General features: G+C 45.1%; 58 protein-coding genes (2 of these 58 cut by a window edge). 46 read left to right on the top strand and 12 right to left on the bottom strand.

Features of this window, described 5'->3' with window-relative positions; genetic code table 11:
• The 14 genes from hisC to GC096_RS02890 form a co-directional block, all read left to right on the top strand.
• Positions 1-691, top strand: partial view of a histidinol-phosphate transaminase gene (hisC, locus tag GC096_RS02955; RefSeq protein WP_171628806.1) — the 3' portion only. Its footprint begins 410 nt before the window's first position; the window shows 691 of its 1,101 coding nt (coding positions 411-1,101); its start codon lies beyond the left edge, outside the window; its stop codon occupies positions 689-691.
• 27 nt (positions 692-718) lie between these two features.
• Positions 719-1,807: a prephenate dehydrogenase gene (locus GC096_RS02950; protein ID WP_171628805.1), complete on the top strand. Its 1,089-nt coding sequence runs from the start codon at positions 719-721 to the stop codon at positions 1,805-1,807.
• A gap of 168 nt (positions 1,808-1,975) precedes the next feature.
• Positions 1,976-2,848 carry a polysaccharide deacetylase family protein gene (locus GC096_RS02945; protein ID WP_171628804.1) on the top strand — a complete coding sequence of 291 codons (873 nt, stop codon included), beginning with the start codon at positions 1,976-1,978 and terminating at the stop codon, positions 2,846-2,848.
• A 409-nt stretch (positions 2,849-3,257) separates the two neighbouring features.
• Positions 3,258-3,839: an RNA polymerase sigma factor gene (locus GC096_RS02940; RefSeq protein WP_056614299.1), complete on the top strand. Its 582-nt coding sequence runs from the start codon at positions 3,258-3,260 to the stop codon at positions 3,837-3,839.
• Positions 3,840-3,845: 6 nt separating this feature from the next.
• The gene (locus GC096_RS02935) at positions 3,846-4,475 is read left to right on the top strand and encodes an anti-sigma factor family protein (protein ID WP_171628803.1); all 630 of its coding nucleotides are present in this window, start codon (positions 3,846-3,848) and stop codon (positions 4,473-4,475) included.
• A gap of 46 nt (positions 4,476-4,521) precedes the next feature.
• Positions 4,522-5,112 (top strand): histidine phosphatase family protein, encoded by a 591-nt coding sequence (locus tag GC096_RS02930; RefSeq protein WP_171628802.1) that lies wholly within the window; start codon positions 4,522-4,524, stop codon positions 5,110-5,112.
• Between the two features lie 128 nt (positions 5,113-5,240).
• On the top strand, positions 5,241-6,356 hold the full coding sequence (locus GC096_RS02925; RefSeq protein WP_171628881.1) for a hypothetical protein: 1,116 nt from the start codon (positions 5,241-5,243) through the stop codon (positions 6,354-6,356).
• A 175-nt stretch (positions 6,357-6,531) separates the two neighbouring features.
• A complete protein-coding gene (locus GC096_RS02920) occupies positions 6,532-6,720 on the top strand; it encodes an IDEAL domain-containing protein (RefSeq protein ID WP_056616951.1) in 189 nt (62 codons plus the stop codon).
• A 203-nt stretch (positions 6,721-6,923) separates the two neighbouring features.
• On the top strand, positions 6,924-7,352 hold the full coding sequence (locus GC096_RS02915; RefSeq protein ID WP_171628801.1) for a DUF2487 family protein: 429 nt from the start codon (positions 6,924-6,926) through the stop codon (positions 7,350-7,352).
• 285 nt (positions 7,353-7,637) lie between these two features.
• Positions 7,638-8,183: a Rieske (2Fe-2S) protein gene (locus GC096_RS02910; RefSeq protein WP_056614289.1), complete on the top strand. Its 546-nt coding sequence runs from the start codon at positions 7,638-7,640 to the stop codon at positions 8,181-8,183.
• Positions 8,184-8,200: 17 nt separating this feature from the next.
• A complete protein-coding gene (gene qcrB / locus GC096_RS02905; protein ID WP_028554311.1) occupies positions 8,201-8,872 on the top strand; it encodes a menaquinol-cytochrome c reductase cytochrome b subunit in 672 nt (223 codons plus the stop codon).
• A gap of 20 nt (positions 8,873-8,892) precedes the next feature.
• Positions 8,893-9,774, top strand: coding sequence for a c-type cytochrome (locus tag GC096_RS02900; RefSeq protein ID WP_171628800.1), 882 nt, complete (start codon positions 8,893-8,895; stop codon positions 9,772-9,774).
• A gap of 90 nt (positions 9,775-9,864) precedes the next feature.
• A complete protein-coding gene (locus GC096_RS02895) occupies positions 9,865-10,524 on the top strand; it encodes a DUF1405 domain-containing protein (protein WP_246302543.1) in 660 nt (219 codons plus the stop codon).
• A gap of 54 nt (positions 10,525-10,578) precedes the next feature.
• Positions 10,579-11,457: a sporulation protein YpjB gene (locus GC096_RS02890; RefSeq protein WP_171628799.1), complete on the top strand. Its 879-nt coding sequence runs from the start codon at positions 10,579-10,581 to the stop codon at positions 11,455-11,457.
• Positions 11,458-11,528: 71 nt separating this feature from the next.
• Here the strand turns inward: GC096_RS02890 and GC096_RS02885 are convergent, their stop codons facing one another.
• A complete protein-coding gene (locus GC096_RS02885) occupies positions 11,529-12,401 on the bottom strand; it encodes a YitT family protein (protein ID WP_171628798.1) in 873 nt (290 codons plus the stop codon).
• A 116-nt stretch (positions 12,402-12,517) separates the two neighbouring features.
• On the opposite strand from GC096_RS02885, the gene GC096_RS02880 reads away from it, so the two are divergent.
• From GC096_RS02880 to GC096_RS02815, 14 genes are all read left to right on the top strand, one after another.
• Positions 12,518-12,856, top strand: a complete 339-nt coding sequence (locus GC096_RS02880) for a nucleotide pyrophosphohydrolase (RefSeq protein WP_056616948.1) — start codon at positions 12,518-12,520, stop codon at positions 12,854-12,856.
• 64 nt (positions 12,857-12,920) lie between these two features.
• On the top strand, positions 12,921-13,445 hold the full coding sequence (locus GC096_RS02875) for a tetratricopeptide repeat protein (protein WP_216626012.1): 525 nt from the start codon (positions 12,921-12,923) through the stop codon (positions 13,443-13,445).
• Positions 13,446-13,461: 16 nt separating this feature from the next.
• A complete protein-coding gene (gene dapB, locus GC096_RS02870; RefSeq protein ID WP_171628797.1) occupies positions 13,462-14,265 on the top strand; it encodes a 4-hydroxy-tetrahydrodipicolinate reductase in 804 nt (267 codons plus the stop codon).
• 26 nt (positions 14,266-14,291) lie between these two features.
• Complete coding sequence (locus tag GC096_RS02865; RefSeq protein WP_171628796.1) at positions 14,292-14,711, top strand: methylglyoxal synthase; 420 nt, start codon at positions 14,292-14,294, stop codon at positions 14,709-14,711.
• A gap of 1 nt (position 14,712) precedes the next feature.
• Positions 14,713-15,405 (top strand): bacillithiol biosynthesis deacetylase BshB1, encoded by a 693-nt coding sequence (gene bshB1, locus GC096_RS02860; RefSeq protein WP_171628795.1) that lies wholly within the window; start codon positions 14,713-14,715, stop codon positions 15,403-15,405.
• A 19-nt stretch (positions 15,406-15,424) separates the two neighbouring features.
• Positions 15,425-16,597, top strand: coding sequence for an N-acetyl-alpha-D-glucosaminyl L-malate synthase BshA (gene bshA, locus GC096_RS02855; RefSeq protein WP_171628794.1), 1,173 nt, complete (start codon positions 15,425-15,427; stop codon positions 16,595-16,597).
• Between the two features lie 27 nt (positions 16,598-16,624).
• Positions 16,625-17,911 carry a CCA tRNA nucleotidyltransferase gene (locus tag GC096_RS02850; RefSeq protein ID WP_246302542.1) on the top strand — a complete coding sequence of 429 codons (1,287 nt, stop codon included), beginning with the start codon at positions 16,625-16,627 and terminating at the stop codon, positions 17,909-17,911.
• Positions 17,912-18,509: 598 nt separating this feature from the next.
• A complete protein-coding gene (locus tag GC096_RS02845; RefSeq protein WP_171628793.1) occupies positions 18,510-19,478 on the top strand; it encodes a biotin--[acetyl-CoA-carboxylase] ligase in 969 nt (322 codons plus the stop codon).
• 245 nt (positions 19,479-19,723) lie between these two features.
• A complete protein-coding gene (panB, locus tag GC096_RS02840; protein ID WP_171628792.1) occupies positions 19,724-20,578 on the top strand; it encodes a 3-methyl-2-oxobutanoate hydroxymethyltransferase in 855 nt (284 codons plus the stop codon).
• A 24-nt stretch (positions 20,579-20,602) separates the two neighbouring features.
• Positions 20,603-21,472, top strand: a complete 870-nt coding sequence (panC, locus tag GC096_RS02835; RefSeq protein WP_171628878.1) for a pantoate--beta-alanine ligase — start codon at positions 20,603-20,605, stop codon at positions 21,470-21,472.
• Positions 21,473-21,478: 6 nt separating this feature from the next.
• Positions 21,479-21,862, top strand: a complete 384-nt coding sequence (gene panD / locus GC096_RS02830) for an aspartate 1-decarboxylase (protein WP_171628791.1) — start codon at positions 21,479-21,481, stop codon at positions 21,860-21,862.
• 89 nt (positions 21,863-21,951) lie between these two features.
• The gene (locus tag GC096_RS02825) at positions 21,952-22,548 is read left to right on the top strand and encodes a tetratricopeptide repeat protein (RefSeq protein ID WP_171628790.1); all 597 of its coding nucleotides are present in this window, start codon (positions 21,952-21,954) and stop codon (positions 22,546-22,548) included.
• 90 nt (positions 22,549-22,638) lie between these two features.
• Positions 22,639-25,497, top strand: coding sequence for an ATP-dependent DNA helicase DinG, 3'-5' exoribonuclease type (locus tag GC096_RS02820; RefSeq protein ID WP_171628789.1), 2,859 nt, complete (start codon positions 22,639-22,641; stop codon positions 25,495-25,497).
• A gap of 4 nt (positions 25,498-25,501) precedes the next feature.
• Positions 25,502-26,122 (top strand): redox-sensing transcriptional repressor Rex, encoded by a 621-nt coding sequence (locus GC096_RS02815; RefSeq protein ID WP_171628788.1) that lies wholly within the window; start codon positions 25,502-25,504, stop codon positions 26,120-26,122.
• 53 nt (positions 26,123-26,175) lie between these two features.
• Here GC096_RS02815 and GC096_RS02810 read toward each other — a convergent pair whose 3' ends face one another.
• Both GC096_RS02810 and GC096_RS02805 read right to left on the bottom strand, forming a co-directional pair.
• Positions 26,176-27,177 carry an inorganic phosphate transporter gene (locus GC096_RS02810; RefSeq protein ID WP_171628787.1) on the bottom strand — a complete coding sequence of 334 codons (1,002 nt, stop codon included), beginning with the start codon at positions 27,175-27,177 and terminating at the stop codon, positions 26,176-26,178.
• Positions 27,178-27,238: 61 nt separating this feature from the next.
• A complete protein-coding gene (locus GC096_RS02805) occupies positions 27,239-27,865 on the bottom strand; it encodes a DUF47 domain-containing protein (RefSeq protein WP_171628786.1) in 627 nt (208 codons plus the stop codon).
• Positions 27,866-28,123: 258 nt separating this feature from the next.
• Between GC096_RS02805 and GC096_RS02800 the strand changes: the two genes are divergently transcribed.
• From GC096_RS02800 to GC096_RS02765, 8 genes are all read left to right on the top strand, one after another.
• Complete coding sequence (locus tag GC096_RS02800; protein ID WP_171628785.1) at positions 28,124-29,419, top strand: amidohydrolase; 1,296 nt, start codon at positions 28,124-28,126, stop codon at positions 29,417-29,419.
• Positions 29,420-29,462: 43 nt separating this feature from the next.
• Positions 29,463-29,951, top strand: a complete 489-nt coding sequence (locus tag GC096_RS02795; protein WP_171628784.1) for a cell wall elongation regulator TseB-like domain-containing protein — start codon at positions 29,463-29,465, stop codon at positions 29,949-29,951.
• 145 nt (positions 29,952-30,096) lie between these two features.
• Positions 30,097-30,633 (top strand): hypothetical protein, encoded by a 537-nt coding sequence (locus tag GC096_RS02790; protein ID WP_246302541.1) that lies wholly within the window; start codon positions 30,097-30,099, stop codon positions 30,631-30,633.
• On the top strand, positions 30,626-32,131 hold the full coding sequence (locus tag GC096_RS02785; RefSeq protein ID WP_171628783.1) for an AAA family ATPase: 1,506 nt from the start codon (positions 30,626-30,628) through the stop codon (positions 32,129-32,131). Before GC096_RS02790 ends, GC096_RS02785 begins: the two co-directional genes overlap by 8 nt.
• Before the next feature lie 108 nt (positions 32,132-32,239).
• Positions 32,240-33,112 (top strand): 3-hydroxyacyl-CoA dehydrogenase family protein, encoded by an 873-nt coding sequence (locus GC096_RS02780; protein ID WP_171628782.1) that lies wholly within the window; start codon positions 32,240-32,242, stop codon positions 33,110-33,112.
• A complete protein-coding gene (locus tag GC096_RS02775) occupies positions 33,109-34,317 on the top strand; it encodes an acetate kinase (RefSeq protein WP_171628781.1) in 1,209 nt (402 codons plus the stop codon). Before GC096_RS02780 ends, GC096_RS02775 begins: the two co-directional genes overlap by 4 nt.
• A gap of 71 nt (positions 34,318-34,388) precedes the next feature.
• Positions 34,389-35,678, top strand: coding sequence for an asparagine--tRNA ligase (asnS, locus tag GC096_RS02770; RefSeq protein WP_171628780.1), 1,290 nt, complete (start codon positions 34,389-34,391; stop codon positions 35,676-35,678).
• 38 nt (positions 35,679-35,716) lie between these two features.
• Entirely contained in the window at positions 35,717-36,403 is a 687-nt protein-coding gene (locus GC096_RS02765) for a DnaD domain protein (protein ID WP_246302540.1), read from the top strand.
• A 274-nt stretch (positions 36,404-36,677) separates the two neighbouring features.
• Here the strand turns inward: GC096_RS02765 and mtnB are convergent, their stop codons facing one another.
• The 8 genes from mtnB to GC096_RS02725 form a co-directional block, all read right to left on the bottom strand.
• Positions 36,678-37,313, bottom strand: coding sequence for a methylthioribulose 1-phosphate dehydratase (gene mtnB, locus GC096_RS02760; RefSeq protein WP_171628779.1), 636 nt, complete (start codon positions 37,311-37,313; stop codon positions 36,678-36,680).
• Entirely contained in the window at positions 37,310-37,972 is a 663-nt protein-coding gene (locus GC096_RS02755) for a 2-hydroxy-3-keto-5-methylthiopentenyl-1-phosphate phosphatase (protein WP_171628778.1), read from the bottom strand. Before GC096_RS02755 ends, mtnB begins: the two co-directional genes overlap by 4 nt.
• Positions 37,969-39,237: a 2,3-diketo-5-methylthiopentyl-1-phosphate enolase gene (locus tag GC096_RS02750; protein WP_171628777.1), complete on the bottom strand. Its 1,269-nt coding sequence runs from the start codon at positions 39,235-39,237 to the stop codon at positions 37,969-37,971. Before GC096_RS02750 ends, GC096_RS02755 begins: the two co-directional genes overlap by 4 nt.
• A gap of 65 nt (positions 39,238-39,302) precedes the next feature.
• Positions 39,303-40,172 carry a pyrroline-5-carboxylate reductase gene (proC, locus tag GC096_RS02745; protein WP_171628776.1) on the bottom strand — a complete coding sequence of 290 codons (870 nt, stop codon included), beginning with the start codon at positions 40,170-40,172 and terminating at the stop codon, positions 39,303-39,305.
• A 22-nt stretch (positions 40,173-40,194) separates the two neighbouring features.
• The gene (locus GC096_RS02740) at positions 40,195-41,442 is read right to left on the bottom strand and encodes a glutamate-5-semialdehyde dehydrogenase (RefSeq protein WP_171628775.1); all 1,248 of its coding nucleotides are present in this window, start codon (positions 41,440-41,442) and stop codon (positions 40,195-40,197) included.
• Between the two features lie 11 nt (positions 41,443-41,453).
• Entirely contained in the window at positions 41,454-43,157 is a 1,704-nt protein-coding gene (locus GC096_RS02735) for a proline--tRNA ligase (RefSeq protein WP_171628774.1), read from the bottom strand.
• Positions 43,158-43,202: 45 nt separating this feature from the next.
• The gene (proB, locus tag GC096_RS02730) at positions 43,203-44,303 is read right to left on the bottom strand and encodes a glutamate 5-kinase (protein WP_171628773.1); all 1,101 of its coding nucleotides are present in this window, start codon (positions 44,301-44,303) and stop codon (positions 43,203-43,205) included.
• A 385-nt stretch (positions 44,304-44,688) separates the two neighbouring features.
• Positions 44,689-45,888, bottom strand: a complete 1,200-nt coding sequence (locus GC096_RS02725; protein ID WP_312886171.1) for a pyridoxal phosphate-dependent aminotransferase — start codon at positions 45,886-45,888, stop codon at positions 44,689-44,691.
• Positions 45,889-46,043: 155 nt separating this feature from the next.
• Between GC096_RS02725 and GC096_RS02720 the strand changes: the two genes are divergently transcribed.
• The 3 genes from GC096_RS02720 to GC096_RS02710 all read left to right on the top strand — a co-directional run bounded on the left by GC096_RS02720 (position 46,044) and on the right by GC096_RS02710 (position 49,203).
• Complete coding sequence (locus GC096_RS02720; protein WP_171628772.1) at positions 46,044-46,574, top strand: DUF1572 family protein; 531 nt, start codon at positions 46,044-46,046, stop codon at positions 46,572-46,574.
• Positions 46,575-46,676: 102 nt separating this feature from the next.
• On the top strand, positions 46,677-47,474 hold the full coding sequence (locus GC096_RS02715) for a carbon-nitrogen family hydrolase (RefSeq protein ID WP_171628771.1): 798 nt from the start codon (positions 46,677-46,679) through the stop codon (positions 47,472-47,474).
• Between the two features lie 346 nt (positions 47,475-47,820).
• On the top strand, positions 47,821-49,203 hold the full coding sequence (locus tag GC096_RS02710) for a glycine--tRNA ligase (protein ID WP_171628770.1): 1,383 nt from the start codon (positions 47,821-47,823) through the stop codon (positions 49,201-49,203).
• Between the two features lie 69 nt (positions 49,204-49,272).
• Here GC096_RS02710 and GC096_RS02705 read toward each other — a convergent pair whose 3' ends face one another.
• Positions 49,273-49,764, bottom strand: coding sequence for a cysteine dioxygenase (locus tag GC096_RS02705; RefSeq protein WP_171628769.1), 492 nt, complete (start codon positions 49,762-49,764; stop codon positions 49,273-49,275).
• A 567-nt stretch (positions 49,765-50,331) separates the two neighbouring features.
• On the opposite strand from GC096_RS02705, the gene GC096_RS02700 reads away from it, so the two are divergent.
• From GC096_RS02700 to GC096_RS02670, 7 genes are all read left to right on the top strand, one after another.
• A complete protein-coding gene (locus tag GC096_RS02700) occupies positions 50,332-51,177 on the top strand; it encodes a LuxR C-terminal-related transcriptional regulator (protein ID WP_056614185.1) in 846 nt (281 codons plus the stop codon).
• 647 nt (positions 51,178-51,824) lie between these two features.
• Positions 51,825-52,814: a VanW family protein gene (locus GC096_RS02695; protein ID WP_171628768.1), complete on the top strand. Its 990-nt coding sequence runs from the start codon at positions 51,825-51,827 to the stop codon at positions 52,812-52,814.
• A gap of 60 nt (positions 52,815-52,874) precedes the next feature.
• On the top strand, positions 52,875-54,605 hold the full coding sequence (locus GC096_RS02690) for a GspE/PulE family protein (RefSeq protein ID WP_171628767.1): 1,731 nt from the start codon (positions 52,875-52,877) through the stop codon (positions 54,603-54,605).
• A 23-nt stretch (positions 54,606-54,628) separates the two neighbouring features.
• Positions 54,629-55,858 (top strand): type II secretion system F family protein, encoded by a 1,230-nt coding sequence (locus tag GC096_RS02685; RefSeq protein WP_171628766.1) that lies wholly within the window; start codon positions 54,629-54,631, stop codon positions 55,856-55,858.
• Positions 55,859-55,893: 35 nt separating this feature from the next.
• The gene (locus GC096_RS02680) at positions 55,894-56,532 is read left to right on the top strand and encodes a prepilin-type N-terminal cleavage/methylation domain-containing protein (protein WP_246302539.1); all 639 of its coding nucleotides are present in this window, start codon (positions 55,894-55,896) and stop codon (positions 56,530-56,532) included.
• Positions 56,533-56,604: 72 nt separating this feature from the next.
• The gene (pilM, locus tag GC096_RS02675; protein WP_171628765.1) at positions 56,605-57,603 is read left to right on the top strand and encodes a type IV pilus biogenesis protein PilM; all 999 of its coding nucleotides are present in this window, start codon (positions 56,605-56,607) and stop codon (positions 57,601-57,603) included.
• A gap of 5 nt (positions 57,604-57,608) precedes the next feature.
• Positions 57,609-57,671 carry the beginning of a PilN domain-containing protein gene (locus GC096_RS02670; RefSeq protein ID WP_171628764.1) on the top strand. Its footprint extends 549 nt past the window's final position, so the window shows 63 of its 612 coding nt (coding positions 1-63); it begins with the start codon at positions 57,609-57,611; the stop codon falls past the right edge of the window.

The following is a 57,671-nucleotide window of genomic DNA, read 5'->3' as shown; positions in this document are numbered from 1 at the left end:
CACGCATGATTTGGATGCTATGGCTGCGGCAATTACTGACCGCACGAAAATCGTATGGATCTGTAATCCGAACAACCCAACGGGTACGATGAATACAGATGCGGAAATTAAAGCTTTCTTAGCTAAAGTTCCTGCGCACACGATTGTTGTTCTTGATGAAGCTTATTGTGAGTACAACACAACAGGCGAGTTCCCGGATAGCATAGAGCTAATCGGTCAATACAAGAATGTGATCTCTTTGCGTACCTTCTCCAAAATCTATGGGCTGGCTTCGCTTCGTATTGGTTATGGTATTGGGCATCCAGATGTCATTCGTTCGATTAATCAAGTGCGAGAGCCCTTCAATACGACTCGTTTCGCACAAGCTGCTGCTCTTGCGGCGATTAATGATCAGGATTTCATCGCAAGCTGTCGGGAAGCGAATACGGCGGGTTTAAACTACTTAGAAGAACAATTTAAACAACTTGGGCTGCACTCGTTTCCTGCTCATGGGAACTTTATTATGGTGGACGTAGCACGTCCAGCGGCAGACGTATTCAATGGCTTATTGCGCCGAGGGTTAATTGTTCGTGGCGGTCATATGTTGGGCTTCCCAACATCATTGCGTGTCACAATTGGTTCAAGTGAGCAAAATGCCAAATTCATTGCGGCTCTAACGGAAGTTCTTGCAGAGGTTCCTGTTCTAGTCTAAATCAGAAGATAAAGGTTGATTCTTGTCATGACGAAAATAGCAATATTCGGAGTAGGTCTGATCGGTGGATCTCTTGCCTTATGTTATAAAGGAAAACCAGACTTTACCGTTGTCGGACATTCACCCAATCCGAATTCCGTCGAAAAGCTGCTGAAACGCAATGTTGTTGACCATGCAACTACCGATATGGCAGAAGCGGTGGATGGGGCTGATTATATCTTCCTATGTGTACCCGTGGGTAATCTGGAGGAATATGTTCAGAAGCTGATGAAGCTGCCTTTGAAACTGGGCTGTATTATTACGGATGTGGGCAGTACGAAAGCTTCCATTACAGAAAGTGCAGCAGCACACTTGAAGGAAGGCTACTATTTTATCGGTGGTCATCCGATGGCGGGCTCTGAGCGTCACGGGGTGGAAGCGGCTTCGTCGCATCTGTATGAGAATGCTTTCTACGTCTTGACTCCAGCAGAAGGCACGCCACAGGCTGAGGTTGATCGTCTGACAAGTCTGCTTAGTCATACGAAAGCGCAAATCGTGCAAGTCGATGCACGCGAGCATGATGATATCGTCGGTGCAATTAGCCATTTACCACATATTATTGCTGTTGCACTTGTTAATCAAGTAAGAAGCTATAACGAGAGTAATCCCTTGTATCAAAACTTAGCGGCGGGCGGTTTTCGAGATATTACTCGGATTGCTTCGAGCGAACCGACGATCTGGCGTGATATTCTCGTCAACAATCGTGAAGTGTTACTCAAGCTGCTCAAGGATTGGAATGATGAGGTTTCGCGATTCGTTCAACTCATTGAGCAAAGCGATGGAGAAGGGATTGCGGAGCAGTTTCGTATTGCTGGCGAATTCCGCAGTAAGCTACCGGAACGTCGTAAAGGTGTGCTCACTTCCTTATTTGATATTTATGTAGATGTACCCGATCACCCGGGTATCATAGGCTCCATTACATCGTTGCTCGGAAATGCTCGAATCAATTTGAGCAATATCCAAATTATTGAAAGCCGTGAGGATGTTCCTGGTATTCTCCGGTTGTCTTTCCGTAACCAAGAGGAAGCCGATCGTGCTTCGGAGTTATTGGGCAAAGAATATGCGGTGCATGTATAAATTTTGAATACCTTTTTTCATTTCAGGACTTTCTTTGTGTTGGTTTCCGCCAGCGCAAAGGAGGTCCTTTTGTTTTCTTTTTGTAACTGATTCACAGGTCTATAGGCTCATGCTATAATGGGTCTTATTATTTATATACATACTATTCATTGTTATGGGGCGGTTGATTTGAAGTACAGAATGTTCATCGTAAGCTTGCTAACGGTCATGATTGTCTTTCTTAATTTTTCACCTATTTTAGCAAGTGCCAAAGATGTGTATTACTCCAATGAGGTTGCCGTTCTTGTTTATCACCACATTGATGAATTTGAACAGAGCTCAGTCACCATCACGCCGAGGCTGTTTGAGCGGCAGCTAGTTTCGTTACAAAGGAAAGGTTTCCATTTCATTAGCTTGGACCAATTCAAAGACTTCAAAACCAAAGGAAAGCCTATACCGGATAATGCGCTGCTTATCACATTTGATGATGGTTACGAAAGCTTCTATACGCATGCATTTCCTATTCTAAAGAGGCTTCAAATCCCTGCCGTGAATTTCGTTATCACGAAAGATTTGGATGATCCCAAAAGGCCTAAGTTAGCATCTCTATCCAAGGATGAGATTAAACAAATGCGTAGTGAAGACCCTAATATTGAATTCCAAGGGCACTCCGATGAGCTTCATGCAATGAAAGATGGAAAACCCATGTTATCCAACAAGCTTATTCTAAATGGAAAGCTAGAAACTGAGGTTGAGTTTAAGAGTCGGGTTGTTCAGGATACTCGCAAGTGTATGGCCAAACTCAAGGAGTTGAATGCTTCGAAAAATATGGATTCCTATGCTTATCCATATGGCAGTTACGATGATACGACGATTTCCTACTTGCATGAAGCAGGTATCCAATACGCTTTTACAACGAAGGCAGGTCTTGCTTCAGAATGGACGGATTCGATGCAAATACCGCGGATCAACGGTGGAAGCCCGTTTGTACGTCCGCATTCCATTAGCAATTTGATCAAGCAGGCCAAGAGAGAACAATCACAGTTTGTTAGTTCAAAATGATACTTAGTAAACGTTTTCAAAAAAGTGTTGACAGAATGAAACCGTATACATATAATAAAAGTACAGTATGGTTTCTCTCCACTCCTATCCGATAATCGCACTATAAGTGCAACCGCCGATTCGGCGGTTTTTTTTTGTCTTTTTTGCCTTTTTTTAAAATACATATAAAAGGAATGCAGGTAGATGTCGATAGTAGAGTAGTAGTAGAAATATGAACTTTATCCAACAATTTGTCGAATCTAGCAGGAATCTCGTATTTAATCGAGAATAGAATTAAAGGCTAAATGTTTGCTCAATTTCACATTCACACTTTTTTTACAAATATAACGCAACTTTTCACTCCAACCGTAGTAAAACATGTATGAACAGTTGGAGTGGTACCCGGAATCGCGAGGAGGGTCGCCACGTAATGACCGATTCCCAATTGATCAGAGAAATCAAGGATGGAAATGTTCAACTGTATAACGAGCTTATGCGTCGTTACGAGCGTAAAATCCTTGCCTTTATTTATCACATGCTAAAGAGCACACAGATGGAAGCTATCGCGGAAGATTTGTGTAATGAAACATTTTATAAAGCGTATCGCAGTTTGCATTCTTTCCGTGAGATCGAGGCATCTTTTTCTACTTGGTTATATACGATTGCCCGTAATACCGTATTGAGTGAGCTGCGCAAAAATAAAAGTGTCCAGGTGTCGTTGGAGCAAAGCGGTCTTACTCCGCATGCTTCTTTTGATGCGATGCCAGAGCAGGCCATGTTGAGGAACGAAAAGGTGTCCATGGTTCGCGAAGCGATTAATAGCTTGCCTGAGAAGCAAAGATCAGCTTTGATTCTACGCGAATATGATCAGATGGATTATCAGGAAATTGCCAACATTTTGGGTCAAACCGTCAGCTCCGTGAAATCTCTCCTTTTTAGAGCGAGAGCATCAGTCAAATTACATCTGGATCCTTATTTCAGTGAACCGATATTCGAAGAATCGAAGGGATGACAAGCGATGAAGTGTAGTGAGATCCAGGAATTATTTGGAGTCTATTGGGATTTGCCGAATGATGACCTGCGTCGTGCAGCAGTAGATAAGCATTTAGAAACATGCGACTCCTGTAAAGAGGAATTTCAAATATGGGAAGAGAGCATGATTCTGATCCGCACTGCTGCAACTGACGAGGAGCTGACGGACTTTGAGCCTATAGTCTCCTCTAAAGTTATGAGCCGAATTTACGAGGATGAATCCTGGCGAATTCCAGTATCCGAACGGATGTATTCGATTTCCTATAAATTAAGACGAAATTTGACGGCGGTTATTGCTTTTTGTCTAGCTCTTTTTGTGTTCAGCTTTTTATTCGCCATTGTATATGATGGTTCTCCACAGTCAACATTGGCTTCCGCGGATAATTCACTTTACGATCTTGAAGCACCACAAGCGCTAAAAATTAGCGGTACAGAATCTTTGAATGGACATAAGTTGGGTGATGCCGTAGCCAGTCTGAATCCTAGTTTCATGGAACCTTTACGTTTTCATGTTGGACCGATCCATTCTTACCCCCATTACTTATTAGTCGTATCGCTTCTTGGGCTAGTAGCAACCATTATTATTATGAATTGGTTATCAAGAACGAAAACTTAATGCTCCTGGTGGAGCATTTTGCATTTCTAGCGCTGGAGGTAAAAGAATGACAACGATAGGGTTTATACGCCACGGAAGCACAGAGTGGAATCGATTAGGCAAGCTGCAAGGGCAGTTGGATACAGATTTAACGGATGAAGGCAGAGAGCAAGCAAGATTACTTGGGCTGCGATTATCACAGGAAAGTTGGGATGGCATCATTAGCAGTGACTTGAAGCGAGCGAATGAAACCGCGCAAATTATCTCCACACTGTCTGGCATCCCTCTATTGCGCACAGATAAACGCTTGAGAGAGCGGAAATACGGGTTGGTCGAAGGAACTACTGTCGCTGAACGTGAAGAGCGCTGGGGAGCCGATTGGAAGCTTCAGGATTTGGGTCAGGAATCGGACAGCGATCTCTGGGCAAGATGGATGGAGCTTGAAACAGAGATTTTGAAGCAGTTCCCTGGTAAGAAGATCTTGCTCATCTCTCATGGAGGTTTTATTGTTCAAGTGCTTCGTGTTTTGAAATTGAATCAAGAGGAGTTCCTGCAGAATACTTCGTTGACCTTGTTGTTACGACAAAGTGATCAATGGGAACTTCAATTGTATAATTGTTTAACCCATTTGCAGACGACCTCGGAAACGATGGTATGAAAGTAAACATGACTCAATAGAGTCATGTTTTTTTGTTTGTTACGGAATATTTTCGGGAAAAAATCCCATAATGGTTACTAGAAACATCGGAGTAGAAAGCTCCGCCAGATGGGAGATGTAGGATGGAAATGAACCTAGCGGATATGCTCAGCTATGCCGATATCCATGAATTAGGCCGAATTGCACATACCTACGAGTGTGAGTGCAATGGTCATTCTAAGAATGAGTTGATTCAATCGATCCTAAGTACGGCCATGCGCAAAGACATATTCGAAAAACACATTCAAAGTCTTAGTTTGGAAAACACTCGCTTCCTCAACTCCTTGCTCTCGGATCCTCGCAATTCGTTTAGTATGGAGGAACTCATCGCTAGAGCCCAGCAGTCACGTTTTCAGAAAGAAGAGTCATCTGGAGATTGGAATCCAAGGGATATGATCTTGAAATTCAAAAAATTAGGATGGCTGTTTAACGGACACTCCCAACAGACCAAATACCTTTTTCATGTTCCAGCGGATTTAAAGCGAAGATTTGGTGATGTGTTAGCGAAACAATTTAAGCAAGATTTGGTGAAAACAGATGAACCAACGGTATATCGTGATGAACAATCACTTCTAGTCGACGACATATTTCATTTCTTAACCGCGATTGCTCAGCAAGAAATGCCATTAACAGCAGAAGGTTTTATGTACAAAAGACAACTTGGTCAGCTCCTCAGTATCTTATCTGTTCAAGAGGGATTGGTAGCTAAGGGGACATGGCGATTCGGTTACGGACGAATGTTCAAGGAATACCCGAATCGATTTTCACTAATCTATGACTATTGCTATTACCACCAACTGATCAGTGAGCATGACCTGGTGCTTCGCCTTACAGAAGCAGGAAAGGCACGATTACTGGAAGGGAAGAAAGAAACAGTAACGGATGTGTACACGTTTTGGCTAAGGCTCTACAAAAATCCGATTCCGAATCTACAAAGTATATCGGTTTGGCTAGATCGGCTTTGTGATCAGTGGGTGACGATAGCTTCCATTGTAGATTTGTTTAGTAAATTAGTTAAACCATTTTACTATGATGGTTCAGAATCCATTGTCGAGCAGCGAATCATACAAATGATGATGCACATGGGTTTGATCCGGATAGGTGAAGATCACACGTATGGGGCAGTTATACAGGTCACTAAGCTAGGCTCTAGAGTGATTCGAGGAATTAGTCTAGCAGAGGAAGATAAAGTGGTACTCTTCTGATCTAGGTATTAACACATTCCCGTTCAAACGGGCTTTTGAATGAAGCGTTGAATTAGCTAGTGAATATGATGTAATAGGAGCATAACAACGGGTTGGCGTACACCATATGCAGACATATATTTTTGCGAAAAAGAAGCTCCTGACAAACCGCGGACAACATTTGGAGGTAGGTCTCATGGGAAAAATGAATGTATCTAACGATGCGCTGCTGGCACTTTTCGCGGAAATGATTTGGGATAATGCCTTACGCAAATATAGAGAAGAAAATCTTTATAAGGAAATCGATAGCGCTCTTGCTAAAGGCGATCAGACATCCTTTTTGGCGCTAACGTCTGAATTAAGGATTTTACAATCACTAGGGTAATCATTAGCTGCGCATGAGTAAGTAAACATAAAGACATGAGGATACCAATCCCATGTCTTTTTTGTCTGTGTATACCATGTTTATAAGGAAGTCTGAATACTTGATTGACAGCTAGGTGATGACGGATTAAAGTACTTAGTACAAGTTGAGCTTGCGCTACATAGCGAATGTTCTTTTGGTAAAAGATAGGGAGGCGCTACACCTTGAAGTTTAATGAAATTGTTGCACAAGAATGGACGGAATTGAAACCCTACTTGGATACGTGTCTTCTGCCTGTGACGGGGTTGACAGGGGTCGAGGATCCGATGCAAGTGACGGCTGTGTTAGAGCGACTCCGTGATGTCATGGAAATTATCGAGATTCCTTACAAAGGCAGAGTTGTCACTTATCCAGCTCTTCATTACATAGCAGATACGGGTGCAAGTGAGCAAGTGGAGACTATCGTACATCAATTGAAGAAAAGTGGATTTCGTTACATAATCGTAGTAACCTTGCATCCAGAAGCAATTCACTGGAAATCAGCCGAAACTGATTTGTTGATCGTTGTCGATAAAGAGCAATGGGCGCAGCAATCAGACGCAATTCGATCAGGTATTTCCAAACAAGTTCAGCAACTATGGTACCCTGCCTGAGTAACTTTGGTGAAGTCGTGTATTAATGGAAAAAAAATGTGCAAGATAAGGGTAGTAATGGATGAATGTGGCTTGCAAAAAGTTGTGACAATTTCGTTAAAATTTGTCCGAAAGCGAAGATTTCAATCCAATAAAAGGAGTTATGAATTCTTGACGACCTAGTAGACGTAGGCTATTATTAGAAATGTCCTAGTTATGTAGTGTAATGTCGAACGACACGTGATAGAGGTAGCTGATGTCCGAGAGGGTTCGGACTTCGGCCAATGTAGGAGGGTAGACCTGAGAATGAGTGATCATAACAATCACAATGAAGAACAGCATGGGAAGAAACCCGGGACCAAACGCGAAATGTCTCGTCGACAATTTCTTTCTTATACCCTTGGTGGCGCTGGTGGATTCATGGGGGCCGGCATTATCATACCGATGATTCGGTTTGCCGTTGATCCTGTCCTTCAGCCTAAAGCAGCATCGGACTGGGTTAAAGTTGTCGAAGAAAGTAAAATTACGAATGTTCCACAAGCGTTTACGTTCCAAGTCCATCAGGTAGATGGCTGGTACGAAAGTGATGCTGAACTCGTAGCATGGATTTCCAAGGATAGTAAAGGTGCTCTATTCGCGTTAAATCCGACGTGTAAGCATCTCGGCTGTACGGTTAACTGGAACGATAACCCTGCTTACAAAGATCAGTATTTCTGTCCATGTCATGGTGCGCATTATACGCAAGACGGCAAGAACCTTGCTGTAGCACCTAAACCGCTAGACGAATACACAACAAAAGTAGAGAATGGTTTCGTGTATGTTGGACAACTGCATGCTAACACTAGAGTATAAGGGGGCGTCACGATCAGATGTTTAAAAACGTATACAACTGGATTGACGAACGTCTTGATATTACGCCTATGTGGAGAGATGTAGCGGATCACGAGGTGCCAGAACACGTTAACCCTGCTCATCACTTTTCCGCATTCGTTTATTGTTTTGGCGGATTGACGTTTTTCATCACAGTAATTCAAATTTTGTCAGGTATGTTCCTTACTATGTATTACACACCTGATATTATCAATGCTTATGCAAGTGTTGATTACCTACAACATAAAGTAGCTTTCGGTGTTATCGTCAGAGGTATGCACCACTGGGGAGCTAGTTTAGTTATCGTAATGATGTTCTTACATACCCTGCGCGTGTTCTTCACAGGATCTTACAAAGCTCCACGTGAAATGAACTGGGTTGTAGGCATGCTCATTTTCTTCGTTATGTTAGGTCTTGGTTTTACGGGATACCTGCTTCCATGGGATAACAAAGCTTACTTTGCAACACAAGTAGGTATGAAAATTGCAGCATCGGTACCATTCGCTGGACCGTACATCGAAACATTGCTGCAAGGCGGAAGCATTGTTGGTGCTCAAACACTAACACGGTTCTTTGCTATTCATGTGTTCTTCCTGCCTGGCGTTCTGCTCGCTTTGCTTGCCGGACACTTCTTCATGATTCGCAAACAAGGTATTTCCGGACCGCTATAATTTAGGGAGGGGCGAATAGCGTGGCGCATGGTCATAAGTCTGATGAAAAAATCGTTTACGTAGGGGATTCCCGCGTAATTAAGAAAACGCAAGAACAACGACTAATTCCTAGAGATTACTCTGCTTACCCAGGTAAATCAGAAGCCTTCATTCCAAACTTCTTGTTAAAAGAATGGATGGTTGGTGTCGTTGTCTTGGTCGGTATGCTAGTTCTAGTTATGTCCGACCCAGCTCCGTTAGGTTATCCTGCGGATCCGAAGAACACAGCATTTATTCCGATGCCTGACTGGTATTTCTTGTTCATGTATCAATTGCTGAAATACCCTTATACATCGGGTGATTATGTAGTTCTTGGAGCGGTTGTAGTACCAGGTTTACTTTTCGGCGGATTATTACTGGCTCCATTCTTGGATACAGGTAAAGAACGTCGCTTCTACAGAAGACCAATTGCTTCAAGCCTAATGATTTTATCTTTGATTGCTTGTACATACCTTACGTACACATCTTGGTCTCACTATCAAGTTGAGCTTAAAGAGAAAAACATCATTCCAGAGCACATCAAGCGTGAAGAAGAAATGAACGCTAACAAAGGTGGCGAAGGTGCGAAGAAAGAAACGAAGAAAGCAGCTGCAATTGTTGCTGCTGATGACCCAGGTGCTGCGATTTATGCAAAAGCAACTTGCTTAGCATGTCACGGTGCACAGCTTAAAGGAATGCCAGCTTCTGGTGTACCCGCTTTGTTAGGTGTAGGCGATGGACACACGAAAGATGACATTATGGGCATTATCAAAAATGGTAAAGGCAACATGCCTGCTATGTATAAGCCTAATATCGATAAAGGCTTAACAGATGCCGATATTGATAAATTAGCTGAGTGGTTATCGAAACAAAAAACTCAATAAAATGTGAACCTGGTCGCGAAAGTGATCAGGTTTTTTTTGAAAATTTTAGATGGTCTACATATCAAACTTGATTCTAAAGGAGGGACCAACTTGTCCGTATCCTATTGGTGGAGCAGAGACTTCTTACTTAGTAAGAGAATGCTATGGTTGCTTTTTATTAGCAATTTACTAGGTACCATATATGGCTATGAGTGGTATTGGCTTCAAATGGTAGACACCATTGCGGAGAATCCGGTATGGTATGTGTTTTTTGTACCAGATAGTCCGACTGCCAGTTTATTTTTCACCCTTTCTGTGGGTTACTTGATTGTCGATCGGTCCCTCACCAAACCAACGAGTAAGCTGTATAGGGCTATTCGCGGCTTTGTTGAAGCTTTCGGGCTTATCACATCATTTAAATATGGGATCTGGGCAGTTACGATGATCTGGGCTGGAGCTTGGCATGGGGCAGCTGTTGGATGGGATGGATGGATGCTGACCGCGTCTCATTTGGCAATGGCCGTGGAAGCGCTGTTATTTGTTCGTTGGTTTTCATTCCGCTTGCCTGCCATTGTACTGGTGGCAATCTGGACATTTTGGAATGATTTCATGGACTATGAAAGAGGAGTTTTCCCAAGACTCCAACGCGAGTTGCATCCCTATTTGGGAACGATTCAATTCTTCACGATATGTTTGAGTATCATTGGAATCTGGATTGCGATTACGTGTTTATTGGTAAGAGAGAAAAAAATGTTGAAAGCTAATACCTGATGGTCTAAAGCGGGACGAACCTCCATATGATGATGGTGAAGGAGGGGATGTCCCATGTTTTTCGATAGAACGATAAGAGGGATAGCGGTGACGATCTTACTCGGCCTAGTTCTTTGTTTACTTGCAGCTTGCGGTACCAATCAACATACAGTTGGACAAGCTAGTAAACCTATAGACCCAGTTCAAGTAGAGCGGATTTCGTTTTTAAATCAGATTGCCGAAGAGATGTATACATTTACGATGTCTGGACAAGTAGTTGAGGCCAGAAATAAGTTGATTCAATTATCAGATCAAATTCCGAAAATTTCATTTGAAGGAATTACGTCCATTGAGGGATTGAATGCTTTGACTGCAACCATCACTGATGCGAAACGGGTTTATAATGCGGTCAATTACTCACCAACTGATGGACAAGTAGCTGTTGCCAAAATTCGTCTAGCAACAGATGCGCTTTCTCATAAGAACCAGCCGATGTGGCTGCAATACTATAAGGTTCTGCAAAATGATAGTGAAATGTTAAGTCAGCAAGTTAAGGCTAATAAACAGCAAGAAGCAATAGAAGAATTTGGTAAGTTATCACAACATATCGCCATTATTCATCCCTCGTTAATCATTAGTCGTGATCCTTCATCCATTGAGAAGTTAGATTCCTTAATCGTCTACCTTCGAACGAATGTGAATACGAAACCAATGCCTATTAGACCTTTAGAAGCTGGGATCGTGAATTTGAACCAAGTGCTGGATGAAATCTTTATGAAACATAAAGATGCACTGGCCTATGTGCCTCTCACGGATCCGTATCATCCCATCATTTGGTCACTCAGTATAGGTGTTATTATTATTGGTGTTTTATCCTATGTTGGTTGGCAAATGTACCAATCTGGTCGACATATCGTTCCCGTTAGGCAAACAAAGGAAAGCGAAAATAGATGAGAAAAAGTGGATTAAGCAAGCTCTGTTGAGCTGTTTAACCCACTTTTTTTTATTTTTATTCAACTAACAAATTAATTCGTTTTAAAGCCTTCACCGATGACCTCATGAACATCCCCAACAATAATGAAAGCACGTGGATCAACGGCGTGAATTAACTCTCGTAATTGTCTTGTCTCATGCCGGTAAACGACACAATAAACGACTTCCTTCGTGTTTCCTGAATACGCACCTCGTGCTGGGAAGAGCGTTACTCCGCGATCAAGAACTTTGGTGATAGATTCTGCTAAGACATTGGGCTGTTCACTAATGATCGTAAATGCTTTGGCTGCATAGGCGCCTTCTGATATGTAATCAATAATCCGTGAAGTGACGAATACAGCTACTAGTGAATAGAGCACCTTTTCTTTGGGGAGATAAATGAAAGAAGAGCCAATAACGACGACATCAATGATAAGAATGACTTGTCCGACACTCCAGCCTCTCTTTTTATGACCAATGCGAGCTAATATATCAGAACCACCTGTTGTTCCACCAAATCGAAATACAAGCCCAAGACCCGTGCCCAGTGTGATCCCAGCATAAAGGGTTGCTAGAAAATAGTCTTGTGTAGTATGAAAAGGTACTATCCAGCCCATATGGATTAGCCATTCCATCACCCACAGAAACAATGATAGGCAAATAACGCCGAAAATCGTGTACAGCATGGGACCTTTACCAAAATTCCGCCAGCCTAAGTAAAATAAAGGAATATTAAATACGAGGGTGGAGATGGAGGGTGGCACATTAAGCACGTATTTGAGTAAAAGAGAGATGCCGGTTAATCCACCTTCCATTAGCTCATTCGATATGACAAAATAATGCAAACCAAACGCATAAATCGCTGTTCCAATCAAGATTCCCAATACATTGAGAAATTGATCTTGGAACCTTTCTTTAAATATCATGTAAATTCCTCCATGCCTAATATGCTTGCCTTGTCTAAAAAAATTTGTCAACTTTTCTCGTTTAGTTTAACATAAGGAGGATAACCTTTGTGAAGAGGATAGAAAGAAGGATGCCAATGTCAGAACGTACACTTAAAGACCTGCAACAAGAGGTTGATACTTATATTTCCCAGTTCAAGGAAGGATATTTCAGTCCTCTTTCTATGCTGGCTAGAATGTCTGAAGAAGTTGGTGAATTAGCACGTGAGGTGAATCATTCTTACGGTGAAAAACCGAAAAAAAGTACAGAAGCGGACAATTCAATCGAGTTGGAGCTTGGTGATATTTTATTCATTACGATCTGCTTTGCGAATTCACTTGGCATTGATCTGACCGAAGCGCATGACAAAATCATGCATAAATTCAATACCCGTGATGCAGGGCGTTGGACTAAAATAAACACCGAAACGAATTGATCTTCATAAACTAAACCATCCCCATGAATCGGGAAAACCGTTAATGGCAAAGGAGGATGGGCAGATGAATGGAGAAAATCAAATACAAAAAGCATACGAATCCATACTTGGGCATGATTTTGAAAAGGCCATTGAATGGTTTGAAAAAGCAATAGCTGAAGAACCAAACAATGCTGCCTATCATCACAAACTTTCCATTACTTTTGCGAGAAGTAATAAGCTAATCAAAGCGGTGGAACATGCATCAAAAGCGATTGATCTAGATCCGGCGAATGAGGCATTTCGCTTTCATTTGCAAGTGTTGAATGCACGTGAGCTCGTCGAACAAGCCAGAAGGCAGCTTACGAATCCGTCTGCTCATCCGGAGCGCGCTATATTTCTGCTAAAAGAAGCGATAGTGCTTGATCCGCTAGCCATTGAAGCGTATCTTATTCTAGGTGAAGCCTTCGCCATGCGTAAGGATTATACCAGAGCTTATCAAACCGTTATGGAGGCTGTACGTCTAGAGCCGCATAATGAGCTTGCAAAGCAGCACGCCACAATCTACAAGGTCAAAATGGAAACAGAGTTAGGCCCGAAACATAGATAAAGGAGATCATCACAAAATGGAGCGTAGAATACGAGTAGCAGTTATCGGAGCAAGTGGAAGAATGGGGCGGGAGGTCGTCAAGACCGTTCTGCGTGAGTCAGATATGGAGTTAGTAGCAGGAGTAAGTCGTACCTCTGGCCCCATTGATCTTGGAAGAATGGTTGGTATGGATGACTGTGGGATTCTAATGGGTAACGACATCGAAAAGGTTTTAACCCAATCCAAACCAGATGTGTTAGTTGATTTTACAGGACCGCAAACAGCGGTTTCACATACCAATCTTGCAATTCGCTTAGGGATACGTCCCGTGATGGGAACAACGGGATTCACCCCTCAAGCTATTGCTGATTTGGACATGCTATGCCGAGACAACAATATTGGTGGGTTAATTGCACCAAATTTCTCCATTGGAGCTATTCTCATGATGAGGTTCGCTGCCCAAGCTTCGAAATATTTCCCGCATCTGGAAATTATCGAATATCACGGTGATCAAAAGCTGGATGCGCCGTCCGGAACAGCTGTCAAAACCGCTGAGCTCATTTCAGAAGTACGCGAAGAAATTAAACAAGGTAATCCGAAAGAAGAAGAAACAATTGAAGGTTCCCGCGGTGGGTATTACAATGGATTCAGAATACATAGTGTGCGTCTGCCAGGTGTATTTGCACAACAAGAAGTTATTATGGCCGAACAAGGTCAAGCGCTTAAAATTCGACATGACTCTTATGATCGTGCAGCTTATATGCCAGGTGTAGCGATAGCGGTTCGTAAAGTTATGACCTATACCGGAATGATTTATGGTTTTGAGCATTTTATAGATTAGAGACCCCCTAGGAGAGTGGAAGTCAGATGTTAAGCATCGCACTTATTGCCCATGATCGAAAAAAAGATGAGATGGTGAATTTCGTAACGGCTTATGAGCATGTTTTCGAGGGTCACAAACTATATGCAACGGGCACGACAGGCACGAGAATCATGGCAAATACGAAATTGAATATTCATCGATTTATGTCAGGGCCACTTGGTGGCGATCAGCAGATTGGGGCGCTGGTTGCCAAAAATGAGATGGATTTGATCATCTTCTTGCGTGATCCATTGATGGCTCAACCACACGAGCCTGATATTATCGCTCTGCTTCGTTTGTGCGATGTGCAGGGAATTCCATGCGCTACGAATATTGCGACTGCTGAGTTGCTTGTAAGAGCGTTGGATCGTGGGGATTTTGCTTGGCGAGAACTCGTACATAAATATAAACCAGGTATTGAATAAGATGAGTGAACAATTAGATATTCTTATATTTGGTGCCCATGCAGACGACGCTGAAATTGGGATGGGCGCAACCATAGCCAAACATACACAGCGTGGACTTCGTGTTGGGCTTTGTGAATTGACCTATGCCGAAATGTCCTCAAATGGGACGGTTGAAAATAGACTAGAAGAAGCTGCGGAAGCAGCGAAAATACTAGGGGTAGCAGCACGTACGAATTTGGGACTGCCAGATCGAGGGTTATTTGTCACGGCGGATCATATCGAACGGATTACACAAGTTATCAGGAAGTTTCGTCCTCGCATTGTGTTCGCACCGTATTGGCAAGATCGTCACCCTGATCATATTGCCTGTTCAATGCTCGTGCAGGAAGCTGTTTTTAATGCGAAGTTGCGTAAATATTTGCCAGACACAGATGCTGTGAATGTGGAGCAACTACTTTTTTATTTTATTAATGATGTGTATGAAGCTGATGTAATTATAGATGTAACAAATACTTATGATATCAAAATGGCAGCACTGCGTGCGTACCAGTCACAATTTGTAACGGGTACGGGCACCGTTGCGACGCCACTCAATCAAGGTTATGTCGAACGTGTAGAAGCTCGTGATCGACTCATGGGTCAGAAGCGTCAACTGACGTACGCGGAAGGGTTCGTTTCCAAACTCCCCTTGGTGATAGAACATTTTGATTGATCGGAAAGAGGTGTGAGAAATGAAAGACAAATTAAAAATTGGTATTACGTGTTACCCAACACTTGGCGGATCAGGTGTAGTAGCGACTGAGCTTGGAAAGCTGTTAGCTGAAAAAGGGCACGAGGTTCACTTTATTACACATAGCATGCCGTTTCGATTAGGCAAATTTCATAAAAATATTTATTATCATGAAGTGGAAGTTAGCCAATATTACGTCTTCCGCTATCCGCCATATGATCTATCGCTCGCTAGTAAATTAGCTCAGGTTGCCAAAATGGAAGAGCTTGATTTGCTCCACGTGCATTATGCGATCCCGCACGCCGTTTGTGCATTGCTTGCAAAGCAAATGGTAGGTTCGAATCTCAAGGTTGTAACTACGCTTCACGGAACAGATATTACCGTATTAGGGCAGGATCAATCGATTTCGGATCTTATCCGTTATGCCATCAATGAAAGTGATGCTGTAACGGCAGTTTCCAAGGATCTCATCAAAGAAACACGGGAATTGCTAGCTATTGATCGTGATATTGATTTGACTTATAACTTTGTAGATAAACGGGTGTATTACCCGCGAGATATATCGAAGCTAAGAGGCGAATTCGCGCGGCCAGATGAGAAAATTCTAATTCATATTTCCAATTTCCGACCTGTGAAACGGGTCCAGGATGTTGTGGATATTTTCGCAAAAGTCAGCAAAGAAGTGCCGTCCCGACTTCTATTCGTTGGGGAAGGACCAGATCTTTCGAAAATGATTTCGAAGGTGAAGGAAATGGGTCTCACGGATAAAGTGACGTTCTGCGGTAAGCAGGATGATGTGGCTCAAGTTATTTCACTCGCAGACCTCATGCTGCTGCCTTCTGAGAAAGAAAGCTTCGGACTTGTAGCACTTGAAGCTATGGCTTGCGGTGTGCCAACGATTGGATCCAATGCAGGTGGAATTCCTGAGTTGATTACGCATGGTGAAACTGGATTTCTAGCCGAAGTCGGTGATACGGAGCAAATGGCCGACTATGCAATTAATCTTTTGAAAAATCAAGTGATGTATGAACAAATGGCACAGAATTGTTTGAACCGTGCGCGGTATACGTTCTGTAATGATATTACAACTGTTCAATACGAGGAGATTTACTATCGCGTGTTAGGACGGGAACTCCCTGAATCACATCGCATTTCAGCATCTTCGTGTCAATAAGGATGCTAACTGGATAGGAGAATTAAGTTGGATGCTGGTAAGGGAATGTATGATCCAGGTGCTTCGGAGGTATTAACGACGCTCATGGAAGCTGGTTATGAGGCCTATTATGTCGGTGGTTGTGTACGTGATGCTGTGCTGGGACGACCGATCAAAGACATTGATATCGCCACCTCTGCGCTACCAGAGCAGGTTATTGGAATTTTTCAGAGGACGGTGCCAACGGGACTCCAACATGGCACTGTGACCGTTCTGATAGCTCAAGGAGCCTATGAGGTAACGACCTTCCGTAAGGAGGCAGCGTACGAAGGTTTTCGTCGTCCTGCCTCTGTTGCCTATATTTCGGATTTAACCGAGGATTTGAGGCGAAGGGATTTCACGATGAACGCGATGGCAATGGATGTAGCTGGCGTTCTTCAGGATCCTTATGATGGACAAGCGGATTTGGCCGCTGGCGTGCTCCGCTGCGTAGGTATTGCGGAAGAGCGCTTTGGCGAAGATGCGCTGCGCATGCTTCGCTGCATTCGTTTCGCCTCGACCTACGGTCTCGAGATCGAGGCTAGCACTTGGCAAGCGCTGCTGGCGAATGCCCCACTGCTGCGCCATATTGCGATGGAGCGCGTGCGCAGCGAGCTGCAGCGCATGGTTGAAGGCCCAGCCCCTGCGCGGGCTGTGCGGCTACTGCTGGCGAGCGGCCTGCTGGCCTACCTCAAAAAGCAGCTGCCGCTGCCTTTTGAGGCTTGGCTCGCCTGGGACGACGCGCTGGACGCTGTCAGCGCGCTGGAGGGGCAGCATGACCGCTGGGCCATGCTGCTGATGCTCCTGGAGGTGCCAGCGGACGTCGTCCGCGCGGCGCTCCAGGAGCTGACGTTCTCCCGCGTGGATGGCGCAGCGGTCGCGGAAGTGCTTGCTCTGCGCGATGCTGTCGCTGCGCAGGCCCAAGTGGATGACCCGGCTCCGCTGGAGCGGGTCTGGAAGCTTGGCGCGGTGCGCCGCGGCGAAGCCGCAGCCTGCGCGTTATTGCGGCTGCTGCGCGAGCTGCCGCAGGTGGAAGGGAAGCGCGGCGGTTTGGCGCGCTTCTTGACCCAGACGGCGCCGGAGTTATTGCGGCGCGGGGAGGATTGGCTGAAGGAGGTCCCCTGCTTCAGCCTGAAGGAACTCGCCATATCCGGCCAGGATGTGGCGGCGGCCCTTGATCGGCAGCCCGGCCCATGGATGGGCAGGCTGCTGCAGGATCTGCTCGAGCGAGCGGCTCTCGGGGAAATCCCGAATGAGCGCGAGGCTCTGATTTACGCCGCGCAGGCTGCGAAGTAGCAGCGCTGTGCGGTTTTTCTTTTGAGTGGCGGCTAGGGAAGCCATTGCTTGTACTTTCGATCACTTGTACTCACGAAGTCGAATAACTGTAAAAACTACATTTAATTTTCGTGATTTTTGCTTAGAATTGTATTTAACTGGAAAACCTCCAGTTAAATGTTGCTTTCCAAGTGAAAAAGCAAGAATTCCTCGGAATTAACTACATGAAATCCAGCTAATCCTGATTTTGGCGCTTTTTTACTCAAAATACCTACAAGAAATCCAGTTATTTGAAAAAGTTGGTGGTTGTGTGGTAGCTAGATTGGGTAAAAGTATCTTATAAGCATGAAGTAGCTAGTAAGTTGAGTTAGAGGTATCTTGTAATATATGAAGTAGCTAGTTAGTCGGATTAGAGGTATCTTGTTATGTATGAAGTAGCTAGTAAGTCGAATTAGAAGTATCTTGTTATCTATGAAGTAGCTAGTTAGTCGAGTTAGAGGTATTTTGCACAATTGAACTAGCTAGTAAATTGAGTTAGAACTATTAAATTTAAATCAGAAATCAAGCGCATCCCCCTGCGCTACTATAGATCAAACTATAAGATTGCGAGTGAAATCGTATGAATGAACGAATTTTAGAACTTTTTGAGGAAACTCCTGAAACTTATGTTTCCGGAGCAGAAATCAGTCGGCGGTTAGGTGTGAGCCGTACTGCGATCTGGAAGCACATTGAGGAACTTCGTGCGGAGGGCTACACGTTTGAAGCGGCTTCACGCAAAGGGTATCGTTTAATAAGTAAGCCAGCGAAGTGGCAGGTTAGTAAGTTACTGAATGGCATGAAAACAAAAGCACTTGGTCAAAAAGTACATATTTATGATGAAGTAGACTCTACTCAAACGATCGCTCATAAGCTGGTCGCGTCCGGAGCACCTGAGGGCACGATTGTGCTCGCAGAGAGACAGACTGCAGGAAGAGGCCGAATGGGGCGCAGCTGGCATTCTCCATCGGGTAAGGGGATCTGGTTGAGTTTAATTCTGACACCGCGAATTCCTGTATACTTCATGCCTCAGCTAACCCTGCTAAGTGCAGTTGCTCTATGTCGTGCCATACAAAAAGTATGCCAAGTTGATATCGGTATCAAATGGCCGAATGATCTTCTTATCCATGGGAAGAAAGTTAGTGGTATTTTGTTGGAAAGCAGTGGCGAGGACGAGCGCTTAAAGTATGTGATAGCAGGGGTTGGCATCAGCGTCAATTTGTTAGAAGAGGATTATCCCGAAGAACTGCGCTCGATTGCAACGTCTTTAGCGATTGAGTCCGGTGGAAAGGTTTCACGCGAGGAATTAGTACAAGCTTTTCTATTGGAATTCGAGGAGATGTATGCCCTTTATATGGAGAAGGGATTTGCCCCAATTCGTTTACTGTGGGAAGCTTTGAGTGTCACGCTGAAGAGACCGATTCGGACATCAACACCATCAGGGTTTATTGAAGGTATCGCAGATTCGTTGGATGATACTGGTGCTTTGACAGTGATAACCCCGAATGGTGAACGGGTTAAAATTTATTCCGGAGACATTGAACTGAAGTAGTGGGAGATAAAGGGTATCCTCCTGAAGCAAGCTTTGGTATAATAGAAGCATAAGGCGGTATCCTTATAGGAACTGCACTTGTAAGTTGATCTGGCAATTGAACCGAAATAACTGAAACAAGATGTTGGATTCTGCTCTGAGCCTTACAGGACCGAGACAGAGGGATCATTGATTCTTTCTGCATGCGTTCCTTTTAGCTCTTAGCTAAAAGGTTTTTTATTTTATATGAGGAAGCTGGGATTACTGTGGAACAACGTAAAGCGCTAACGACTGCAAAGATGAGAAAAATGAAGCAAGACGGTGTACCGATTACGATGGTAACGGCCTACGATTATCCTTCAGCACGGCTGTCGGAAGAAGCAGGTATTGATGTCATTCTAGTTGGAGATTCACTAGGGAATGTAGTGCTAGGCTATGATTCTACACTGCCTGTTTCTCTGGATGATATGGTTTATCATACACGTGCTGCTGTACGTGGAGCCGCGAATACGTTTGTCGTCGCTGATATGCCATTCTTAACGTACCACGGCAGCTTAGACGCTACTTTACAAGGTGTTGGACGTTTGATGCGTGAAGGCGGCGCTAAGGCGGTTAAATTGGAAGGTGGCGCAGAGATCGCGGCCACGGTTAAAGTGATTACGGAAGCAGGCGTTCCAGTCGTTGGCCATTTGGGGCTAACACCGCAGTCGGTTCACCAACTGGGAGGATTTCGTGTGCAAGGGCGCAGCTCGGAGCAAGCGGAGAAACTGTTGCGTGATGCCAAGGCGATTGAAGAAGCAGGTGCGTTCGCGATTGTTCTGGAACTGGTGACGGATGAATTAGCGGCATGGATCACGAAGCAACTGTCCATTCCCACAATTGGCATAGGCTCTGGTGTGCATTGTGATGGGCAAGTGCTTGTGTATCATGATTTGCTGCAGTATGGTTCTGACAGTGCTCCCAGAAAGTTTGTTAAAGCCTATGCAAATATCGGGGAAACTATCCGTGCAGGGATTGGCGAATATGTGAAAGAAGTGAAAGCACGGACGTTCCCAGCGCAAGAAAATACATTTCATATGGACAACGATGTTGTTCAATACTTATACGGCGATAAGGAGTGATTGGTCATGGAAGCGATCCACACCATGGAAGTGGTTCAGACAATTGCCGATTTAAGAGCTCGAGTTAAAGCCTATCGTCGCAAGAATGATCAGTCGGTTGGCTTCGTGCCGACGATGGGCTTTTTACATGATGGACATGCGAGTCTTCTGCAAAAAGCTCGTTCACAAAGTGGATTAGTTGTGTTGAGTATTTTTGTGAATCCGTTGCAGTTCGGTCCTGGAGAAGATTTTGAACGTTATCCCCGCAATGCGGAGAAAGATTTGGCTGTAGCTGAGGCGGCAGGTGTAGATATCGTATTTATGCCTTCCGTAGATGAGATGTACCCAACACCCACACGCACCACGGTGAGTGTGTCGGAGGTCACGACGAGACTCTGCGGGGCTTCACGACCTGGTCATTTCGATGGCGTAGCAACAGTAGTTAGCAAGCTGTTTCATATTGTGCAACCTGATCAAGCTTTCTTCGGTTTGAAGGATGCTCAGCAAGTCGCAGTTATCGAGCAGATGGTTCTGGATTTAAATTTACCCGTAGAAATCGTACCTTGCCCGACCCTGCGTGAGAACGATGGCTTGGCGATGAGCTCGCGTAATGTGTATCTATCTCCAGAAGAACGCCAGCAAGCGTTGGTATTGTCTCAGTCCTTACAGCAAGCGAAGGCATTTATCGAAGGTAAGTCAGCATCCTCTTTTACATCACAAGAGCTAGAAATTTTAGTCCGAGATCATATACAAACGGCGCCACTCGCCGTTATCGATTACGCTGAAGTATTGTCCTACCCAACTTTAGAGCCGTTTGAACATAGCCATTCTATTACTACTCTTATTATTGCGCTGGCTGTGAAGTTTGGGAAAACACGTTTAATTGATAATCTTATTCTACAAGTCAGGAAGTGACGTTTTATGTTTCGCACAATGATGAAAGCGAAGATTCACCGCGCCACGGTTACAGAGGCGAATTTAAACTATATCGGCAGTATCACGATCGATGAGGATTTAATTGATCTTGTAGATATGCTGCCAAATGAGAAAGTGCAAATCGTGAATAACAACAACGGAGCACGTCTGGAGACATATATTATTCCTGGACCACGCGGCACAGGTGTGATATGCCTGAATGGCGCGGCAGCTAGACTCGTTCAAACAGGAGATACCATTATTATTGTTTCTTATGCCATGATGAGCGACGAAGAAGCGAAAAAGCATCATCCAACGATTGCCATCATGGGAGCAAACAACACCGTTGACCAATTGCTGAAGGAAGAAGAACATTCAACCGTTCTTTAAGATTTACGGCGGAACCACTTGCATGCATGAAAACGTCTTTGTTTACAAAGAATGAGGGTAAGCTTTCGAAGCAAAGGTGGGGATGCCAAATGTTTAAGCATTTATTTTCCACAATGAATGAGGTTTTGGAAGAAATTCAGAAGGAATATCCGAACAGCGATGTGGAGAAAAAGGCCGAACTAGACGAACAATTGCAAGTGTTAAAAACGATGAGTGATGAATTCATCGAGGCGTGGCTGCTTTTTGAGGAGAAGCTGGGAAAGTTTTATGGGGCGGAGCCGATCAGCCATACACAAACCTTACATGATGAACTGATGGAGCTCGACATGTCCGGCAAGCAAACCGAAGAATTCATGCGCGGGCAAGGGTATTATAAGTTGTACATGTATGATCAAGCGATCAAAGAATTCGAGGTGCTGATTCAACGGCAGCCGGATTTCTTATTAGCGCGAGTGTATTTAGCGATGGGTCATTTGCGTAAAGGGGAATTTGGCGATGCGTATCAGCACTTCAAATTCCTCTTGCCATTGACGGAAAATTCAAAGATGAAAGCTATTTCTTATAACGCCATGGGTTGTATTCAAGTGCAAAATCAGAACCTAGAGAAAGCTTTCGAATATTTTCAAAAAGCCTATCATACCGACCCCTCTTGTATGGAGCCGCTAATCAATCTCGATGAGTCCTAAACCGAAACGGTAAAACAAGGTATTCCCTTTTCCTAATCAGATTTGGTATGCTAGGAGAAGTGTTGGACGAAGGGATTGAAGATAGACGTTATGAAATTTGCAGTTTTGGATTTTGAAACGACAGGAAGTCAGCCTGGAGACGAAATTATACAGGTTGGACTCGTCATCATAGATCAATTTGAAATTACAGACAGGTATACTTCTCTGGTGAACCCAGGGATTAGTATACCTTCTTCGATTACAACTTTAACAGGGATTACCAATGAGATGGTTGCGGATGCACCATCACTGGATCAGGTGATGTCAGACATGTTTCCGCTCTTGTTTGATTGTGTGCTTGTCGCGCATCAAGCAGCGTTTGACTTATCCTTTCTGCAGCGAGGACTAACGAGAACTGGTTATCCTCCTTTCTCGGGTCGTGTCCTGGACACCATGGATATGCTGCGTATTTTATTCCCGTCCATTTCAAGTCTACAGCTTAGTATGGTGGCGGCGTTGTTTGGGATTGATCATGAAAGGCCACACCAAGCAGACAGTGATGCGGAAGTTACGGCATTGATTTGGATCCATTGCTTGGACCGCTTATTGGGGCTGCCTCTCTTAACGGTACAACGGTTGAACCAAATTTTCGAAAACGGTAACACGGATTTGGGCTGGTTTCTGGACGAAATTTGTTTATATAAAGAATCAGTAACAAGTGTCGATATGGATACGAATCGTTATTTCCGTCAATTTACACTGAATGTGACGGATTGGGGAGAAGAGGAAGAGCCGCGCTCGGAATACGAAGTAACGGCAGCGTTAGGGACTTCTTTTACAGCTTTCCAACAAGGCCTGAAATCTGCACTCCAGCAACGATTCGAGGTGTATGAGGATCGTGAATCCCAGGATCAAATGATTCTGGAAGTGGAGAAGTCTCTCGAGGCCGATCAGCATTTGATGATTGAAGCGGGAACAGGGACGGGCAAATCACTGGGGTACTTGATTCCTTCGATCTATTATGGTTTGAAATATGAGAAGAAAGTGGTCGTCTCGACACATACGATTAATTTGCAGGAGCAACTGCGTGAACGGGATATCCCTTTATTAAAAGAAATTTTTCCTGTTCCGTTTAAAGCAGCTGTCCTCAAAGGAAGAAGTCACTATCTGTGCCTTCGTAAGTTCGAGACAAAGCTCACAACACGGGATTACGAAAATGGCAGAGAAGACCCGATAACTGCCGCGCAAATGGTCGTTTGGTTAAGTGAAACCGAACATGGGGATGAGGAAGAACTTCACTTTGGGAACAAAGGTGCCCAATTCTGGTACTCCGTTGCGAGTGATACCGACTCCTGTTTAAACCGCATGTGCCCTTGGTATAAGAAGTGCTTCTACCATAGAGCTCGTAATGATGCCAACACGGCTGATGTGATCATCACGAACCATTCCCTCCTCTTTACAGATATGAAGGCAGAGAACCGCCTTCTACCGTCCTACAAGCACCTTGTGATTGATGAGGCGCATCACTTTGAAGAAGTGGCAAGCAAGCATCTTGGAATCGAGCTGCATGCATCAGCGTTCTACCATTCTTTATTGTGGCTGTATAAGGATAATCGAAGTGGTCAACTTCCGATGCTTCGGTTCCGATTACAGAAATCAGATGAGGCGGGAGAGCGAGCAGCGGCATGGAGCCAAACGATTGATGGTCTATTCCCGAAAATTATTTCGATCAAAGAGGACTGGGAACGTTTAAGTGAAGCCCTCTACGAATTGGTTTCCTCCAAAAGTGATCCTTCGCAATCGGAAACTTCGCAATATGTGTTGCGTTTGAAACCGGAGACATTGCCTGCAAATTGGCGCGAGCTGCTGATTATGGAGGATAACATTTATCTGAATGCGAATGAGCTTTTGCGAACTTTGGATAAATTATTGAGTGAGCTAAAGGAACAGCAGGATGGACTTGGTGTTCAAGGATTAGTAACCGATCTGAATGGTACCGTGAAAGAGCTGTATGCCCATCGTGATGCGCTTCATTTCTTTATGAAAATGGCAGACGAAGGGTACGTGTATTGGATTGAAGCCGGCACGTATGCGAAAGCCAAATCGGTGCAGCTGAATTCTGTACCAACGGATGTAAGCGGGTTGCTGCAGCAGCATTTCTTTGAAACGAAAGACAGCATTATCCTAACGTCTGCAACGCTTTCAGTGAATAAATCGTTCCAATACTCAGCGGAGCAACTCGGTTTAGCCATTCCAGAGGACGAAGAGTCAGGTAAGCTGAAAACAGTACAGTTGCCATCTCCTTTTAACTATCGCGAGCAAGCATTAGTCGTCATTCCACGTAATTTCCCAACAATCAAGGGAGCAGGGGATCCTGTGTTCATCGAAGCACTAATCAACTCTTTGAGTGATGTGGCACAGGTGACGAAGGGGCGAATGCTGGTTCTATGTACTTCTAATCGGATGTTGAAGCTAGTACATGCAGGTATGAAAGAAAAGCTGAGCCCCCATGGCATCACAGTGCTTGGCCAGGGTGTTGACAGCGGCAATCGCAGTAAGTTGACCCGAATGTTCCAAGATAACAAAATGTGCGTGTTATTGGGCACTAGCTCGTTCTGGGAAGGTGTAGATATTCCTGGAGATGCGCTAAGTTGTCTAGCGATTATTCGTCTTCCATTCCAACCGCCGAATCACCCGCTTGTGGAAGCCAAATGTGAGAATATCAAGAAGCGCAATGAGAATCCGTTTATGAAATTTTCTGTACCCCAAGCTGTTATTCGATTTAAACAAGGTTTCGGTCGATTAGTTCGGAGGGCATCAGACAAAGGGATCGTCATTATCTATGATACACGTGTTATTGAAACGTATTATGGCAAGCACTTCCTCTATTCGTTGCCTGGTCCGAAGATCGAGCACATGACCTGTGAACAAATGCTGCCGAGGATTGAGCAATGGATGGGAGGAGCTTAAGAACGTGAAAACACAAAAAATTTCAGAAGCTGTAGTCCGAAGATTACCTATCTATTTACGCTATCTAAACGAGTTGCAAATGAACAATGTTTCCACGGTGTCTTCTCAGGATTTAGGTCAGAAGTTAGATCTGAATCCTGCTCAAATTCGGAAGGACTTAGCTTATTTTGGCGAGTTTGGCAAAAAGGGCATTGGCTATGATATCAATTACTTGATCGAGAAGATACGCCAGATTCTTAAATTAGATCGACATATTCAAGTTGCACTCGTTGGTGCTGGAAATTTAGGCAGAGCACTTTGTAATTATAATACGTACTTACGCAATGATATGAAAATAGTAGCTTTATTCGATGCCATGCCTTCTAAGGCAGGCGAAGTGATTAATAATTTGGTTGTACTCCCCATGGATAAAATGAAGTCGGTTATGTCTGAGCTTGGTGTGCGGATCGGTATTATTACCGTTCCCGCGGCCGAAGCGCAAAATGTAGCGAATGAATTCGTTGCTTGTGGTATTGAAGCGATCTTGAACTTTGCTCCAGTCATCATCAAGGTGCCGCCGGATGTACGCGTTCACTATGCGGATTTTACGACAGAACTTCAAAGCTTAGCCTATTATCTCGATTAGCACGAAAAAGGCACGACCCGCGCAGTTTCAGCGGGTCGTGCCTTTGTTTCTCTTTACATGATTAAACGGAATATCGCAAAGTACAGCGTGTAAGCAAGAACCATTGAGATCGGAATGGTAATAACCCAAGTGACTAACATTCGACCAACCGTACCCCATTGTACTTCATGGAAACGCAAGACACTGCCTGTCCCGATAATCGCAGAGGAAATGACATGTGTCGTTGATAATGGTTTACCAATGAAGGTAGAGATTTGAATGACAATGGAAGACGTCAAGTCGGCAGCGAAACCGTTAATCGGTTCAATTTTAACAATTTTACCTGAAACGGTTTTAATAATGCGCCATCCACCAATCGATGTTCCAAGTCCCATAGCAAGTGCGGCAGCGATTTTAACCCAGATGGGTACATTCAAATCATCTTGCACACCGGCAGCAACGAGACCAAATACGATAATACCCATTGCCTTCTGAGCATCGTTACCACCATGTGAATAGGAAAGTAATCCAGCAGAAATGATTTGTAACGTACGAAATCCACGATTTAGTTTGGATCTGGATGTATTCCCTGACCACAGCACGATATTTTTGATCAAAACCATAATGAGATAACCTAGAGCGAAAGCAATAATCGGAGATAAAATGAGAATGATAATAATTTGTGTGAAACCACTCCAGTTAACGCCATTGAATCCAGCTCCCGCAATTACAGCACCAGCTAAGGCACCTAGCAACGTGTGGGATGACGAAGATGGAATGGACAAGTACCAAGTAAGCAAGTTCCAGATGATTGCTGCAAGTAAGGCTGCAATTACGATTTCAACCCCATTTTCAATCTTCGCAGGATTGGCAATACTTCCGCCTACTGTTTTGGCTACTTCCGATGAAACCATGGCACCAACAAAGTTGAGTGAAGCAGCCATGAAGATGGCGACTCGCGGGCTCAATGCTCGCGTAGAAATGGAAGTAGCAATCGCATTAGCTGTATCGTGGAATCCATTGATGAAGTCAAATAGCAGGGCTAGAGCAACGATAATGATCAAATAAGTTAGCATGAGTTCCTCCTAGCGTTTTCCAAGTGGAAAACTTTCTTCGTACACAGAGACATGTTGTGTCTTAGGAGTAGCGAAGTACTACACTGTCAAGAATGTTGGCAACATCTTCACAAGCATCAGTTGTTTCTTCAAGACGCTCATAAATTTCTTTGAGTTTAAAATCTTCGTACACGTCTTTACGCGTTATAAAAATTTGGCGAATCCCTTCGCGCATCAAACGATCTCCATCATTCTCCAACTTATTTATAGCAACAGTGTGTTCTGGAATTTGCATGTACTTTTTCTTAGCTAAAAGTTTGAAAGCATCTAACATATGTTGGCAGGATTCTACGATAACGCCGGAGAAATCTTTCATGTAGGAATCTGTATGAGAAACATTCAAATAGTCGAAACGAGCAATCGTTGCTTCTATCCCGTCTGTAACATCATCGACCTTGGAAGCAAGTACCATAATATCTTCTCGATCAATCGGAGTGATAAAGACTTTGTTCAAACCTCTGAAAATATCATGTGTGATCGAGTCTCCTGCATGCTCAAGATCATGAATCGCTGTTACATACTCAATTGGGGGCTTATCTCCCATCATGGCAGTGCGAAACAGTTGAGCAGTTTGCAAGGCGTTCTCTGCAGCACGGATAAGAAGTTGCAAGAAATCGACTTCGTTCTTTCTGGTGAATAACGTTGTCATAGAATCCTCCTAATTTTTACTATATGTACAAGTTTTTGAACGAATTTGTGGATCGAATTAGACCAAATTGTAGAAAAAACTCACAATGAATAAAGTATCATACTCATAAGGTCAAACGCAACGAAAATTCCGTGAAAATTTACAATTTATTAACATGAAGTGAATAGCTTTTGCTTACCTTGATTTTAGAGGCATGAAGATGTAAAGTTTATGGAGCAGTAGTTGTATATAGAATGAGCATAGAGAGGGTTTTTTACTATGAAAAAAACATTAATTTCAAATGGTATTTTTATTTCTAATAAGGAAGACAAAACATCGATCAAGGGCTGCATGGTTATTGAAGGTAGTCAAATTACATACATCGGGACTGAAGTGCCTGAACCGTTAGACAATTACGATGAAGTGATTGACGGAACGAATAAGCTGTACATGCCTGGACTTGTGAACACACATGGACATGCTGCGATGTCATTGCTCCGCGGTTATGGTGACGACTTAGCACTGCAAGTATGGTTAGAGGAAAAAATGTGGCCGATGGAAGGGAAATTTACTTCGCAGGATGTCAAATGGGGAACGCGGTTGTCGATCCTTGAAATGATCAAAGGCGGCACTACGACATTTGTCGATATGTATGACCATATGAATGAAGTTGCCTTAGCGGTTGAGGAATCGGGAATGCGCGGCGTCTTGACCCGTGGTGTGATCGGTTTATGTCCGCCAGATGTGCAAACAGCTAAGCTAATTGAAGCCACTGAATTTGCAAAGAACTGGCACGGTAAGGCGGATGGTAGAATTACTACGATGATGTCTCCTCATGCCCCTTATACATGTCCGCCAGATTATATCGAGCGTATTGTACAAGCTGCACATGATCTAAATCTTCCAATACATACGCATATGTCGGAAACATGCCGTGAAGTTGAAGGCAATGTTGAACAGTATGGCGCTAGACCTGTAGCGCATTTGGAAAAGTTAGGCGTGTTTACTCGCCCAACGCTTGTTGCGCATGGAGTTCATTTGAATGACGAAGAAATAGCTATTCTCAAACAATATGATGTTCGTGTGTCTCACAATCCAGGCAGCAATCTCAAGCTTGCGAGCGGTGTTGCCCGTCTTCCAGAATTATTACGTGCTGGCGTTAAAGTTTCATTAGGTACAGACGGAGCCGCATCCAATAACAATTTGGACATGTTCGAGGAAATGCGATTGGCAGCTCTTATCCATAAAGGAGTAACTGGTGATCCATTAGCGATTCCTGCGAAAGAAGCCTTGTTGCTTGGAACTCGGATGGGAGCAGAATCCATTTGGCTAGAGGATGTCGGTTTACTTGAGCCTGGCATGAAAGCAGACTTCATCGCACTGGATATTGATCAGCCTCATTTTCTTCCGAAGACAGACTTCGTTTCCCACATTGTGTACTCCGCATGTGCGAAAGATGTCGTTGATGTGTGCGTGGATGGGAAGTGGATCGTCCGTAAAGGTGAGTGTCTTACTTTAGATGAAGAGAAAATTAAACGTGAATTTGAAAGTTGTTTTGATCGACTAAAAGGTTAATGCTTAGGCAAAGTAAGTGGTTGTGGGGAGGTGCGCGGCGGTTATGAATGCGAAGCGAACGATCACACTTGGCGTTTTTATTGTAGCAACGCTGGGTGTCGTACTTAGCCGATTCTACCTGAATGTGCAGAACGAACACTGGGATGAGAAACGTGTAGCTGTTGAAAAAGCCTATGTGGGAAGTATGATGACAAAGGCATCGAAGGTGGATTTTTTCTACGGTGACGAGCCGTTTCAGATCGTATATGGGGAGAACAAGTTAGGACAGCGTTTAATTGCTTGGGTATCAGCTGAAGATGTCCATACGGACATGGCGGAGGAAGCCTTCACCGAAGAGCAAGCCCGCGCTGCCGTATTGAAAAAGGCGCCGAGCAGTGAAATTGAGCGAGCCATACCAGGCAAATTAGGAAATGACTATGTATGGGAAGTATTTTATAAGACGAAGGATGATAGAGGTACGCGGTATTTCTATGATTACTACACCTTCAAAGATGGTACTTATCTGGATACGTATCGGCTCAGCCTTCAATAAGAAGGTTGAGTTTTTTTGTATCGAAAATGACTTTCTTGTGTTTCCACTGTTTACATAAGGCATGTCGTGTATATGTGGTGATATACTTATCGTATTGCTTTTGAGGCATACAAAACGATCATTACAGAAAGGTGGATGCCTACCTATGAAGATGAAGTTGCGCGTTTTACCTGTTATTTTGAGCGTAATTATTTCGGCTGGAGTACTTTTTGGAGGCTGGTTCGCCTATACAAGCTTTGCGATGGAAAATCCATTATCACATATAATTAATACGGCACCGGGTGTAACGAATTCAAATATGAAGCTTTCCTCGAATCAAGTGGATGTTGAGTTGACTTTGAAGCCTGACGCTAATTTACGACAAGTTGTTGAACTAATTAAAAAAGAAGGTTCATCGATTATCGGGAAACGTATGGTAAATATAACAATAAAGAATCAATCCTCGGACAAGCTGGATCAATGGTGGTCGAAGGCGTTATTTGAGGTCGCTCAAGCGATGGAAACGAAGCACTATGCGGATATTCCAACAACCTTACAGAAATATGCAAATGGTGTGCCCACAATGCAAGTAGACAGCGAAATGGACGAGAATAATGTTTATATTCGATTAACAGATGGTGATGCGACGAAATTTATTATGCTGCCAAGAATCTCCCAGATCGGAGTGTGGCCGAATGAGTAAAATATATAAAGAAATCGGGATTGGATTTATTCCTGTTCTTCTGGTGTTCTTAGCTTTTCAAGGTGTGAATGTGATACCCATCTTATTCGTGAGTGTGCTTGGCGGTTCGTTACTCTATATGATGAAAACCCGCGGCGGTATCGGAACTGCTGCAGGCGGGGGAGATCGGAAAAGCAAGAATCGGACGCCTTCTTTCCTTACCTTTGATGAAATTGGCGGACAAGATCGGGCGAAGAAAGAATTGATGGAAGCACTTGATTTCTTGATAAAGCATGAGGAAATTAAGAAGTTAGGTATTCGTCCTCTAAAAGGTTTGTTACTAACAGGTCCTCCAGGGACAGGTAAAACATTGATGGCAAAAGCATCTGCACATTACACCAACTCCGTTTATATGGCTGCTTCAGGTAGTGAGTTTGTCGAGATGTATGTGGGTGTCGGTGCAAGCCGAGTACGTGATTTATTTAAAGATGCCAGGGCTCGTGCTATTAAAGAGGGCAAGGATAATGCCATTATTTTTATTGATGAGATCGATGTGATCGGTGGTAAAAGAGAAGGCGGACAACAACGTGAGTATGACCAAACATTGAATCAGCTGTTAACCGAAATGGATGGTATTCATACGAATGAAGCGCCGCGTATTCTTATCATAGCAGCGACGAATCGGAAGGAAATGCTCGATAGTGCTTTGCTGCGGCCTGGACGTTTTGACCGACATATCGAGGTTGATCTACCGGATAAAAAAGGTCGCTTAGCTATTCTGCATATCCATGCAAAAAATAAACCGTTAGCTGAAGGTGTTACGTTGGAGCAAACCGCTGATCAAACCTTTGGTTTCTCAGGCGCGCAGCTCGAAGGTGTGCTGAATGAAGCAGCTATTTATGCGATGCGTGAAGATAAGCCGGCGCTTGAGCAGACTCATTTGGCATCGGCGATTGATAAGGTTATGATGGGTGAACGAACAGATAAAGAAACAGCGAATGACGAGAAAGAACGTGTGGCATATCATGAATTAGGCCATGCTATTATTGCTGAGCTTGTTCGTCCGGGTTCTGTTTCCCAGGTCACAGTGAGTCCGCGTGGTAAAGCGCTTGGGTATGTACGGCATAATCCGCCGCAGGATCATTATTTATATACGAAAGATTACATCGAGGATCAGATCATGATTGCCCTTGGTGGAGCGGCTGCGGAAGAAATGATTTACGGAGGTCGCAGTACGGGGTCTCGCAACGATTTCGAACAATCGCTTTCCATGGTTCGTAACATGATGGATGCCGGACTTACCAGCTTAGGTATTATTGATCGTGAGATGGTGACGAAGGAACAGTTGATGAAAGAAAATGCTGTCATCCTAGATGCATTAATGCTGCGTACGAAGAAAATGTTAGATGAGCAACGTAGTGTGTTTGAGCACTCTTTCGCTATTCTGATGAAGGAAGAAGTACTCTCAGGTGATACTTTTCGTACATTATTTGACGCTTCTGTGTCACAAAGTGCATAATAATGACCGTTGGCCAATTAGGTCAGCGGTTCTTGGCTTTACTACTCGTATGCAAGATACATATAATTATAGAGTAAGGCAGAAGTTCGGAAGAAGGAGAAACAAGCTATGATGTTTAGAACGATAGGTGTCATTGGCGGAGGGACGATGGGGCAGGGCATTTCCGAAATGCTGGCCGCGCGTGGTCTTGATGTCATTCTTGCTGAGAAAACAACAGAAAAGCTAGACCGCGCCTTTGAGCTTATAACGGTCAGTTTAGATAAGCAAATTGAACGTTGGGCATTGACGGAAGCGGAGAAGAAATCCATTCTTTCGAAAATTAAAAGAGCCAACTCGATTCAGGACATGGCTTCCTGCGAGCTCGTCATTGAAACGATTTCAGAAGATTTGAATGCGAAAAAGCATGTCTTTTTCCAGCTCAATCAAATATGCTCGCCTCAAATCATACTAGCAACGAATACTTCTACATTAAGTGTTACGGAGATTGCTGCCATCACAACGCATCCAGAGCGTGTTATTGGTTTGCATTTTCTACATCCGGTTGCCAAAGTGAATCTTGTTGAAATCGTACGAGCGATGAAAACGTCGGACGAGACATATAATCTTACACGTCAGTTTGTGGACGATGTACTCACCAAGAAGAGTATTAAAGTGAATGAATCGCCAGGATATATTACGACGAGATTGATCTGCACATTGATTAACGAGGCGCTGCATACTTTATCCGAAGGTGTCGCCTCTGCGGAAGATATCGATCAAGCGATGCGTATCGGCTATGATTTCAAACATGGTCCATTGGAGATGTGTGATCGGTTCGGGCTGGATGCCGTATTGGCTGCGCTAGAGGGGATGTTCCGTGAGTATGGCGATATCAAATACCGGCCTTCGTATTTGCTGAAACAAATGGTACGTGCGGGGCATCTTGGCGCGAAGACAGGAGAAGGTTTCTTCCGTTACGACAAGGATGGTGACCGACTATGAACATTCTCGTAATCAATGCTGGCAGTTCATCAGTGAAATATCAACTGTATGATATGGAAAATGCAACTGTACTGGCCAAAGGTAGAGTAGAACGCATTGGGATGGATACCGCTATCCTTTTGCACGAACCAGCGGGCAAACCCGAATTTCACAAGGTGGAAGAAATTCTAGAGCATACAACAGCCATCCGCAGAGTGCTGGATGTACTTGTCCATCCGGAGCATGGCGTGTTGACCGCCATCTCACAGATTGATGCTGTTGGCCACCGTGTCGTCCACGGCGGCGAATCCTTCAAGAGCTCCGTCCTCGTCACGGACGAGGTGAAGAAGGAGATTCGGCGTCTCTTCGATTTGGCGCCGCTGCACAATCCGGCGCATATGCTTGGCATATCGGCGGTGGAAGTGAACATGCCTGGCGTGCCGCAGGCTGTCGTCTTCGACACCGCCTTCCATCAGACGATGCCGGCGAAGGCCTACCTATATCCGGTGCCGATGGCGCTCTACCGGAAGCATAAGGTGCGCCGCTACGGATTCCACGGTACGTCGCACAAGTACGTGAGCGAACGTGCCGCTGCCTTCCTAGGACGCCCGCTGGAGCAGTTGAAGCTCATTACCTGTCACATTGGTAATGGCGCTTCCTGCGCCGCTGTATGGGGCGGCCAGTCAGTTGACACGAGCATGGGGATGACCCCGCTCGAAGGTCTGATGATGGGCACGCGCAGCGGCGATCTGGATCCGGCCATCGTGCCCTATGTGATGGGCAAGGAGGATTTGACGATCGGCGAGGTGAGCTCGATGCTGAATAAGCATAGCGGCCTGCAGGCGATCTCTGGGATCTCCAGCGACATGCGGGAGATCGTGGAAGCTGTGGAAGCGGGCGATAAGAACGCTACCTTGGCCTTTGAGATGTATGCGTATCGGCTGCGCAAATATATAGGGGCTTATGCCGCAGCGATGAATGGCGTCGATGCGATCGTGTTTACCGCAGGCGTAGGCGAGAATTCCGCGCCGCTGCGTAAAGCGGTATGTGAGGGCCTGAGTTTCCTTGGGGTTGATTTTGATGAGGAAGCGAACCTGCTTGGAAGAGGCATAGAAAAGCGAATAACGAAGTTTGATTCCAAGGTTGAAGCACTTGTTATTCCAACGAATGAAGAATGGGTCATTGCACAGGATACATACGAACTCGTGCAATCGTTGCCCCGTTGATGGTTTCGTGGAAATCATGAAATAGTGTACAATAGAATGGAATCTCAGTAAGTAGAGAGGAAGGAATTTAAATGAAAAGTACAATAGGTGAAGTGAAACATCATGTCGGCGAGTCCGTTACTATCGGCTGTTGGCTTAACAAGAAACGCTCAAGTGGTAAAATTCAGTTTTTGCAGCTTCGTGACGGTTCGGGATATATACAAGGTGTTGTTGTTAAAAGTGAAGTGAGTGAAGAGGTGTGGGAAGCGGCTTCAAGGCTAACTCAAGAGAGCTCCTTATACATAACGGGAAAAGTAAAAGAAGACACTCGCTCCAAAGGCGGTTTCGAGCTCGATGTGACTGGCGTAGAAATCATTCAAATCACCGAAGAGTATCCGATTACTCCGAAGGAACATGGCGTTGATTTCCTAATGGACAATCGTCACCTATGGATTCGGAGCCCGCGTCAGCGTGCAGTTCTTGTGATTCGCGCAGAAATTATCAAAGCGGTCCAAGCGTTCTTCAATGACAGAGGGTTTCATTTGGTAGATCCGCCAATTTTGACACCATCCTCGTGCGAAGGCACGACAAACTTGTTCCACACGAAATATTTTGATGAAGATGCCTTCTTGACGCAAAGCGGGCAGTTATACATGGAAGCAGCTGCGATGGCACTAGGCCGCGTATATTCCTTCGGTCCTACCTTCCGTGCGGAGAAATCCAAGACACGTAGACATCTCATCGAATTCTGGATGATCGAGCCGGAGATGGCGTTCGTGGATCACGTAGAGAACCTTGAGGTGCAGGAGCAATTCGTATCGCATATCGTGCAAACGGTTTTGTCCAATTGCCAAGCGGAGCTTGAAACGTTGGAGCGGGATACGTCCAAGCTAGAGAAAATTAAAGGCAGCTTCCCACGTATCACCTACGATGAGGCTGTGGACTATTTGCAAAAAAATGGGCATGAATTCGCTTGGGGAGAAGATTTCGGAGCTCCTCATGAGACAGCGATCGCAGCCCAGTACGAAACACCGGTATTTATCACCCACTGGCCTACGGAGATTAAGGCTTTCTATATGAAACCTGATCCAAGTCGTCCTGAAGTCGTGCTGTGTGCCGATATGATCGCGCCAGAGGGCTATGGCGAAATTATTGGGGGAAGTCAACGGATTGATGACCCTGAATTAATGGAGCAGCGCTTCAAGGAGCACGAGCTTTCTCAAGAGGCGTATCAATGGTATTTGGATCTTCGTAAATATGGAACTGTGCCGCATTCCGGTTTCGGTTTAGGCTTAGAGCGCACGGTTGCTTGGATTTGCGGTTTGGATCATGTGCGTGAAACCATTCCATTCCCACGTTTGTTATACCGTCTATACCCTTAAATAGTGGCATTGTCCATGGGGAGAAAGGGGAAAGACGTATGAGTACGCAATCGAATACACAGATGAAGGTCGAAGCGATCCTGATGAATAGCTTTCTGGAGGGGAGTGTCGCGGTACCGAGTTTATTGCTCAAGCATTATCGCGCGCTGCATTTGAGTGAAGTTGACGTCATGACACTGATTCATTTCATTTCTTTTGTTGAAAAGGATAGGAACCCATTCCCGACGCTGGATGAAATCCAGGAGCGGATGTCAGCTTCGCCAGATGTCGTTATTGCTAGCGTGCAGAAGCTGATTCGTGAGCAATTTATCACGATCGATGAGGAAACGCACGAAACAACAGGGTTTCGCAGCGAGCAATATAATCTGACGCCGCTTTATAAGAAATTAGCAAAACGTGTGGCAGAGCAGCAACTGCAAGAATTAGCAGATTTGGCGGCGATTTCGCATGCGCCTAGCGATGATCGCGTGAAGAACATTTATACAACGATCGAAAATGAATTCGCTAGACCGCTAACGCCAATGGAGCTGGAAACGATCAGCAATTGGCTGGACAAAGACATGTACAAAGAAGAGCTGATCATGACAGCTTTGAAGGAAGCTGTGTTTGCCGGGAAAGTCCATTTCCGATATATCGATCGGATTTTACTGGATTGGAGTCGCAATCGCGTCTCGACCGTGGATCAGGCCAAAGAGTATTCGCAGCGCTTCAGGCAGTCGCGATAATAAGTTGAAAAAAACAAGAAAAACGTCCATTTCTTTACCCTAAGGGGGAAGGTTGGACGTTTTTCTTGTTAGATGCAGAGTAGCTAAGTCGAAAAAATCGACATACGGGTGAGAAATGCAGCCAGTGAGCTCTCGTAAGTCGAAAAAATCGACTTTCGGGTGAGAAATGCAGCCAGTAGGCTCTCGTAAGTCGAAGAAATCGACTTTCGGGTGAGAAATGCAGCCAGTGGGCTCTCCTAAGTCGAAAAAATCGACTTACACGCAAGCATCACGCTTACTTGTTCATTACATGCAAACGGTACACATATTCGAACAAGAATTCGAACGCTTCGAGGTGACGTTTCGCTTCAAAGGCATTCGCGCCCCAAGCGTAAATCCCGTGCTTACGAAGCACGATGCCTGGTATACGAGGTACGATCGCACCTTCGACTAGCTCAGCGATACGCGGGATTTCTGCATAGTTGGGCAGAATTGGAATCTCGATCTGTGCTTCTTCGTCCCAAATGTTGAATGCTTTGATTAACTCAACACCATCAACTGGAATGCTACCACGTTCTCCATACAGCTCGGAAGCTAAGTTATTGAAGATCGTGTGCACGTGGAAAATGGCGCCAGCGCCTGTTAAGCGATAAATCTCACTATGGATCAAGGTTTCCGCAGATGGTTTAAGGCTAGTAGCTTCCGTCGGCAAACCTTTCTCATTGACGAGAAGGAAATCCTCAGGCGTTTGGACGGATTTATCTCTACCGCTAGACGTGATTGCGAAGGTGAAAGCACTCGGCTCAAAGCCGCCAACACGAATGGATAAGTTGCCGCTTGTCGCTGGAAACCATCCACGCGCCGCTAAATTTGCTTTGATGTCTCGTAATTCAGCGAAGGCACGCTGTTTTTCTTCTAGTAAGATACTCATTTGACTGGTTCAGCCTCCAATTGCTTAATGATATCGAAGAACGTTTCGAAGGGGTGGTACGCATAGCCGAGTTGATCACAACGCTCGATGAGATGAGATCTGGCAAAAATCGTATCCACTAGCTTAGCGCCTTCAAAATCGGTGATGCTGTCTCCGATAATAATCCGCTCATAGCGCTCGGGATCGTAGGAACGAATGATGCTTGTTTTGCACATCCCGCAGTCTGTTTGACAGTGCGCATCACACGGATTCGGCCAGAGGATCTCGATGGTTTCCCCTTCGAATGAGCTGGCATTGCAATAAATATGATTCTCAGGAATCGCAAACGCACGAAGCAGTGGATAAATAAAGAAATCAATGCCTCCGCTTGTGATCAAAAGTGTAATCCCTTGCTCCTTGCAATAGGAGACAAATTCTTCAAAACCATCCCGGATTCTAGCATTGTTGATCGCATAATCGACAATCTCATCCTTACGGGAGGTCGGCAGCAGATCGAACATCGCGCCAACACCTTCACGAATGGATATTTGCTGTGTCACAATCTGCTCAACGATGCCTTCCCAACCTTCAGGGTTGAAATGTTTCATAATGGCTACGATGTTATCGTTAACGGTGATCGTACCGTCAAAGTCACAAAAGATAATACGTTCCTTGCTCATTCTCTAATCCCCCAAGTGTCAATAGCTGATTGTAGCTCTGGATGTGTAAGGGCGTACTCGCGTAATGTTGTGCCTTGTAAAGTCGCATCAATCGCTTGGCGGAAAGCTTGTCCCCCAGCGATCGTTCCCATCGGGTGACCGTGGATGCCGCCTCCGGCGTTCACGATAACATCCTGTCCGAAATCACGCAAAATGAGCGGAACTAGACCAGGATGGATACCCGCGGAAGGAACCGGGAAGCTTGGTGCTAATGTTAATTGTACATCAGTCGGCGCTTGATACGTGTAATCTTTCCGTAAATCCTGCGTTAGCAGTACGTGTTTAATGGCCAAATTCTCTTCCTTTGGCATCACAACGGAGCCGTATGGGGAAGGGAATAGCACCAAATCAGCACCAGCAAGACGCATTAACTTGCCTAGTAGAACAGAAGGCGAGATGCCGTAGTGTGGCGACGGATAGGTTGCTCCAGCCAAGGCAGGATGTGCCATGATCGGAATGTTAATGTCGGGATCCGAGCTTAATTCATGCAGAACATCGAAGCCGTAAGCCAACACATTGAAAAGCAATGCATTGGCGCCAGCTGCGATGGCTTTTTTGGCTTGGGAAGCTAGTTTGGATGTTGATCCTGTCAAATTAACCGCATAGAGCAGCTTTTGACCCGTTTCCTTCGTGGCTTGTTCAGCTGCTTCAAGACAAATCGCAATGCGTTTCTCCATGGGCGTTAACGGATTTTCGAATAATATCTCGTCATCCTTGATGAGATCGACGCCACCTGCCGCTTGTAAGTAGAACTGTTCACGCAAGGCTGGCAGTTCATACCCGACAACGGATTTGAAGATGCTCATCAGAAGCGGGCGATCATGCACGCCTAGCAGATTACGAACACCTTGCATCCCGAATTTCGGGCCGGGGAACCCAGCCAGGAAATCAGAGGAGAAGGCAAGGTCGATCAGTTTGATTTTGCCATCCATAGACAGCTTGCCGAAAACAGTCACTAACAACGCGGGGATATCGCGACTATAGTTGACATCGGGGTACGCGATGGTGATGTCCGCATAGCGGTTGGAGGCGGGTTCTCCTGCTGCAGGCTCGTGGACTTCAACGGAAACGACTTTACCCAAATGCTTCTCCATAGAAGCTTTCTGAGCCTCAGGCAGTTCCGTCCAGCTGCCAACGGTAAGACCAACAGCGATGCTTGTTGCTTTTTTATGAAAATCGGCTTTCTCATCGAAACTCCGATACGTTGCTAAACAATATGAACTCATAACGAACTTTCACCTGCTTCACTAGAATCACTTCACTTATGTTCCACTTGTTTCACAGAAACGGATTAAATTGATTTACCAACAGTGCTGGTAGCGGCAATTTGTTCGCCCATTTCCTTCGTACGAGCGGCGCAATGCAACACAGCTTGATGGATAGCTTCATCGAACTGGTAGCGATCCAAAGCTTGAATAGCAGCGTGCGTAGCTCCGTTAGGTGACGTCACTTTGCGGCGTAATTCCGCAGGGTGTTCCATCGTATTTTGTACCATGTGTGCAGCGCCGAGCACCGTTTGGAGCGTTAATTGATTCGCATCTTCTGCGGATAGACCGCCTTCGATACCCGCTTTAATCATCGCTTCCATGAGGTAATACACATAGGCAGGACCACTTCCGGAAATACCTGTAAGGATTTCAAGCTTATCTTCTTCAACAATCGTAACAGTCCCAACCGCTTCAAACATTTGGATGGCAAACTGCTTGAATGTATCATTAACCTTAGACGAGAAGCTCATTCCTGTTGCGCCTAATCCGATGGTGGAGGAAGTATTTGGCATTGTACGCACAATTGGCGCATTGGTTTGCAATAGTCTTTCCGATTTCTCGATGGAAAGGCCTGCAATGACGGAAATTATCAGCTGACGCTCGCTCAAAAGCGGCTGAAGCTCTGCAAAAGAGGATTCCACATCTTTCGGCTTCATACAGAGAACAACAACGTCGGCTTCTTGAATAATTGTGTTTTTCGTCGCTTGATCTGAAGTGGCTTGAACACCATATTCGGAGCATAAAAACGCCAAGCGATCCTGATTGGAGCGATTCATCATATAAACGTTTTGCGGATTCGCGACTTTCGTCTGAATGAGTCCGCGGACGATGGCTTCAGCCATGGAGCCTGCGCCTACAAAAGCAATTTTAGCTTGCGATAACAGGATTGACATCCGTTGTTCCTCCTCTTAAGGTTTATTCGCGTATTTGTCCGGTTCCGTAGACACGGTATTTGGTCGAGGTCAAAGCAGGCAGACCCATTGGGCCACGTGCATGAAGCTTCTGAGTGGAGATACCGATCTCCGCGCCAAAGCCAAACTCAAATCCATCCGTGAAACGTGTCGAAGCATTATGATAAACAGCAGCAGCATCTACTTCTTGTAGGAATTTCTCAGCATTAGCAGCATCTTCCGTCACAATACATTCGGAGTGCATCGTACCGTAAGCACGAATGTGAGCTAGCGCCTCATCTAGATCCTTAACAACTTTAATGTTTAGAATATAATCTCCGTATTCTGTTCCCCAATCGGCTTGTTCAGCTACCAGCATACTAGGTACCAAAGCTCTTGAACGGTCATCACCACGCAGCTCAACATGAACACCTTGGAAGGCATCGGCAATCGCAGCTAAATGCTTCTCCGCAATGGCTTCGTGTACAAGTAAAGTCTCCATACTATTACAAACAGAAGGACGTTGTGCCTTCGCATTAATCCCGATTCGAATCGCCATATCGAGCTGTGCACTTTGATCTATAAAAGTATGACATACCCCTGCACCTGTTTCAATGACTGGGACGGACGCGTTATTGACAACATTTTGAATAAGTGAGTGTCCACCACGCGGAATTAGCACGTCAATGAGGCCATTCAACTTCAGCATTTCATCGACGGAGCTGCGATCTGCGCTTAGGATTAATTGCAAGGCATCTGCCGGCAGGTCAGAACGCTCTAAGGCTGTATGCAGTACTTCCACAATTTTCTCATTCGAAAATAGGGCAGAAGATCCGCCACGCAGTACAACAGCGTTGCCGGTTTTGAGACATAAGCCTGCGGCATCAACCGTTACGTTCGGTCTTGCTTCATAAATAATACCGATGACACCTAGAGGTACACGGATTTTGCGAATGCGCAGACCATTAGGGCGATCAAATGATTCAAGCGTATCTCCGATTGGATCAGGCAGCTCAGCGATTTGACGAAGACCTTCGGCCATCGCCGCAATGCGCGTTTCGTTTAATGCCAATCGGTCTAGCAGAGAAGCGCTTGTGCCTTGCTCTTTGCCACGCTGCAAATCCTTGCTGTTAGCTTCAATAATCGCTTGTTGCTCTGTAATTAAGGCGTCTGCCATTAGCAGCAAGGCTGCATTTTTTTGCTCAGTTGTAAGATTGCCCATTGCTTGGGCAGCTTGTTTGGCAAGCTTGGATTTGTTAATAACTTCACTCATGGGAAGACCTCCTAATTGAATAAGGATTGGCAATGCGTTAACAATTGTTCCACGTTCAGTTCATAGACCTCGCCTTGACGGCGTTCTTTGCATTCGATAATTCGCTCGCTCGTTTTCTTACCAACGGTTAATCGTAAAGGGAAGCCGAGTAAATCGGCATCATTGAATTTCACACCAGGGCGTTCTTCACGATCATCCCACAGGACTGAATAGCCTGCGCTAGTTAAGGTCTGATAGATCTCTTCAGATAATGTCATTTGGGCTTCATCCTTCACTTGAACAGTTAACAGATGAATGGAATAAGGAGCAATGGCATTTGGCCAAATGATGCCTCGCTCATCCTGGTGCTGTTCAATAACAGCAGCTAGAACACGAGAGACGCCGATGCCATAACAGCCCATGATCATTGGCTCGGAGACACCATTTTCATCGCTGAACGTAGCACCTAGGGATTCACTATATTTGGTACCGAGCTTAAAGACGTGCCCAACTTCAATACCTCTGGCAAAAGCGAGTTCATTCCCGCAATGAATACAGCTTTCTCCTTGGCCCACATTGCGAACATCAACATAGGTTAGTTCACCAAGATCACGTTGAACATCCACGTGCTGAAGATGATAGTCAGCTTCATTGGCGCCAACAACGGCGTTATTTAAGCCTTGGATCGATGTGTCTGCAAGTAATTTGACGGAGGATAGACCAACTGGCCCAATAAATCCGGCTATCGAACCAAGCGCTTGAATTTCAGCTTCGGATAGCATCGTGATTTCAGCTACACCGAGAACCTGTTTCAGCTTGATCTCATTGATTTCGAGATCTCCACGGATGAGCACGATCACAGGCGCGCCTTCCGCTTTGATGGCAACGGATTTGATAATTTGCTGCGGTTCAATGGTAAGGAATTGGCTTAATTGTTTGATGCTCGTTACGCCAGGTGTGTGTATTTTCGTTGGTTGTGCTTGTGGCAAGCCGGTAGATGAGGTACCTTCGTTGGTAATTACCCCAGTGGCCTTCTCCAAATTAGCCGCATACTGACAGGAAGGACAATGAACAATCGTATCCTCGCCGACATCTGCCAAAGCCATGAATTCATGCGTATCCGTACCGCCAATTGCGCCGGAATCGGCTTCAACTGCTCGGAATTGCAAACCGCATCGTGTGAAAATGTTAACATAAGCATCGAACATCGCTTGATAACTGGCGTCAAGTCCGCTTGTGGAGCGATCAAAGGAGTACGCATCCTTCATAAGGAATTCACGGCCACGTAGCAGGCCGAAGCGAGGTCTGCGCTCATCGCGATATTTCGTTTGGATTTGATATAGCGTGACAGGTAACTTTTTATAAGAATGAATCTCATCTTTAATGAGTGTTGTAATGACTTCTTCATGTGTAGCGCCTAAAGCAAACTCACGACCATTGCGATCTTCAAGTCGCATTAATTCAGGACCGTAGACATCCCAACGACCTGAGGCTTTCCATAATTCGGCAGGATGGAGGGCAGGCATGAGCATTTCTTGTGCGCCAGCGCGGTCCATTTCTTCCCGTACGATCGTTTGAATATGTTGAAGAGCCTTAAGACCCAAGGGTAAGTAGGAATAAATACCGCTGGATAACTGGCGAATGAGTCCTGCTCGCAGCATGAGTCGGTGACTGGCTGCCTCGGCATCTCCCGGTACATCTCGTAATGTTGGATTAAGTAATCGTTGTTGTCTCATGATTAAGGGAGATCCTCGCTTTCATTCTATTGGTTAAGACAAATATTAGGTCAAAGGCACCCATTCATCGCGGTGGATGACTTCGATGCGTGATACTTCGACGCGTTTCTGGACTTCGTCGGTGGAGAGGCCTGCTGCGGCTTGCACTTGCCAAGCCGCATAATTGACGACGCCGCGGCCCAGCAGCGCGCCTTCACTGCAAATCACCTCGACGACGTCGCCGGGGTGGAAATCGCCAACCGCTGCCGTGATGCCAGCGGGGAGCAGGCTCTTCCCACCGTTGATCAGGGCTGCCTTAGCCCCCTGATCAACGATGATTTGCCCTTGGGGCAGCGAGTGGAAGCCGACCCACTGCTTCTTGACCGGCAGATTGTTCAGCGCCGTGTCAAAATACGTTCCCTTGCCCGTTCCGCCAACGGCAAGGTTCAGATCATCGGGCTCCAGCACGCGCCCGATGAAGACCGGCACGCCCCCGCGCATCGCGATGCGGGCGGCCTCGACCTTGGAGCGCATGCCGCCAGTGCCGACCGCGCTCCCAGAGCCTCCAGCGAAGCTGAACAGCTCATCGCTGATGGCGTCGACGCGATCGATACGCTGTGCGTTCGCGTTCTTGCGAGGATCGTCCGTGTACAAGCCGTCCATATCGGTAATAATGATCAATTTGTTCGCTTTGACCAAATTGCCCACGAGTGCCGACAACGTATCATTGTCGCCGAATTTCAGTTCATCCACCGAGACGGTGTCGTTCTCGTTAATAATCGGGACGACGCCGCGCTGCAGAAGCTCGTCAATCGTCATCATCGCGTTCTGGACGCGCTTGCGGTTGGAGAAGTCGTACCGGGTCAGCAGAATTTGCGCCACGCTTACGCCGTGGGAGGCAAATGCTTCATGGTACGCCTGCATTAAGAGCGCTTGGCCAACGGCTGCGGCGGCCTGCTTCTCGTGCAGGACCTTGGGCCGTGTGCGGTAGCCAAGGGAGGTGAAGCCTGCGGCTACTGCGCCTGAGGTCACGAGCAGCACTTGGCTGCCGCTGCGCTGCAATTGTGCGAGTTCAGCCGCAAAAAAGCGTATTTTATCCGGATTCAAGCCACCCGTATCTGAGGTTAGTGAGGAGCTGCCGATTTTGACGACGATTCGCTGAGTCATATTCATCCCATCCTTTGATTTCCAACTATGTAGATACAAAAAAGACTCCCGCCCTTAAAACATAAGGACGAAAGTCTGTTGCTTCCGCGGTACCACCTTAGATTAGCGCATATCAAATAGAAAAGCGCTCAACTCTAGATTCCCTGTATAACAGTAGGGCTCTGTTCAACTCATCGTTGACGGTTCAGGGGCGGGTTCGGATTCGGTTCACGGCAAGCTCTCTCAGTCAATGGAGCTTACTCCCTGGTTACGTGCGGCACGATTCGTACTATTCCCATCATAACGTTGCTGTTTGGAATTTTGATTCTATCTAGAATAGCATGGTACGCGAGACTTTGTAAAGGTATAAATGGCTTGCTTTCAAGGCTCTTTGGATAATTAGGAGTTAAAAAAGATTTAATTTCCCAATTCGCTGCACAGCTTCTTCCAACCGTGTTTCCGAAGAAAGAAGGCCCAGTCGGACGTAGCCCTCACCGTGCGTTCCGAAACCAACGCCAGGTGCTACGACAACCTTAGCTTCTTCCAGAAGTATATCGGCAAGACTCTGTGAGGAATGTCCTTTCGGTACTGGCAGCCACGAGAAGAAGGATCCTTGCGATGGCTTTGCATTCCAGCCGATGCTGGCAAGTGCCGTATACAACGCGTTCCTACGACTTTCGTACACATCACGCAGTTCTGTGACACAGTCTTGTGAGGACGTTAAAGCTGTAGCCGCGGCTGCTTGGATACCGCCAAACAAAGAGCAATAATAGTGATCTTGCATCAAGTTAATAAGGCGAATGACTTCTTTGTTACCAAGGGCAAAGCCAACACGCCAGCCGGCCATATTGTATGTTTTGGACAAGGTATAGAACTCAATGCCTACTTCTTTGGCACCAGGAGTTTGCAGGAATGAGATCGGCTTCTGACCATCAAATCCAATAGCTCCATAGGCGAAATCACTAGCTACGACGACACCATTTTTCTCAGCGAAGCTAACAGTTTCTTCATAGAAAGATGCAGGAGCCGTCGCACCTGTCGGGTTATTCGGATAATTAATGAACATCAGCTTCGCGCGGTCCAAGTCGGACTGTTTTAACTGCGAATAATCTGGTAGGAAGTTATTTTCCTCACGCAACGGCATGAAAGCCATCTCGGCACCTGCTAGAGCGACGCCTGACCAATAATCAGGATAGCCAGGATCAGGTACAAGGCAGACATCGCCAGGATTCAATAAACATTGGGCAATTTCGATGAGACCTGTTTTGCCGCCGAACAAGATTGCAACTTCGGTATCGGGATCCAAATCCACGTTGTGATCCTCTTTATAACGCTGTGCAATCGCCTGTTTCAGAAATGGAAAACCGCTGAATGGCGGATATTTATGATACAACGGATTCGCAGAAGCTTCCTGAATGGAAGTCACAATATGCGGAGGCGTAGGACGGTCAGGATTCCCTTGGCCTAAATTAATGACATCATGGCCAGCGGCGATTTGTGCATTTGCTTTACCAACGAGCGTTGCGAAGAATTGTGTGGGCAGACCCTTCATTCTTTCAGCTGGCTGTATGGCAAATCGAGAGGTTGTTGAAGATACGTTTGTCACGATTTAATTCACACTCCGGAGGTCGGGATTTTAAACTATACCCTAAATGTAACATGATTAATCTTTTTTTCATAGTCGATGAAGATAATCGATTGTACTTCATTTTGACATTGACATATGATGGAACCATAGATCGGCGAAGGAGATGAATGAGGATGACAGATCAAGCTCATGTAGCGGATGTTTTTCTGCAGGAATCGATACGTGCTTTTCAAAGTATGAAGAAGTTGGGCGATAAATCATTTGCCCAGACGAATGAGGTCTTCTTTTATCAGACTATAGATGAAGGGGCGAATTCTCTAGAAGTGATCATCAAGCATATGCATGGCAATATGTTGTCCCGTTGGACCGATTTTCTAACCACGGATGGAGAAAAAGAATGGCGAGATCGCGATGGTGAGTTTGAAGGGGATCGACTTTCCCGAGAACAATTACTAGCGCTTTGGGAAGATGGCTGGCAGGTGATGTTTACAACCCTTGGCTCATTAACTTCCGAGCATGTGCTTTCACAGGTGCTTATTCGAGGTGAGAGTCATACTGTCTTACAGGCTATTCAGCGTCAAGTGTCGCATTATGGGTATCATGTTGGGCAAATTGTTCTGTTGTGCAAGCATTGGTCTTCACAGGATTGGCAGTCGCTCAGCATCGCGAGAGGTCAGTCTAAGCATTTTAAACCTACGATGTAGTATAGTCCGATTTGCATGGCAAGTGAATGTTGAGTTAAACGCATATTTCGACTAGTATGTACACATACGCATTTTTTCTTGTTCTGGAAGGAGTATTTCGACATGTCTTCACAATTACTTAATGTTGCTCTTATTCAAATGGATATTACAATCGGAAATCCGGAAGCGAATTTCGCTCATTTAGAGAAGTTGCTTGTGGAAGCCGTTGATGCGGCACAGAAACCTGATGTCCTTATTTTTCCCGAAATGTGGAATACAGGCTATGCTTTAACGGAAATTCATGAGTTGGCCGATGTAAACGGTGAGAGAACGAAAGCATTCTTAAGCAATTTTGCACTGACTCATAGCGTGAACATTATTGGGGGATCGATTGCGGATAAAAAAGAAGATCGTGTGCTCAACACGATTTATGCATGGGATCGCGAAGGTAACGAAATCGCAGAGTATTCCAAAATTCATTTGTTCCGACTCATGGATGAGGAGAAATTTTTGCATAGTGGAGAGCAACTAGGCTTGTTTGAGCTAGAAGGTGTGCCAGCTGGGGCGATGATTTGTTATGATATTCGTTTTCCGGAGCTGTCACGTAAATTGGCCTTAGATGGAGCACGTATACTGTTCGTGCCTGCAGAATGGCCGCATCCACGTCTGCATCACTGGCGTACACTGCTTATGGCGCGAGCGATTGAGAATCAAATGTACGTCGTTTCTTGCAATCGCGTCGGGACAAGCGGGACGACCAATTTCTTTGGTCACTCGATGGTCATCGACCCTTGGGGCGAGGTTTTGGTTGAAGGTGATGAAAGCGAAGCGATCTTGCGGGCGACAATTGATTTAGAAGAAGTTGTACGTGTACGGGGCAAAATACCCGTTTTTGAAGATCGTCGGCCCCATTTGTATTAGGGAGATTGATTTTTGCTACGATATTCTGTAAACTAAGACCAATTGAATGATCAATTATGGCTGTGAAGGATGAATAGTACTTGACGAACTTCATGTTCAGCGAGCTGGGGATGGTGAAAGCCCAGAATGAAGGTCAAGGAAACGGCTATCCGGAGCCTATACGATAAAGGGGATATATGCTTGTATGAGGTATATCAACTAGGGTGGAACCGCGGGTGCTAAAGCTCTCGTCCCTAGGCATTATTTGATGCCTTTGGATGTTGAGCTTTTTTGATGTTTGCTCATATCCAAACGGTTGTCATCGGGCAAAGACCCACATAGAAGAAGCTTAAGGAGCGATTGAACAATGAGTGTAACAATGGAGCAAGTCGTCGCATTGGCGAAGCACAGAGGTTTCGTATTCCCAGGTTCAGAAATTTATGGCGGTTTGGCAAATACGTGGGATTACGGCCCGCTTGGTGTTGAATTGAAAAACAACATTAAACGCGCATGGTGGAAAAAATTCATTCAAGAATCCCCTTATAACGTAGGATTAGACGCAGCGATCTTGATGAACCCGCAAGCATGGGTGGCATCCGGTCACGTTGGTAACTTCAACGATCCAATGATCGATTGCAAAAGCTGTAAAGCTCGTCACCGTGCGGATAAATTGATTGAAAACAAGCTGGCTGAGAAAGATATCGAAATCATCGTTGATGGCATGACGTTCGATGACATGATGAAGCTGATCGTGGAACACAACATCGTGTGTCCAGATTGCGGAAGCAAAGATTTCACAGATATTCGTCAGTTCAACCTGATGTTCAAAACGTTCCAAGGCGTAACAGAAGCAAGCTCCAACGTTGTATACCTTCGTCCGGAAACAGCACAAGGGATCTTCGTTAACTTCAAAAACGCACAACGTACGATGCGTAAAAAGCTGCCATTTGGTATCGGTCAAATCGGTAAAAGCTTCCGTAACGAAATCACGCCAGGTAACTTTACGTTCCGTACGCGTGAATTTGAACAAATGGAGCTTGAATTCTTCTGCAAACCAGGTGAAGATATGAAATGGTTCGAGTACTGGAGAAGCTTCTGCCATAACTGGTTGCTTTCCCTAGGTGCAAAAGCCGATAATTTACGTCTTCGTGATCATAACGAAGATGAGTTGTCTCACTATAGTAACGCGACAACGGATATTGAGTACAAATTCCCGTTCGGTTGGGGCGAGCTTTGGGGCATCGCGGATCGTACAGACTTCGATTTGAAGCAGCACATGGCGCATTCCGGTGAAGATTTCAACTACATTGAGCCAGAAACGAATGAGCGTTATGTTCCTTATTGTATCGAGCCTTCCCTAGGAGCAGACCGTGTTACGTTGGCGCTTCTGATCGATGCGTTTGAAGAGCAAAAGCTGGAAGGTGACGACACTCGTACCGTTCTTCACTTCCACCCAGCATTAGCACCGATGAAAGCAGCGATTTTCCCACTTTCCAAGAAATTGAATGAGGGTGCACAAGCTGTATTCGCAGACCTTGCGAAGCATTTTATGGTGGATTACGATGATACAGGATCCATTGGTAAACGTTACCGTCGTCATGACGAGATCGGTACACCATACTGTATCACATATGATTTCGAGTCCGAGACAGATGGTCAAGTGACGGTTCGCGATCGTGATACAATGGAACAAACACGTATGCCGATTTCTGAATTGAAAGCCTTTATCGAAAATGCCCTACAATTCTAATCGTTAATAAATTGAAAACCCCTTGTAAGCTCGTCAAAACGACGTAGGCTTGCAAGGGGTTTTTGTCTTCTAGATAACATAATCTAAAACTTCGCTGTAAGGTAAGTAACGTCGAACTTCACGCAGCGGCGGTGTATACACATGGAGTGAAATAGCCGGTTCATGAAATGGATTGCTTAACTGGTGAATTTGATCTGCAGGCGCAGTGAAATATTCCCCCGCTTGGATGAAGTCATCCTTTTGAGCAACAGGAAAGCCTTCTGTATCTAAGGAGAAGGTTGAATTCACTAAGGATCCCGAGACTAAATAAGCCGCGCCAATGGACAAGCCATGGTTATGGATGGCTGTAGAGCGGGAAGCCGGAATGTGAATAACGATAACTTCCAGTTCGGGTGAGCTAAACACCACATTTCTGCCATAGGGTAGTTGAGAGGGCTCGGTTTTGAAGTCTGGAACGAAAAGTAGATGTCTCTCTATCGAATGTAGTGCCTCTTTTAATTGTTCCAGTGTTGGTGCATGCAACTTACAGAATGTCTGTTCAATTGCTCTAATGAGCGTCATTGGCATCTCGCCTCCTAGGCATTCTTATCTCTTTATCAATATTATTTGGCGAAAGGATAAGTTTTTTTTATATAATATGCCTTCAGTTTCGAAAGGGTTAGGGGGTATTCGAACAATTTTTTTAATGGATATTAGAATGGTATAACGCTAGTGGAAGAAGATTAGATGAGGAGAGATAGATAATCGACTAATTCAAGCGGAATAGTAGAGTATACTTGTAGCGGTTAGCGGATTTAGAAGCGATTATCAGGGATCCTTTTAAAACAGGACACTTTTTTTCGTATATATCCTACGAACGGCACATGCCAGAAATCCTTAATCCTGAGGGAAGAGCTGCAAACGCTGTCTTTTTGTAGTACAAGTATACTATCTTATTAGAATTACTACCTTTGCACTATTTCAAGCATTCGATTTGAGCCTTATAGTTAGTGACACATGCGCGAAAAATACATAAATTTGTAAAGGTTGTGAAGATAGGGGCGACGGCATACGACAAATATTTCAATTCTACTCACAGCATGGATGCTAGTTCATTTCGGGGTTACATAGGAAAAGGGAGTGGAATTGATGAAAGGATTAGCTGAAGAGACGCAAATGCATGAATTTACAGAGAGAGTCGGCATCTCACAAGCGGAGATAGCCAAGCTACATGAGAAATCATTTCTTAATGGCGTTCAAAGAGATTCGACGCGCGTGAGGTTTCGCGTGCAAGGGAAAATGATGGAACGGCTGCTAGCTAAAAACCAAGGACTCATGGATGTCATCCTTCGGCAAGCACATCTAAAGACGAACACCTTCTACTTTCCTAATTTATTGATGGTCACGGATAATCATGGAGTCATTCTAACGATTAATGGGGATGAACGATCCATCTTGCAAGCCGCGAATTTGAACAACATCGGGATTGGATCTTCGTTATCACTGTCTAGTGCGGGGACCAATGCGGTTTCGGCAGCTATTGATCTTCAGCGTCCAGTTTGGATAAGTGGTGAGGATCACTATCTGGATACGATGCACAACTGGGTGACAATGTGCGTTCCGATTCAAACGGCAGATAATCAGATCATTGGTTATTTAGTGTTGACTGCCTTTCAGTATATTTCAGCACCTTTTATGTATCCTTGTATCAAATCGATTGCTCTTCTGCTTGAATATGAACTCAGAAAGACCGAATTGCAAAGTAAAACATGGTTCGTTGAGGAAATGCTGGAAGAACGCTTGAAAGCTTTCAAACTTACGCTGCGTGAAAAGGAAGTTGCGACGTATTGGTTGCTGGATTACGATTATAAGCAAATCGGCAAAGTCTTGGGGATCAGTGAAAATACGGTGCGTGTCTATGTAACGAAAATCAATCGTAAGTTGAAAGTCAATTCCAAAGCATCATTGATACTTAGTGTTCTTGGCGCTATTTAGAGTTTACGCAAGAAGACATACATATGCATTACATAATCTTTATACATATTGACGTATTAAGTTGAGAATTGGTTCAAATTGTAGAAAATAAGCTTCGATCTTTCACGATGTATGTGGGGATTGGGGCTTTTTTTGTATGTTCAACGTCCATAGGGCTTGAATGATTAGAAAGATCTGAAGTGAAAAACAAGCAGCGGCCCGAGAAGTTCGGGTTTTCTACGAGTGACTACCATGGAAATCCCTTACATGCTTTGGCATGGTTAGAATTTACATATACGATGAAGACCCATTTTTTAAGGAATTTGCTGAAAAAGCGCGTTCGATCAGATATATATGCAAGTGATATATAGAAGCTGTGAAATTTAAAAGGCATATGGGCGCTTCGAAAGAACTATATGAAACCGCTTCCTAAGTATGATCTCTTTAGCGAAATCCCGATTTCAGCCTCCTGCTTCTGACCCCATCTAGATTGAATTCCCTATAAAATAGCGCCTGAATGGCTAACGTGGCTTAAGAATTATAGTTCATGCATTAGGTCATTTGAATTAATAAATATGTATGATTTGCTCTACAGAAATTACCGTCTATATTTGAGGCATCCCACCGAAACGGGAGGGAAAATGTCGAGCTTTGAGGGACGGTTGGCTATGAGACAAAGAAGAAGGGCCTTGATCCTGCAGCCTATTAAATGGATTCTTCTTCTAGGCGTCGTCGGTTCTGGAAGTGTATATGGATTATCGGCGGCAGGGTTCATTGAGTGGAATTCTGAACACAAACTGGAAAGCTTGATGTTCTGGAAAGACACGGATCATGCTTCAACGAAAGGAACAGCGCTTGCAGCTGGCGTGGACAAAGAAAGTGCGAAGCCATCGGTTAATCCGGTAGCAACGCCAACAACTACGGCCACGGCATCGCCAACAGCTGTACCTGTTAGTACACCTATAAGTACAGCTGCAACAACTTCATCAGACAAGACGTCCACAACGGGTCTGCAAGTCATTTCGCAAGCGCAGAGTATTGTTGCTGTAAATGCGAATGAGAAATCATGGCTAGAGCAGGTGGGAATGATCAAAATTGAGTCAGGGAAGCTATTTTCCTTCCAGGCTTGGTTGACCGAGGTCAGCAAAGGCAAAGTGCCTGAGAAGAAGGAAGATGAGTTATCGCATGTGGCATCCTTAATGTATGAAGCTGCACTGCGTGCTGGCATGCAAGTTGGTGAACGTTATCCGCATCAAGATAATCCCGCTTATGCAGCTGCTGGATTCGATGTTAATTTTCAAAGCGAGCTGAAAGATTTAACCTTCTATAATTCAATCGGCGTACCCATAACAGTTGGCGTGATATACAACGGGGAAACACCTGTCGTTACGTTCAATGGGAAACCGAAAACGGATTGGAAAGCTCCGAAAATTACGGTTAGTAAAGAAGTATTCGCACCAGAGAGTATTGTACTCACGGATTTTACACTGGCTGGTCAAGGTGATAAACGTAGTGAAGGTCAATCAGGACTTCTAGTCAAGGTATTCGCTGATGTGAAGAATGATGGCAAGAACGAGTTGATATATAAAGATTACTACGCGCCGCATCCCATTGTCATCGCGAAGGCGCCAACAGCGGAAGAGCTGAAATCACCTTAAATCACTTGTTAGGTTGCACAGATCCGTCACGTACTCTATTAACAGAAGGGAGGACCCCCAATGCGCATAGGTGAATTATTTGTAATGAACGGACTCATCACAGAGGATCAGCTTGAACAAGGGCTGAAGCAGCAGGTGCACACGAGGAAGAAAATCGGTGAGATTCTTATCGATAAAGGGTTGATCACAGAAAGACAACTGGTTGAAGTACTCGAATTTCAGTTAGGGTTTCCGGTTGTTAATATGTTTGAGACACAACTCGATATGCAAACCGTTCAACTTATCCCAGAAACGCTTGCTCGCAAGCACTGTGTGATCCCGATTGAACGAAAGAATGGCAAAATCAAAGTTGCCATGGTTGATCCGTTGAACTATGGAGCCATTGAAGAAATTCGAATGGCGACGAACATGAGCGTCCAGCCAGTCATAGCCATTCGTTCTGAAGTCGAGCAAGCGATCACGAAAAATTATGGCATGAAAGAATCTGTCGATGAATTAATGGTCGACTTAGATAAAATCGAGATCAAAGATGAGGAATCCGAAGCGAATGATCAAGGATCACCGATCGTAAAGCTGGTCAATCAAATCATTCAATCCGCTGTGCAGCAGAGGGCGTCCGATATTCATGTTGATCCTCAAGAGAAACAGCTGATCGTGAAGTACCGAATCGATGGTGTGCTTCGAACGGAGAAAGCGCTGCCGAAGCATATGCAAGGCGTGTTGACGGCAAGGTTGAAAATCATTGCAAAGTTGAACATTGCGGAAAGACGACTACCGCAAGATGGTCGAATCCAGATGCAGGTGGATAACCGCCGAATTGATATACGGGTTTCGACATTACCGACCGTTCATGGTGAAAGTATCGTTCTTCGGATCTTAGATCAATCGGCAGGTGTTAAAAAAATTGCCGAATTGGGACTCAGTGATGCGAATTTGGTGAAATTCGACAAAATGATACAGAAGCCGAATGGGATCATGCTGATCTCGGGACCTACGGGAAGCGGGAAAACATCAACACTCTATTCAGCATTGGGTCAATTAAATGGTGATGATGTCAAAATCATTACGGTTGAGGATCCCGTCGAGTATCGAATGAACGGTGTAACGCAAGTACAGGTTAACTCGCAGATTGGTTTAACTTTCGCTTCTGGCTTACGATCCATTCTCAGGCAAGATCCGAACATTGTTATGGTCGGGGAGGTCCGAGATGCGGAGACAGCAGAGATTGCGGTACGTGCTTCTCTTACGGGGCACTTGGTGTTAAGCACCATCCATACGAACAGTGCCGTCAGTACGATTAGCCGACTTGTTGATATGGGAATTGATTCTTATCTCATCGCTTCCTCGCTCTCCTGTATCGTAGCTCAGCGCCTAGTGCGGCGCGTATGTCGTGAATGTGCAGCCCAGGTACCTGCCAGAGAAGATGAAATGAAGCTGCTAGAAACGCATGGGCTGCTAAGCGGAACTGAACAACAACTGGCGGGAACTGGAACAGGGGTTGTAGTACCTATGACTTCGCCGAGAGCCATGGATAAACCGATCATGGTAACGAGGGGCAAGGGCTGTGGAACATGCAATAAAACAGGTTACAGAGGTCGTATCGCCGTACATGAACTGCTAGTTGTCGATGAACCGCTGCGCAGCCTAATTGTACAGAATCGACCAGTTAGCGAGTTGGAGCAGCATTTGATGAAGAATGGTTTTAAAAATATGCTCTACGATGGCTTGCTCAAGATTCGCCAAGGTCATACCACAATTGAAGAAGTGTTGAAAGCCGTGGCAGACGAATAGCAGTGAAATGAAGAAGGCTATGAATGGGGGTGAACAATAACTTGGCGAACTTTACGTATGAAGCCGTCAATGAAAGCGGTAAGAAGCTGAAAGGGATAGTGAAAGCACAGAACAAACAGCTGGCGATTACGGAGTTGCGGGGACGCGGGATAACCATTCGGAGCATCCAAGAGCAGCGGAAGACAACGATGGATCTGGAGATTCATATCGGTAGGGCAGTCAAGCTAGAGGACTTCGTCATCTTCTGTCGGCAATTCGCTACGTTGATCCGAGCTGGGATTCAAATTGATCAAGCTGTTTCGATTCTGGAAGATCAATCCACCTCCAAATATTTGAAAGCGGCATTAGGTGATATCTCGGAGCAAATCAGAAGCGGGCACCCCTTATCGAAAGGGATGGGCGAACATCCGAAAGTATTTCCCGATATGTTCGTCAATATGATGGCTTCCGGTGAAACTGGCGGTAATTTGGACGAGGTTCTGGAACGAATGGCAGATCATTATGAGAAAGAACACAAAACGGTTCAAAAGGTTAAGTCAGCGATGACGTACCCGATCGTAGTTTTGATAATCGCCATTGGTGTCGTTATTTTCCTACTTCTGAAAATTGTCCCAACTTTCGCAGATATGTTTCTAGAGCAAGGGTCCGAATTACCACTTATCACTAAATTTGTCATGAACTCCAGTGATGCGATCGTGCATTATTGGTGGATGTTCTTGGCAGGGCTGGTAGGTGTGATTATCTTGTATCGGAGTTTTGCTTCGAGTGAAGAAGGAAAGTACTGGATCGATACGATCAAGTTTAAGATTCCGGTCTTTGGTATTATTCTCAAAAAAGCTGCAGTTGCTCGAATGACGCGTACGATGTCCTCTCTGTTCGTGAGTGCAGTGCCTGTCTTACAGGCACTGGATGTAACCGCGAAAGTCGTTGGTAATCGCGTGATTGCCAAGGTGCTCCGAGATGCCAAAGACAGCTTGCAGCAAGGTAAAATGCTATCGGAACCGATTCAGAAAAGTGGTATTTTTCCCAAAATGGTTGTGCAAATGCTAATCATCGGGGAGGAGACAGGGCAAGTCGATAATATGCTAGCCAAGATTGCTGATTTCTTTGAAGCGGACGTTGATCAGAGTGTAGATCGATTAAAGGCGGTGATTGAACCCCTCATGCTGCTCTTTGTTTCCAGCATAGTTGGTGTAATTGTAGCAGCGATCATGAGTCCGATGTTCAAAATGTACGATAATTTCCTTAACTAATTTCTTACTAACTTGAAGGGAGGTGATAGACAAACATGTCGCAGTCTTTACAAGCATTACAACATAACGTAAGTCAAGATTGGCAAGATCAGGTACATAACCAAAATAAACCTAGAGGTGGGAATGCAATGAACGAATTGACAATGAACAGCAAAAAGATGAATTTCCGTTTACCGAAGTTTTCGAAATTTTCTTTGAAAGAGTTAAACAAAAACCAAAAAGGTTTGACTTTGATTGAGTTGCTAGCGGTTATCGTTATCATTGCGATTATTGCTGCGATTGCAATTCCATCTGTTGGAGGAATTATTAAGAATACACGCGTAAGCGCACATAAATCAAATGCTCATATGGTCATTGATGCAACGCGATTAATGATTACAGGTCAAGGTTTAAGCCCTGCTGAAGCTACAGACGCTGCTGGTTGGTCCTTAGATAAGTTGGAAAAAGGTGGATTCTTGGAAACTGTTCCCAAAAATCCATCTGACAAACCAAACGGATATGATAAAGATCTTTCCAAGGTTGTTGTTACACAAGATACGACGACTGGAAACTACACGTATACGGTTTCACTTGTGAAGGCAGGTACTGGTGGGGTATCCCACATCACGTCCGTTAAAGAAGTAGATATTGATGCATTGAAATTCGGTACGGCCACAACAGACGTTCGAGAGTAATTAAACAAGCGCGCGCCGTCTTCGGGCGGCGCGCCAATTTCAAGTCAAGCATAACCGAGAGGAGTTACCGCAATGTTCGCAAAGAAAACGAGCAAGTATACATACGGCATGCAAATTTCGGATACAGAAGCGAAGCTGGTTGAAATCATGAACGTGAATGGACAGGTTACCCTGACACAGCGTCATTCCATTGCGCTGGATAGAGGCAGTATTAAACACGGAAAATTCGTGGACGAAGATTCGGTCATTGCGCGCATTTCAACCCTAGTCAAGCAAATTGGGTTACAAGGTGCACATATCAATGTGACGGTGCCACTATCCAATGTGGTACTCCGTAAATCCGTTTTTTCGGCCTTAAAAGATAAAGCATTACGTAATATGATCGACGTTGAATTACATGGCGGACAGCAATTGCCTTTCAAAAATCCAGTGTTTGATTTTGTTCGACTCGGAACCCCCAAAGATGAAGCGGCTGCTTCTTCGGAAGGTGCAGTGAAATCTTCCAAGTCTTCTGCACAAGAGGAAGTTCTCATCTTTGCGACACCCGGCGAGGTGGTTGAAAGCTATGCACACGTCGTCAAGCAATCAGGGCTAGTGCCAGTAGCTGTTGATTTGGCACCACTAGCTCTTCATCGTATGTTGGTACGTCATACCAAATTAACTGGCTCCGCGATGAAGGAACGATTCATGCTGCTGCATGTCGAGCCAGATCATGCGGATGTCAGCATATTCGTAGATGGCATCCCTGTGTTTTTTCGATCGATTCAGATTAATACAAGTTTCTTCCTAGATACAGGCACCGACCAGCTTGCAGCTTATGCGCGCAATCTATCTATGGAGCTTGGCCGTGTCTTGAATTATTTCCAATACACGGTTTCCAACGATCAGAAGCATGTCGAGCTCGTTTATTTGGTAGGCGATCATGAATGGATCACGGCACTTCCAGAACATCTAGAGAGTGCTTTCACAGGTGAGATTACATCGTTTCCATTGCCTGCCATTCTGAAAGATGAAGACACAACATGTCAAGCCTACGCGGTTCCAGTTGGACTGGCGATGAAAGGAGCTTAAGGACGATGAGTGCAGGCGTACAGAAGCTACAATCCATCGAAATTAACTTGCTGCAAATGCGGCACGAA

It is taken from the genome of Paenibacillus plantarum, from assembly GCF_013141695.1.
GTDB lineage: Bacteria > Bacillota > Bacilli > Paenibacillales > NBRC-103111 > Paenibacillus_E > Paenibacillus_E plantarum.
This window is presented reverse-complemented; position numbering and strand designations above follow the sequence as displayed.

What these genes read in the sequence shown, in the direction of transcription:
- GC096_RS02930 (WP_171628802.1), top strand. Translation starts at nt 4,522, where the DNA reads ATGACAACGATAGGGTTTATACGCCACGGAAGCACAGAGTGGAATCGA.
- GC096_RS02765 (WP_246302540.1), top strand. Translation starts at nt 35,717, where the DNA reads ATGAGTACGCAATCGAATACACAGATGAAGGTCGAAGCGATCCTGATG.
- GC096_RS02755 (WP_171628778.1), bottom strand. Translation starts at nt 37,972, where the DNA reads ATGAGCAAGGAACGTATTATCTTTTGTGACTTTGACGGTACGATCACC.
- GC096_RS02790 (WP_246302541.1), top strand. Translation starts at nt 30,097, where the DNA reads ATGAAGATGAAGTTGCGCGTTTTACCTGTTATTTTGAGCGTAATTATT.
- GC096_RS02735 (WP_171628774.1), bottom strand. Translation starts at nt 43,157, where the DNA reads ATGAGACAACAACGATTACTTAATCCAACATTACGAGATGTACCGGGA.
- GC096_RS02875 (WP_216626012.1), top strand. Translation starts at nt 12,921, where the DNA reads ATGAATGGAGAAAATCAAATACAAAAAGCATACGAATCCATACTTGGG.
- GC096_RS02910 (WP_056614289.1), top strand. Translation starts at nt 7,638, where the DNA reads ATGAGTGATCATAACAATCACAATGAAGAACAGCATGGGAAGAAACCC.
- GC096_RS02715 (WP_171628771.1), top strand. Translation starts at nt 46,677, where the DNA reads ATGTCTTCACAATTACTTAATGTTGCTCTTATTCAAATGGATATTACA.
- GC096_RS02825 (WP_171628790.1), top strand. Translation starts at nt 21,952, where the DNA reads ATGTTTAAGCATTTATTTTCCACAATGAATGAGGTTTTGGAAGAAATT.
- GC096_RS02780 (WP_171628782.1), top strand. Translation starts at nt 32,240, where the DNA reads ATGATGTTTAGAACGATAGGTGTCATTGGCGGAGGGACGATGGGGCAG.
- GC096_RS02720 (WP_171628772.1), top strand. Translation starts at nt 46,044, where the DNA reads ATGACAGATCAAGCTCATGTAGCGGATGTTTTTCTGCAGGAATCGATA.
- GC096_RS02705 (WP_171628769.1), bottom strand. Translation starts at nt 49,764, where the DNA reads ATGACGCTCATTAGAGCAATTGAACAGACATTCTGTAAGTTGCATGCA.
- GC096_RS02690 (WP_171628767.1), top strand. Translation starts at nt 52,875, where the DNA reads ATGCGCATAGGTGAATTATTTGTAATGAACGGACTCATCACAGAGGAT.
- GC096_RS02680 (WP_246302539.1), top strand. Translation starts at nt 55,894, where the DNA reads ATGTCGCAGTCTTTACAAGCATTACAACATAACGTAAGTCAAGATTGG.
- GC096_RS02805 (WP_171628786.1), bottom strand. Translation starts at nt 27,865, where the DNA reads ATGACAACGTTATTCACCAGAAAGAACGAAGTCGATTTCTTGCAACTT.
- GC096_RS02795 (WP_171628784.1), top strand. Translation starts at nt 29,463, where the DNA reads ATGAATGCGAAGCGAACGATCACACTTGGCGTTTTTATTGTAGCAACG.
- dapB (WP_171628797.1), top strand. Translation starts at nt 13,462, where the DNA reads ATGGAGCGTAGAATACGAGTAGCAGTTATCGGAGCAAGTGGAAGAATG.
- panD (WP_171628791.1), top strand. Translation starts at nt 21,479, where the DNA reads ATGTTTCGCACAATGATGAAAGCGAAGATTCACCGCGCCACGGTTACA.
- GC096_RS02880 (WP_056616948.1), top strand. Translation starts at nt 12,518, where the DNA reads ATGTCAGAACGTACACTTAAAGACCTGCAACAAGAGGTTGATACTTAT.
- GC096_RS02935 (WP_171628803.1), top strand. Translation starts at nt 3,846, where the DNA reads ATGAAGTGTAGTGAGATCCAGGAATTATTTGGAGTCTATTGGGATTTG.
- GC096_RS02800 (WP_171628785.1), top strand. Translation starts at nt 28,124, where the DNA reads ATGAAAAAAACATTAATTTCAAATGGTATTTTTATTTCTAATAAGGAA.
- GC096_RS02685 (WP_171628766.1), top strand. Translation starts at nt 54,629, where the DNA reads ATGGGGGTGAACAATAACTTGGCGAACTTTACGTATGAAGCCGTCAAT.
- GC096_RS02740 (WP_171628775.1), bottom strand. Translation starts at nt 41,442, where the DNA reads ATGAGTGAAGTTATTAACAAATCCAAGCTTGCCAAACAAGCTGCCCAA.
- bshA (WP_171628794.1), top strand. Translation starts at nt 15,425, where the DNA reads ATGAAAGACAAATTAAAAATTGGTATTACGTGTTACCCAACACTTGGC.
- GC096_RS02920 (WP_056616951.1), top strand. Translation starts at nt 6,532, where the DNA reads ATGGGAAAAATGAATGTATCTAACGATGCGCTGCTGGCACTTTTCGCG.
- GC096_RS02925 (WP_171628881.1), top strand. Translation starts at nt 5,241, where the DNA reads ATGAACCTAGCGGATATGCTCAGCTATGCCGATATCCATGAATTAGGC.
- GC096_RS02845 (WP_171628793.1), top strand. Translation starts at nt 18,510, where the DNA reads ATGAATGAACGAATTTTAGAACTTTTTGAGGAAACTCCTGAAACTTAT.
- mtnB (WP_171628779.1), bottom strand. Translation starts at nt 37,313, where the DNA reads ATGAGTATCTTACTAGAAGAAAAACAGCGTGCCTTCGCTGAATTACGA.
- GC096_RS02710 (WP_171628770.1), top strand. Translation starts at nt 47,821, where the DNA reads ATGAGTGTAACAATGGAGCAAGTCGTCGCATTGGCGAAGCACAGAGGT.
- GC096_RS02750 (WP_171628777.1), bottom strand. Translation starts at nt 39,237, where the DNA reads ATGAGTTCATATTGTTTAGCAACGTATCGGAGTTTCGATGAGAAAGCC.
- bshB1 (WP_171628795.1), top strand. Translation starts at nt 14,713, where the DNA reads ATGAGTGAACAATTAGATATTCTTATATTTGGTGCCCATGCAGACGAC.
- GC096_RS02950 (WP_171628805.1), top strand. Translation starts at nt 719, where the DNA reads ATGACGAAAATAGCAATATTCGGAGTAGGTCTGATCGGTGGATCTCTT.
- GC096_RS02820 (WP_171628789.1), top strand. Translation starts at nt 22,639, where the DNA reads ATGAAATTTGCAGTTTTGGATTTTGAAACGACAGGAAGTCAGCCTGGA.
- GC096_RS02700 (WP_056614185.1), top strand. Translation starts at nt 50,332, where the DNA reads ATGAAAGGATTAGCTGAAGAGACGCAAATGCATGAATTTACAGAGAGA.
- proB (WP_171628773.1), bottom strand. Translation starts at nt 44,303, where the DNA reads ATGACTCAGCGAATCGTCGTCAAAATCGGCAGCTCCTCACTAACCTCA.
- GC096_RS02785 (WP_171628783.1), top strand. Translation starts at nt 30,626, where the DNA reads ATGAGTAAAATATATAAAGAAATCGGGATTGGATTTATTCCTGTTCTT.
- GC096_RS02810 (WP_171628787.1), bottom strand. Translation starts at nt 27,177, where the DNA reads ATGCTAACTTATTTGATCATTATCGTTGCTCTAGCCCTGCTATTTGAC.
- qcrB (WP_028554311.1), top strand. Translation starts at nt 8,201, where the DNA reads ATGTTTAAAAACGTATACAACTGGATTGACGAACGTCTTGATATTACG.
- panC (WP_171628878.1), top strand. Translation starts at nt 20,603, where the DNA reads ATGGAAGTGGTTCAGACAATTGCCGATTTAAGAGCTCGAGTTAAAGCC.
- pilM (WP_171628765.1), top strand. Translation starts at nt 56,605, where the DNA reads ATGTTCGCAAAGAAAACGAGCAAGTATACATACGGCATGCAAATTTCG.
- GC096_RS02890 (WP_171628799.1), top strand. Translation starts at nt 10,579, where the DNA reads ATGTTTTTCGATAGAACGATAAGAGGGATAGCGGTGACGATCTTACTC.
- GC096_RS02775 (WP_171628781.1), top strand. Translation starts at nt 33,109, where the DNA reads ATGAACATTCTCGTAATCAATGCTGGCAGTTCATCAGTGAAATATCAA.
- GC096_RS02940 (WP_056614299.1), top strand. Translation starts at nt 3,258, where the DNA reads ATGACCGATTCCCAATTGATCAGAGAAATCAAGGATGGAAATGTTCAA.
- proC (WP_171628776.1), bottom strand. Translation starts at nt 40,172, where the DNA reads ATGTCAATCCTGTTATCGCAAGCTAAAATTGCTTTTGTAGGCGCAGGC.
- GC096_RS02695 (WP_171628768.1), top strand. Translation starts at nt 51,825, where the DNA reads ATGAGACAAAGAAGAAGGGCCTTGATCCTGCAGCCTATTAAATGGATT.
- GC096_RS02885 (WP_171628798.1), bottom strand. Translation starts at nt 12,401, where the DNA reads ATGATATTTAAAGAAAGGTTCCAAGATCAATTTCTCAATGTATTGGGA.
- GC096_RS02865 (WP_171628796.1), top strand. Translation starts at nt 14,292, where the DNA reads ATGTTAAGCATCGCACTTATTGCCCATGATCGAAAAAAAGATGAGATG.
- asnS (WP_171628780.1), top strand. Translation starts at nt 34,389, where the DNA reads ATGAAAAGTACAATAGGTGAAGTGAAACATCATGTCGGCGAGTCCGTT.